The organism is Streptomyces sp. NPDC055287 (assembly GCF_053646035.1).
The window spans coordinates 56,446-105,724 of the sequence record NZ_JBSHNE010000004.1; the positions used below are offsets into that span (position 1 = coordinate 56,446).

General features: G+C 71.5%; 45 protein-coding genes (1 of these 45 cut by a window edge). 25 read left to right on the forward strand and 20 right to left on the reverse strand.

All coding sequences use genetic code 11. The annotated features are described in order from the left end of the window. The 5 genes in view from ACWIHY_RS08270 to ACWIHY_RS08290 are tightly spaced (at most 30 nt apart) and all read left to right on the forward strand, a layout consistent with a single transcriptional unit that may run on beyond the window. Positions 1–196, forward strand: partial view of a tripartite tricarboxylate transporter TctB family protein gene (locus ACWIHY_RS08270; protein ID WP_454374835.1) — the 3' end only. It extends 332 nt beyond the left edge of the window; 196 of the gene's 528 nt are visible here — the last part of the coding sequence; its start codon lies beyond the left edge, outside the window; the stop codon is at positions 194–196. 3 nt (positions 197–199) lie between these two features. Beyond that, complete coding sequence (locus ACWIHY_RS08275; RefSeq protein ID WP_454374836.1) at positions 200–1,699, forward strand: tripartite tricarboxylate transporter permease; 1,500 nt, start codon at positions 200–202, stop codon at positions 1,697–1,699. Beyond that, positions 1,696–2,166: a GNAT family N-acetyltransferase gene (locus ACWIHY_RS08280; RefSeq protein ID WP_454374837.1), complete on the forward strand. Its 471-nt coding sequence runs from the start codon at positions 1,696–1,698 to the stop codon at positions 2,164–2,166. Before ACWIHY_RS08275 ends, ACWIHY_RS08280 begins: the two co-directional genes overlap by 4 nt. A gap of 30 nt (positions 2,167–2,196) precedes the next feature. Continuing rightward, positions 2,197–3,333, forward strand: a complete 1,137-nt coding sequence (locus tag ACWIHY_RS08285) for a methyltransferase domain-containing protein (protein WP_454374838.1) — start codon at positions 2,197–2,199, stop codon at positions 3,331–3,333. A 2-nt stretch (positions 3,334–3,335) separates the two neighbouring features. After that, the gene (locus ACWIHY_RS08290; protein WP_454374839.1) at positions 3,336–3,959 is read left to right on the forward strand and encodes a hypothetical protein; all 624 of its coding nucleotides are present in this window, start codon (positions 3,336–3,338) and stop codon (positions 3,957–3,959) included. 6 nt (positions 3,960–3,965) lie between these two features. Here the strand turns inward: ACWIHY_RS08290 and ACWIHY_RS08295 are convergent, their stop codons facing one another. Together ACWIHY_RS08295 and ACWIHY_RS08300 are read right to left on the reverse strand one after the other, a co-directional pair. Then, complete coding sequence (locus ACWIHY_RS08295; protein ID WP_454374840.1) at positions 3,966–4,481, reverse strand: DUF402 domain-containing protein; 516 nt, start codon at positions 4,479–4,481, stop codon at positions 3,966–3,968. Then, positions 4,462–5,382, reverse strand: coding sequence for a GNAT family N-acetyltransferase (locus tag ACWIHY_RS08300; RefSeq protein ID WP_454374841.1), 921 nt, complete (start codon positions 5,380–5,382; stop codon positions 4,462–4,464). The genes ACWIHY_RS08295 and ACWIHY_RS08300 overlap by 20 nt, the downstream gene beginning before the upstream one ends. 72 nt (positions 5,383–5,454) lie before the next feature. On the opposite strand from ACWIHY_RS08300, the gene ACWIHY_RS08305 reads away from it, so the two are divergent. Then, positions 5,455–5,829 carry a GntR family transcriptional regulator gene (locus tag ACWIHY_RS08305; RefSeq protein WP_454374842.1) on the forward strand — a complete coding sequence of 125 codons (375 nt, stop codon included), beginning with the start codon at positions 5,455–5,457 and terminating at the stop codon, positions 5,827–5,829. Between the two features lie 167 nt (positions 5,830–5,996). On the opposite strand, the gene ACWIHY_RS08310 is transcribed toward ACWIHY_RS08305, so the two are convergent. Continuing rightward, positions 5,997–7,091: a DUF5925 domain-containing protein gene (locus ACWIHY_RS08310; RefSeq protein ID WP_454374843.1), complete on the reverse strand. Its 1,095-nt coding sequence runs from the start codon at positions 7,089–7,091 to the stop codon at positions 5,997–5,999. Positions 7,092–7,240: 149 nt separating this feature from the next. Between ACWIHY_RS08310 and ACWIHY_RS08315 the strand changes: the two genes are divergently transcribed. Continuing rightward, the gene (locus ACWIHY_RS08315) at positions 7,241–8,665 is read left to right on the forward strand and encodes a xylan 1,4-beta-xylosidase (RefSeq protein WP_454374844.1); all 1,425 of its coding nucleotides are present in this window, start codon (positions 7,241–7,243) and stop codon (positions 8,663–8,665) included. A 21-nt stretch (positions 8,666–8,686) separates the two neighbouring features. Here the strand turns inward: ACWIHY_RS08315 and ACWIHY_RS08320 are convergent, their stop codons facing one another. From ACWIHY_RS08320 to ACWIHY_RS08345, 6 genes are all read right to left on the reverse strand, one after another. Next, entirely contained in the window at positions 8,687–12,583 is a 3,897-nt protein-coding gene (locus tag ACWIHY_RS08320; protein ID WP_454374845.1) for a lipopolysaccharide biosynthesis protein, read from the reverse strand. Then, positions 12,576–13,361: a polysaccharide deacetylase family protein gene (locus ACWIHY_RS08325; RefSeq protein ID WP_454375119.1), complete on the reverse strand. Its 786-nt coding sequence runs from the start codon at positions 13,359–13,361 to the stop codon at positions 12,576–12,578. Before ACWIHY_RS08325 ends, ACWIHY_RS08320 begins: the two co-directional genes overlap by 8 nt. Positions 13,362–13,381: 20 nt before the next feature. After that, positions 13,382–14,458 carry a glycosyltransferase family 2 protein gene (locus tag ACWIHY_RS08330; protein WP_454374846.1) on the reverse strand — a complete coding sequence of 359 codons (1,077 nt, stop codon included), beginning with the start codon at positions 14,456–14,458 and terminating at the stop codon, positions 13,382–13,384. After that, positions 14,455–15,273 carry a glycosyltransferase family 2 protein gene (locus tag ACWIHY_RS08335; protein WP_454374847.1) on the reverse strand — a complete coding sequence of 273 codons (819 nt, stop codon included), beginning with the start codon at positions 15,271–15,273 and terminating at the stop codon, positions 14,455–14,457. Before ACWIHY_RS08335 ends, ACWIHY_RS08330 begins: the two co-directional genes overlap by 4 nt. Before the next feature lie 354 nt (positions 15,274–15,627). Further along, positions 15,628–16,731 (reverse strand): GNAT family N-acetyltransferase, encoded by a 1,104-nt coding sequence (locus tag ACWIHY_RS08340; RefSeq protein WP_454374848.1) that lies wholly within the window; start codon positions 16,729–16,731, stop codon positions 15,628–15,630. 1 nt (position 16,732) lies between these two features. After that, positions 16,733–17,128 carry a hypothetical protein gene (locus ACWIHY_RS08345; protein WP_454374849.1) on the reverse strand — a complete coding sequence of 132 codons (396 nt, stop codon included), beginning with the start codon at positions 17,126–17,128 and terminating at the stop codon, positions 16,733–16,735. A gap of 185 nt (positions 17,129–17,313) precedes the next feature. Between ACWIHY_RS08345 and ACWIHY_RS08350 the strand changes: the two genes are divergently transcribed. Then, the gene (locus ACWIHY_RS08350) at positions 17,314–18,123 is read left to right on the forward strand and encodes an SGNH/GDSL hydrolase family protein (RefSeq protein WP_454374850.1); all 810 of its coding nucleotides are present in this window, start codon (positions 17,314–17,316) and stop codon (positions 18,121–18,123) included. Here the strand turns inward: ACWIHY_RS08350 and ACWIHY_RS08355 are convergent. Further along, positions 18,107–19,867, reverse strand: a complete 1,761-nt coding sequence (locus ACWIHY_RS08355) for a serine/threonine-protein kinase (protein WP_454374851.1) — start codon at positions 19,865–19,867, stop codon at positions 18,107–18,109. The genes ACWIHY_RS08350 and ACWIHY_RS08355 overlap by 17 nt on opposite strands. Positions 19,868–20,159: 292 nt before the next feature. Between ACWIHY_RS08355 and ACWIHY_RS08360 the strand changes: the two genes are divergently transcribed. After that, the gene (locus ACWIHY_RS08360; protein ID WP_454374852.1) at positions 20,160–20,423 is read left to right on the forward strand and encodes a hypothetical protein; all 264 of its coding nucleotides are present in this window, start codon (positions 20,160–20,162) and stop codon (positions 20,421–20,423) included. A 28-nt stretch (positions 20,424–20,451) separates the two neighbouring features. On the opposite strand, the gene ACWIHY_RS08365 is transcribed toward ACWIHY_RS08360, so the two are convergent. From ACWIHY_RS08365 to hmgA, 4 genes are all read right to left on the reverse strand, one after another. Next, the gene (locus ACWIHY_RS08365; RefSeq protein WP_454374853.1) at positions 20,452–21,648 is read right to left on the reverse strand and encodes a CaiB/BaiF CoA transferase family protein; all 1,197 of its coding nucleotides are present in this window, start codon (positions 21,646–21,648) and stop codon (positions 20,452–20,454) included. A gap of 108 nt (positions 21,649–21,756) precedes the next feature. Next, the gene (locus tag ACWIHY_RS08370; protein ID WP_454374854.1) at positions 21,757–23,016 is read right to left on the reverse strand and encodes a type ISP restriction/modification enzyme; all 1,260 of its coding nucleotides are present in this window, start codon (positions 23,014–23,016) and stop codon (positions 21,757–21,759) included. A 72-nt stretch (positions 23,017–23,088) separates the two neighbouring features. Next, on the reverse strand, positions 23,089–23,838 hold the full coding sequence (locus ACWIHY_RS08375; RefSeq protein WP_454374855.1) for a GntR family transcriptional regulator: 750 nt from the start codon (positions 23,836–23,838) through the stop codon (positions 23,089–23,091). 21 nt (positions 23,839–23,859) lie between these two features. Then, positions 23,860–25,179 carry a homogentisate 1,2-dioxygenase gene (gene hmgA / locus ACWIHY_RS08380; RefSeq protein WP_454374856.1) on the reverse strand — a complete coding sequence of 440 codons (1,320 nt, stop codon included), beginning with the start codon at positions 25,177–25,179 and terminating at the stop codon, positions 23,860–23,862. A gap of 106 nt (positions 25,180–25,285) precedes the next feature. Here hmgA and ACWIHY_RS08385 point away from each other — a divergent pair, with 106 nt between their 5' ends. From ACWIHY_RS08385 to ACWIHY_RS08430, 10 genes are all read left to right on the forward strand, one after another. Beyond that, on the forward strand, positions 25,286–25,906 hold the full coding sequence (locus tag ACWIHY_RS08385) for a TetR family transcriptional regulator (RefSeq protein ID WP_454374857.1): 621 nt from the start codon (positions 25,286–25,288) through the stop codon (positions 25,904–25,906). A 155-nt stretch (positions 25,907–26,061) separates the two neighbouring features. Continuing rightward, entirely contained in the window at positions 26,062–28,287 is a 2,226-nt protein-coding gene (locus ACWIHY_RS08390; protein WP_454374858.1) for a molybdopterin oxidoreductase family protein, read from the forward strand. Positions 28,288–28,407: 120 nt separating this feature from the next. Continuing rightward, positions 28,408–29,817, forward strand: a complete 1,410-nt coding sequence (locus ACWIHY_RS08395; RefSeq protein WP_454374859.1) for a CitMHS family transporter — start codon at positions 28,408–28,410, stop codon at positions 29,815–29,817. Continuing rightward, positions 29,817–31,058, forward strand: coding sequence for an MFS transporter (locus tag ACWIHY_RS08400; protein ID WP_454374860.1), 1,242 nt, complete (start codon positions 29,817–29,819; stop codon positions 31,056–31,058). Before ACWIHY_RS08395 ends, ACWIHY_RS08400 begins: the two co-directional genes overlap by 1 nt. A 129-nt stretch (positions 31,059–31,187) precedes the next feature. Then, positions 31,188–31,814: a hypothetical protein gene (locus ACWIHY_RS08405; RefSeq protein WP_454374861.1), complete on the forward strand. Its 627-nt coding sequence runs from the start codon at positions 31,188–31,190 to the stop codon at positions 31,812–31,814. 376 nt (positions 31,815–32,190) lie between these two features. Continuing rightward, positions 32,191–32,772 carry a class F sortase gene (locus ACWIHY_RS08410; RefSeq protein WP_454375120.1) on the forward strand — a complete coding sequence of 194 codons (582 nt, stop codon included), beginning with the start codon at positions 32,191–32,193 and terminating at the stop codon, positions 32,770–32,772. A 101-nt stretch (positions 32,773–32,873) separates the two neighbouring features. Beyond that, entirely contained in the window at positions 32,874–33,344 is a 471-nt protein-coding gene (locus ACWIHY_RS08415) for a DUF3574 domain-containing protein (RefSeq protein WP_454374862.1), read from the forward strand. A 137-nt stretch (positions 33,345–33,481) separates the two neighbouring features. Beyond that, positions 33,482–34,876 carry an aldehyde dehydrogenase family protein gene (locus tag ACWIHY_RS08420; protein WP_454374863.1) on the forward strand — a complete coding sequence of 465 codons (1,395 nt, stop codon included), beginning with the start codon at positions 33,482–33,484 and terminating at the stop codon, positions 34,874–34,876. Positions 34,877–34,895: 19 nt separating this feature from the next. Next, on the forward strand, positions 34,896–35,981 hold the full coding sequence (locus tag ACWIHY_RS08425) for a Zn-dependent alcohol dehydrogenase (RefSeq protein ID WP_454374864.1): 1,086 nt from the start codon (positions 34,896–34,898) through the stop codon (positions 35,979–35,981). 208 nt (positions 35,982–36,189) lie between these two features. Next, positions 36,190–37,539 (forward strand): MFS transporter, encoded by a 1,350-nt coding sequence (locus ACWIHY_RS08430; protein WP_454374865.1) that lies wholly within the window; start codon positions 36,190–36,192, stop codon positions 37,537–37,539. A 370-nt stretch (positions 37,540–37,909) separates the two neighbouring features. Here ACWIHY_RS08430 and ACWIHY_RS08435 read toward each other — a convergent pair whose 3' ends face one another. The 4 genes from ACWIHY_RS08435 to ACWIHY_RS08450 form a co-directional block, all read right to left on the reverse strand. Then, positions 37,910–38,704 (reverse strand): isocitrate lyase/PEP mutase family protein, encoded by a 795-nt coding sequence (locus ACWIHY_RS08435; RefSeq protein ID WP_454374866.1) that lies wholly within the window; start codon positions 38,702–38,704, stop codon positions 37,910–37,912. Further along, on the reverse strand, positions 38,701–39,471 hold the full coding sequence (locus tag ACWIHY_RS08440) for a hypothetical protein (protein ID WP_454374867.1): 771 nt from the start codon (positions 39,469–39,471) through the stop codon (positions 38,701–38,703). Before ACWIHY_RS08440 ends, ACWIHY_RS08435 begins: the two co-directional genes overlap by 4 nt. Positions 39,472–39,568: 97 nt before the next feature. Then, positions 39,569–40,342 carry an ArsR/SmtB family transcription factor gene (locus ACWIHY_RS08445; protein ID WP_454374868.1) on the reverse strand — a complete coding sequence of 258 codons (774 nt, stop codon included), beginning with the start codon at positions 40,340–40,342 and terminating at the stop codon, positions 39,569–39,571. Positions 40,343–40,356: 14 nt separating this feature from the next. Further along, positions 40,357–41,022 carry a TetR/AcrR family transcriptional regulator gene (locus tag ACWIHY_RS08450; RefSeq protein ID WP_454374869.1) on the reverse strand — a complete coding sequence of 222 codons (666 nt, stop codon included), beginning with the start codon at positions 41,020–41,022 and terminating at the stop codon, positions 40,357–40,359. A gap of 62 nt (positions 41,023–41,084) precedes the next feature. On the opposite strand from ACWIHY_RS08450, the gene ACWIHY_RS08455 reads away from it, so the two are divergent. The 4 genes from ACWIHY_RS08455 to ACWIHY_RS08470 all read left to right on the forward strand — a co-directional run bounded on the left by ACWIHY_RS08455 (position 41,085) and on the right by ACWIHY_RS08470 (position 44,290). Further along, positions 41,085–42,236 carry an acyl-CoA dehydrogenase family protein gene (locus tag ACWIHY_RS08455; RefSeq protein WP_454374870.1) on the forward strand — a complete coding sequence of 384 codons (1,152 nt, stop codon included), beginning with the start codon at positions 41,085–41,087 and terminating at the stop codon, positions 42,234–42,236. 35 nt (positions 42,237–42,271) lie between these two features. After that, positions 42,272–43,246 carry a D-2-hydroxyacid dehydrogenase family protein gene (locus tag ACWIHY_RS08460; RefSeq protein WP_454374871.1) on the forward strand — a complete coding sequence of 325 codons (975 nt, stop codon included), beginning with the start codon at positions 42,272–42,274 and terminating at the stop codon, positions 43,244–43,246. Positions 43,247–43,298: 52 nt separating this feature from the next. Continuing rightward, entirely contained in the window at positions 43,299–43,586 is a 288-nt protein-coding gene (locus ACWIHY_RS08465) for a YiaA/YiaB family inner membrane protein (protein WP_454374872.1), read from the forward strand. A 77-nt stretch (positions 43,587–43,663) separates the two neighbouring features. Further along, a complete protein-coding gene (locus tag ACWIHY_RS08470) occupies positions 43,664–44,290 on the forward strand; it encodes a TetR/AcrR family transcriptional regulator (RefSeq protein ID WP_454374873.1) in 627 nt (208 codons plus the stop codon). Between the two features lie 19 nt (positions 44,291–44,309). Here ACWIHY_RS08470 and ACWIHY_RS08475 read toward each other — a convergent pair whose 3' ends face one another. Beyond that, positions 44,310–44,771: a MaoC family dehydratase gene (locus ACWIHY_RS08475; RefSeq protein WP_454374874.1), complete on the reverse strand. Its 462-nt coding sequence runs from the start codon at positions 44,769–44,771 to the stop codon at positions 44,310–44,312. A gap of 119 nt (positions 44,772–44,890) precedes the next feature. On the opposite strand from ACWIHY_RS08475, the gene soxR reads away from it, so the two are divergent. Next, positions 44,891–45,379, forward strand: a complete 489-nt coding sequence (gene soxR, locus ACWIHY_RS08480; protein WP_454374875.1) for a redox-sensitive transcriptional activator SoxR — start codon at positions 44,891–44,893, stop codon at positions 45,377–45,379. A 108-nt stretch (positions 45,380–45,487) separates the two neighbouring features. Here the strand turns inward: soxR and ACWIHY_RS08485 are convergent, their stop codons facing one another. After that, on the reverse strand, positions 45,488–46,099 hold the full coding sequence (locus ACWIHY_RS08485) for a hypothetical protein (protein ID WP_454374876.1): 612 nt from the start codon (positions 46,097–46,099) through the stop codon (positions 45,488–45,490). A 190-nt stretch (positions 46,100–46,289) separates the two neighbouring features. On the opposite strand from ACWIHY_RS08485, the gene ACWIHY_RS08490 reads away from it, so the two are divergent. Continuing rightward, the gene (locus ACWIHY_RS08490) at positions 46,290–49,133 is read left to right on the forward strand and encodes a penicillin acylase family protein (RefSeq protein ID WP_454374877.1); all 2,844 of its coding nucleotides are present in this window, start codon (positions 46,290–46,292) and stop codon (positions 49,131–49,133) included. Positions 49,134–49,279 lie beyond the last annotated feature (146 nt).

The following is a 49,279-nucleotide window of genomic DNA, read 5'->3' on the forward strand; positions in this document are numbered from 1 at the left end:
CGCCGTCCTCATAGGCCCGCTCGGCTTCCCCGTCTCCGGCGCCCTGCTCTTCTGGGGATCGGCGTACGCGCTGGGCAGCCGCCACTACGACCGCGATCCGCTCATCGCCGCAGGCCTCTCCCTCGTCACGTTCTTCGTCTTCAACAACCTGCTCGGAGTCCCGCTCCCCGGTGGCCCCCTGATGGAGGTGCTCTGAGTCATGGACTCCCTCAACTCCCTTCTCGACGGGTTCGGTACGGCCCTCACGCCCGTCAACCTGCTCTGGGCCGCGATAGGCGTCCTGCTCGGCACGGCCATCGGCGTACTGCCCGGCATCGGGCCCGCGATGGCGGTCGCCCTGCTGCTGCCCGTGACGTACGGGCTGGAGCCGACCGGTGCCTTCATCATGTTCGCGGGCATCTACTACGGCGCGATGTTCGGCGGCTCCACGACCTCGATCCTGCTCAACACCCCGGGTGAGAGCGCGGCGGTCGTGGCGGCCATCGAAGGCAACCCGATGGCGAAGGCCGGACGCGGCGCGCAGGCTCTCGCGGCCGCCGCCATCGGTCACTTCGCGGGCGGCATGATCGGCACGATCCTGCTGGTGGCGCTCGCCCCGACCGTCGCCTCGCTGGCCGTGGACATCGGCGCGCCCGACTACTTCGCCATCATGGTGCTCGCCTTCATCGCCGTGACGTCCGTACTCGGCTCCTCCCGCATCAGGGGCGCGGCCTCGCTGCTCATCGGCCTGACCATCGGCCTGGTCGGCCTCGACCAGATGACCGGCCAGCAGCGCCTCACCTTCGGCTCGCTCCAGCTCGCCGACGGTATCGACGTGGTGATCGTCGCGGTCGGCCTCTTCGCGATCGGCGAGGCGCTCTGGGTCGCCGCGCACCTGCGGCGCGCGGTCGCCGAGCCCATCCCGGTCGGCCGCCCGTGGCTCGGCAGGGCGGACGTGAAGCGCACCTGGAAGTCCTGGCTGCGCGGGCCCGTCATCGGCTTCCCGTTCGGCGCGATCCCGGCCGGCGGCGCGGAGATCCCGACGTTCCTCTCGTACGTCACCGAGAAGCGCCTCTCCAAGCACAAGGAGGAGTTCGGCAAGGGCGCGATCGAGGGCGTGGCCGGGCCGGAGTCGGCGGCCTCCGCCTCGGCCGCCGGCACCCTCGTCTCGATGCTGACGCTCGGCCTGCCGACGACGGCCGTCGCCGCCGTCATGCTGGCCGCGTTCCAGCAGTACGGCATCCAGCCGGGCCCGCTGCTCTTCGAGCGCGAACCCGACCTGGTCTGGGGCCTGATCGCCTCGCTCTTCGTCGGCATGGTGCTGCTGCTCCTGCTCAACCTGCCGCTGGCGCCGCTGTGGGCGAAGCTGCTGCGCATCCCGCGTCCGTACCTCTACGCGGGGATCCTCTTCTTCGCGGCGGTCGGCGCGTACGCGGTGGGCGGCGAGGCACTGGACCTGGTGATCCTGCTGGTCATCGGCCTGATCGGGTTCGGCATGCGGCGGTACGGGCTGCCCGTCCTGCCCGCGGTGATCGGTGTCATCCTCGGCCCGGCCGCCGAACAGCAACTGCGCCGGGCCCTCCAGATCAGCGACGGCAGCGCGACCGGACTGTTCAACACCCCCTTCTCGATGACGGTTTACGCCGTGATCGTGATCCTGCTCGCCTGGCCCTGGCTGAAGAAGGCGGTGACGCGACGCCGTCGTAACGTGTCGGCATGACCGACGACACCATCCGCCCCGCAACCCCCGCCGACGTACCGAGCGTGAAGGCCGTGACCGACGCGGCCTATCACCACTACATCGAACGGATCGGCGTCGTGCCGGTCCCGATGGAGGCCGATCACGCGGCGAACGTCGCTGCGGGGCGGGTGTTCGTGACGGGCGACCCGGTGCACGGCGTCCTGGTGCTCGTCCCCGGGGAGGACCACCTCTTCCTCGACAGCATCGCGGTCCACCCCGACGCCCACGGGCAGGGGGTGGGCCGCCGCCTGCTGGAGTACGTCGAGGAGTACGCGCGCTCGCTCGGGCTGGGGGAGGTGCGTCTGTGCACGAACGCCAAGATGTGGGAGAACCAGAAGATCTATCCCCACTTCGGGTACGAGCTGGTGGAACGGCGCGTGGAGGGCGTGTACGACCGCTTCCACTACCGCAAGCGGCTGCGGGGCGCCCCCGGCGGCCCCGCCTGATTGTCAGTGGCGGCTGCGACGATCGGACACATGACGACGATCGACTGGGACGCGACCGCGGACGACTTCGACCAGGAGCCCGATCACGGGCTGCTCGACCCCGCCGTGCGGGAGGCGTGGACTGCGCGGATGAGGACGTGGCTGCCGGCGGGCGGGCAGCCGGCCGAAGTGCTCGACCTCGGCTGCGGTACGGGGAGCCTGGCCCTGCTCGCCGCGGAGCAGGGGCACCGGGTGACCGGGGTCGACCGCTCGCCCCGGATGGTGGACCTCGCCCGGATCAAGCTGGCCGGGGTGACGGAGGCCGAGGTCCTTGTCGGTGATGCCTTCGAACCGCCGGTCGGGGACCGGACGTTCGACGTGGTGATGGCCCGCCATGTCCTGTGGCTGCTGCCGGACGCGGGCGCCGCGCTGCGCCACTGGTGCGCGCTGCTGAAGCCCGGCGGGCGGCTGCTGCTCGTCGAGGGGGTGTGGGGCGGCGTGGGCCTCCCGGCAGCCGAGGTGATGGCAGCGCTGACCCCGCTCACCTCGCACGTACGGCACGAACCCCTGTCCGCCGACGCGTCTTTGTGGGGCCGTACCGTCGACGACGACCGGTACGCGCTGGTCGCTCACCCGATGCCGCGCCGCCGCCACGCCGAAGTGGTCGACGTGCACCTGATCCTGCGCCGGGACGACGAGGTGCTGCTCGCCCGCCGCGTCGGCACGGGGTATGCGGACGGCCTGCTGAACGGACCGTCGGGACACGTCGAGGACGGCGAGGACGTCCGCGCGGCGATGATCCGTGAGGCGGCGGAGGAGATCGGCATCGCGCTGACGCCGGCCGACCTGCGCGTGGCCCTGGTCATGCAGCACCGGGGGCCGGGGGGAAAGCCGAGGACGGGGTGGTTCTTCGAGGCCGAGTACGGGGCGGGCGGCGAACCGTACAACCGGGAGCCGGACAAGTGCTCCGGACTCGCCTGGCATCCCTTGGGCGACCTCCCGGCCGACATGGTCGCCTACGGCCGCGCGGGCCTCGACGCGTACCGGGCGGGGGAGCGCTTCGTCGTCCACTGGCACGAGGACGGCGACTCGGTCGCCTACGGCGAGGAGGAGGAGCGGCGGGCGGTTCACCTTCCGGCCACGGACCCGCCGGCCCGAGAAGGCGGACGTGTGTACGGCAGAATGTGAGGATGACCCGGGTCCCGCGTGTGTTCGCCGCTCTGCTGCTTCCGGTCGTGCTCGCCGCCTGCGGAGCCGAGAAGGCGGACGACGCCGCCGCCCCGCCTCCGGCGGAACTCAGGGCGCGGGCCGGGGAGTCGGCGCTGGAGCTGATCTATGTCACCGAGGCACCGGGATACGAGTTGGCCCGGCAGTCCGTCGGTGTCGTCGGCAACGACGGCTTCTCGGCCTCGTACTTCTCCACGGCCACCGGCGGGCAGATGAGCCTGGCGGTCGACCGGGGGCAGCCGGCCGAGGCGAGTTGCGCGGACAAGCCGGCGGACGCCGCCGGGCCCGGTGGGTCCGCCGAGTGCGAGCGCGACGGCGACTTCTGGTACCGCGCGGAGGCGGACAGGCACGAGTACGCGCGGGCGTACGAGGGCCATGTCGTGCGGATCAGCGCCGATGCGAACCTCGTGGACCGAGCCACCCTGCGGGACGCCGCCCACAAGGCGCACCGGGCCGACAGCAAGGAGCTGGACGAAGTGCTCCCGGCGAGCGGTGAGGGGGCCGGCGTCGACGAGATGCCCGAGCGTGGCGACCTGCCCCCGGTGGGGGACGGAGCCCCCAACAACGATGTGGGGGCTTCCGGCTGACCTCGCTCAGTCGTCGAGCAGGCCCGCGAAGCCCTCGCCGCGGGCACGGGCTTCGAGGTCGTCGAGAGAGCGGCGGGCTTCGGCCGCCGCCTCCGGATCCCGGTCCGCCAGGCCGCTCGCCTCGAACTCGTCCTCGTCCAGGCGCAGGACGGTGGCGCCGTCCGCCGACACCCACAGGTCCAGGTCCAGGTCCTCGACCTCCACCCGGCCGTCGACGACCACCGCCGGGCGTGTCACGTCGCAGTACCAGCCCTTCAGCGTGCCGTCGCCGGCCCTGACCTCCTTGACGGCGTACCAGCGGTCGCGCCAGTAGTGCTCCGTGAACACGTCGCCGGGCTCGAACTGTACGAAGCCGAAGTCCCGTACGTCCGGTGCTGCCCACGGCGCACTGACCGCGAGGTGCGTGCCGTCGTCGAAGAGCACGGACGCCGGGTAGCGGATCTTCGTACGGCCGGCCTTGACAAGGGCGATCTCGACCTCGCCCTTCGTCCCGGTCGCTGTCTCAGCCGAGCTTGCGAACATGGCGTACCTCCGAGGCGCAGATCTCATATCCGAACCACTTGTTGACGGTGAGCATGGGCTCGTTGTCCGCGTCGTTGCTCGTGAAGGCGTCCGTGTAACCGGCGGCGCGGGCCCGGTGCAGGGAGTCGTTCTTGGCCAGCTTCGCGAAGCCACGGCCGCGGTGGGTCCGTACGGTGCCGGTCATGCCGGACCAGTAGCGGGTCAGGCCGTCCGTCTGCGCCGCGGTGAACGCCGCGATCCGGCCGTCGGCGATCACGACGGTGGACAGGCCGTGGTCCAGGAGCGGGTGGTTCCAGGTGTGGCTGATCCAGTCCTCGTAGTCCGTGAAGTCCGTGCTGATGTCGCTCGGCTCGTCGGCGGTGGTCTCCGCGTCGGCTTCGAACACCGGCCTCGGGTCGTCCCGGAAATCGGCCGCGGTACGGAGTTCGACCCCGGCGGGGAGCGGCTGCCGCGGGGGCAGTTCGCCGTTCGCCAGGTCGAGGCGCTGGAAGTGCAGGGGACGGGTCGGCCGGTAGCCGCGCTTCTCGGCGAACGCGCGGGACTCCGGCGCGTCCACCACCCACGCGTAGACGGCCGTGGCGCCCGCGGCGCCGAGATGCTCCTCGGCCGCGCGCAGCAGGAGCGAACCCGCGCCGTGGCGGCGGTGGCCGGGATGGATGTACGGCGTGACGTACGACTGGCCGGGATCGGTGCTGTCGTGGGCGATACCGGCGAAGGCCGTGCCGATGATCTCGCCGTCCTCCTCGGCCACCAGCATGCGCATCTTCTTGTCCGGGTGCGCGGTCTCCCGTTCGAAGGCCACGGACTCCGGCGTCGTCACCATGAAGGGGACCGCGGCGCGGCGCACCCGGATCCACGCGTCGGTGTCGGCCGGCGTGAAGTCACGAACGATCAGCGTCATGCGGCGGACGTTACGCGCAGGGGGCGTCCGGGTGCCTCCCATTTTTTCTCCTCGGTGGGGGACAATCGGGCCGTGACTTTGAAGATCGCCATTGACCCGGAATCCGGTACCGCTCCGTACGAGCAACTGCGCGCCCAGATCGCGGAGCAGGCCCACGCCGGTGCGCTGCCGGTGGGCTACAGACTCCCGACCGTACGCGGCCTCGCAGAGGACCTCGGCCTCGCCGCGAACACCGTCGCGAAGGCGTACCGGGCGCTGGAGGGCGACGGGGTGATCGAGACGCGGGGGCGCAACGGGACGTTCGTCGCGCCGGCGGGGGAGGCGGCGGACCGCCAGGCCGCGGCCGCGGCCGCGGGCTACGCCGAGCGGGCCCGGCGTCTCGGCCTCGGCCACGCGGAGGCGCTGGCAGCGGTGCAGGACGCCCTGCGGGCGGCGTACGAGGGGTAGGGGGCCGGGCGTGCGGGCTGCCAGCGGCGCTGCTCCCCTGCCCGCCCCTTCCCGAACCGGGGCAGGCCCCGGACCCCGGATGCCCTGGGGGCGTGTCCTCCAACGCCGGACGGGCTGCTGCGGGGAAGGCACCGGACGGGCTCGGCTTCACCGCGCGGCGCCGCAGGCTACAGGTACAGGCCCGCGTCCGAGCCGTCCGGCTGGGACGGGACCGACGCCGGGCCGCTGCCGCGCCGCAGCGCGTACAGCTCCGCCAGGGTCGCGCCCTCGCGGCCGACGCCCTCCTCCGTACCGAGCCAGCTCACCGCCTCCGCCCGCGTCAGTGAGCCGACCTCGATGCGCGCCATGCAGCGCCCCGGGCGCACCACCGCCGGGTGGAGGCGCTCCAGGTCCTCGTTCGTGGTGACGCCGACCAGGACGTTCCGGCCCTGCCCCAGCAGACCGTCCGTCAGGTTCAGCAGGCGGGAAAGGGCCTGGCCCGCCGTGTGTTTGGCCTCGCCCCTGATCAGCTCGTCGCAGTCCTCCAGCAGGAGCAGCCGCCAGCGGCCCTTCGCCGAGCCGTCGTCCTCTCCGATCGCGATGTCCATCAGGTAGCCGACGTCGTTGAAGAGCCGCTCCGGGTCGAGTACGCAGTCGACCTGGCACCAGTCGCGCCAGGAGCGGGCCAGCGTGCGCAGCGCCGACGTCTTGCCCGTACCCGGCGGCCCGTGCAGCAGGAGCAGCCGGCCCGCGATGTCGTCCGGCGTCACCTTCATCAGCCGGTCCATGGCGTCGGCGACCGGAGCGGTGTAGTTGGACCGCACCTCGTCCCACGTACCGGCGGCGATCTGCCGGGTGGTGCGGTGCGGGCCGCGGCGCGGCGAGACGTACCAGAAGCCCATCGTGACGTTCTCGGGCTGCGGTTCGGGTTCGTCCTGCACCCCGTCCGTCGCCTGCTTCAGGATCTTCTCCGCCAGCTCGGAGGTGGTGGCCGTCACGGTGACGTCCGCGCCCCGGGTCCAGCGGGACACGAGCATCGTCCATCCGTCCCCCTCGACCAGGGTCGCGCTCCGGTCGTCGTCGCGGGCGGCGCGCAGAACCTTCGCGGACGGCGGCAGGAGAGTGGCGCCGGGTTTGACGCGGTCGATCGACCTGCTGTGGGAGTACGGCTGCTCGCCCGTCGCGAAACGGCCGAGGAAAAGCGCGTCGACGACGTCCGACGGCGAATCGCTGTCGTCGACGTTCAGCCGGATCGGCAGTGCGGCCTCAGGGTTTGCGGACATGGCGCCCATGATCCGGCACGGGGCCGTCCCGTGCACCCAGGATTCACACGTTCATCCGTTCCACGCTGTTCCACGGAGCAGCGTGCCGTTACGTGCCTGTTCCTGCGATACCTGACGGAATGCCACCCCCCGCCGATACGCTGGCCGTGATGGCACGCCATGGGTGGGACTCCGGGGCAAGGCGGTGGCGGTTCACCGCACTGATCGGCGTGGGCCTGGTCGCGATCGCCCTCGTACTGACGATGTGCGCGACGCTGCCCGACACGAACGGACGCGACGGCGACGCCGGCACCACCGCCGACGGCGACAAGGTGCACGGCACCCCCGTGTTCCCGTCCGCCGCGCCGGAACCCGAGCTCGGCTGGGGCTTCACGCACACGCAGTACAGCGCCGACGAGGGCGAAGCAGGCGCCCTGCGCCGGGCCGAGGACACGCTGTCCGCCCAGCCGCTGCCGCAGATCCAGCACATCATGGGATGGGGCGCCGAGAACCCGGAACCCTCTCCCGGCCGGTACCGGTTCGACGAGCTGGACAGCCGCGTCGATCTGGTCCGCAGGACGGGCGGCACCCCCGTCATCACCCTGTGCTGCGCGCCCGACTGGATGAAGGGCGGCAAGGCGGGGGCGGACAACACCGACTGGAGCAAGAGGTCCCTGGAGACCGCTCCCCGGCCCGAGCACTACAAGGACTTCGCGAAGCTCGCCGCGACGGTCGCCAAGCGCTACCCCGACGTACGCCACTTCATCGTCTGGAACGAGTTCAAGGGTTTCTTCGACGACGACCGCCGGCGCTGGAACTACGAGGGCTACACCGAGCTCTACAACCTCGTGCACGCCGAGCTGAAGAAGGTCAACGAGGACAATCTCGTCGGCGGCCCCTACCTCGTCATGGACAGTTACGAGCCGCGCGACACGACGTACGCCTCCGCGCTCAAGGGGCCGTGGGGCAGCGTCGACCAGCGCGTCCTCGACGCGTACACCTACTGGAACAAACACAAGAAGGGCGCGGACTTCGTCGTCGTCGACGGCGCGAGCTACACGCGTGACGACGAGCTGCTGCCCGACGAGTTCCGCGCCACGGACAAGCTGACCGCCGTGAGCGAGTGGATCCGCGAGCGATCGGGCGGCCTGCCGGTGTGGTGGGCGGAGTACTACGTCGAACCGGGCGACGACGATGACGACCGCGACGGCTGGAGCGAATCGCGCCGCAGCGCCGTCCACGCCTCGGGGCTGATGGCGATGGCCCGGGGCGGCGCGAACACCGCCTTCTACTGGAATCCGCAGAACAGGGGCGCCGAGTGCGCCGGGTGTCTGTGGCGGTCCACCCAGCTCGCCGACGGCGGAGGGCCGCTGCCCATGATGAAGCTGCTGTCACGGTTCGCGAAGGAGTTCCCGCCGGGTACGCGGTACGACGACTCGGTGCCGGTCGCCAAGGACGACGTACCCAACGTCCGGGTCCTCGCCGACGACCGGGTGGTCCTCGTCGTGAACACGCTCGACCGCCCCATCAGGGCCAGGGTCGACGGGAAGTCGTTGGGCATGAAGGGGTACGAGGTGAGGTGGCTGGCGCGCTGAGGCCGCGCCGCCACCTCCCTCTTACGACATCGTCAGGAAGCGCTGCACCAGCGAGGCCAGCAGTACGGCCAGCAGCGGCAGCGAGAACCAGAACGTGCTCTGGAGCCACTGCAACTGCCGGACGCCGGGCGCCACTGCCACCCGTACGACCTCCCGCGTCGTCAGCAGCACGATCAGCGCCAGCGCGGCCAGCGCGCCCACGACCGACCAGGGCGTCCAGGTGATCTTCGGACCCGCCGGGCCCGGTGCCGGCTTCTCGACCGGGCCGTCGGGCTGCACGCGCAGCGCGTACATCGACACGTCGGCGTTCGCCACCACCTTCCTCAGCTCGGGCCGCTGGTCGAGATGCGCGGTCAGCCGCTTCTCCCAGGTGGGCGAGTAACCCGCGTCGAGCCGCAGGTACGTCGACTGACTCCGGTTGATCATGAGGTACGAGTTCGGGCCGGCGTCCTTGAGCGACTTGACCAGGCCCGCCACGAGCACCGGATCGACAGGGGCGAGCGTCGGTACGTAGGTGACTTTCTCCATGTCCCGCGCGCCCCACGGGATGGCGGGCGTGACGTTGTCGATGGTGTCGTTGCTCATCCACAGCAGCCGCACCGACGGGTCGTCGTGCGCGTACACGAACTCCATCGCCGCGACCTCGCCGGTCCTGGTCCGCTCGAAGGACTCGTTGCCCCAGCGCGAGACGAGGAAGCCGCCCATCAGGAGCAGCCCCGTCAGTAGCGCGGCCAGCGGCGCGAGGCTCTTGCGGTCCGCATCCCGCTCCGCGGCGGTGACGCCGGTCCGCGGGAACAGCGCGAGCCCGGCCAGCAGGGCCGCGCCGGGCAGGGCGAACATGAAGACGCGCAGCGCCATTTCGCCGCCGTACGACTGCATGCCGAAGCCCAGGAACGGTACGAACGCCAGCACCAGCAGTGAGCGCTCGCGGTAGCCCGCGAAGCGCCGCCGCCACCAGCCCCAGCACGCGAAGGCCATCACGCCGCCGGCCATCGCGACCCGGACGTACAGCACCAGCTTGTGCGTCGAACTGCCGCCCTCGATACGGCCGGACACGGACGAGGTCACATTGCCGCCGACCCCGCCGACGCCCCCGAACAGCTCGTCGAAGTGCCCCGACCAGTACGGCTCGGCGAAGAAGCCGATCCAGACCGCGACCAGTACGGCGAACAGCATCGGCAGGCCCCGCAGCGTCGAGCGGCCCGCCATCACCAGGACGGCGAGCACCCCGAGCATGACGAACGGTGTGAGCTGGTGGGCGGGGACGGTGGCGGCGAAGAGCCCGACCAGGACCAGCAGCAGCACCGCCTTCTCGCGCCGGCCGGCCGGCCTGACCTCCGCCTCGCCCGGACGCCGCCTGGTCCACAGCACGCGTGGTTCTCGGAACCAGACCAGCAGGACCGCGACGAAGGCGAGGTACATCCCGTACGTGAAGCCCTGCGGCGAGAAGTAGTCCTGGCCGACCCAGCCGCTCAGGACGAAGATCCACACCCCGGCCCACTTGGCCCGCCAGCTCGCCCGCATCGAACGCACCAGCAGGAACAGCGGCGGCAGGTAGAGCACCTGCATGGCCAGGGGCCACCAGCGGATCACCGCTGACATGTCCGAGACGCCGCACGCCTCGGCGACGAAGGTGGCCAGGGCGAAGAAACCGGGCCAGCTCCAGCGAGCGTCCAGGTCGGGCACCGCCGTGCCGGTCCGGTCGATGTAGTCCAGGAAGCCGAGGTGCTGCCAGGCCGTCGGGAAGCGCGGTTCGGCCTCCAGTACGGCGGGCAGCGCGTGCAGCGACACCACCGTCGCCAGCAGGGCGACGCCCAGCAGTACTGTCCGGGGCCGGTCCAGCCACAGCAGTGAGGCGAAGGACAGTGCGAGCAGGCCGGCGCCGAGCAGCGTCGCCGCCGGGAGTACGGAGATCAGCCCGAGGCCGCCCATGCGGTCCAGGCCGGCTTCGCCGATGCCCCGCACCGGCAGCCAGTAGAGCGCCAGCGCGGCCAGGAGCAGCAGCCCGACGCCGAGTTCCGGGACGCGGGCGCGCAGGGCGCGCGGCACGGAGGTGCGGCGGGGGGCGGACGGCGCGTCGTGCGCCCGGTGGGCGGAAGCCACGGGCTCCTCGCTCGCCTCGGGAGACGGTGTGGCAGCCGGGACGGACGATGCCGACGAGGCCGGCGCCGCGGACGGGGACGACGGGGTGGACGAGGACGACGGGGTGGGGCGGAGCGACGGAATGGCCCTCGGCAGCGGGGACCTGAGCGCCCACGTGGGCCGGTTACCGGACTCACCGCTGCCGGCCACGGCGTCGGCGTGGTCGCTCCCCGCCGCGGGCGTGCCGGCGGCCGGAGTCTCCGGTCCCGGCCGCACATCGGGCCTGCGCTCCTGATGGTCGAAGTCCAGCCGCGCCCCGAGCGGCATGGTGGGCGAGTCCAGCGCCGAGCGCAGCGCCCAGCGCGTCCCGAACTCGCCGCCGGGCGCGCCTTCCCCGTCCGAACGGTCGTCACCGGGGGAGTCGCCCGCGTCGCCGCGGTCGCCGTCGACCGCCAGATCCGCCAGGTCGCCGTCCGGGGCCGCCGCGTCCGCCACCGTGGCACCCGCGGGCGGCGCCGACCGCACCACCCGGTACAGCATCACGCCCGCGACCGACGCCACGACCGCCAGGCTGGAGATCTCCGCGATCCCCGCCCCCACGAGTCCCATGCGCGGCAGCAGAAGCAGGGTCAGCCCGAGCACCAGGACGCACAGCCCGCCCTGGAGATAGGCGAGTCCGGACGTACGGCTCTGGGCGCGCAGGACCGCGAAGTACACCTCTATGACGACGCGCAGCAGCGCGCCGACGGCGAACCAGCGCAGCAGTGGCGTCGCGGCGTCCGCGTATCCGTCGCCGAACACGCCCAGGATGTACGGGGCGCCGAAGAACAGGACCGTCGCGACGGGCAGCATGATGCGCGCCATGCGGCGCAGCGCGGCCCGGCAGTTCTGGGCGAGGGTGCTCGGGTCGTGCGCGCCCTCCACCGTCAGCGAGGCGCCCATGTTGATCGCGAGCAGGTTGACCGTGCCGCCGATGGTGGTGGTGATGTAGAAGTACGCGTTGTCCTCGGAGCTGACCTGCGAGGCGACGATCACCGGCACCGCGTAGACGACGGCCAGCGAGAAGAGCGACCCCGTGTAGTCACCGGCCAGGAAGCGGCCCATCTGCCGCAGCGTCAGCGGCTGGGCGCGGTCCTCGGTCGCCGCCACGTGCTCCGGCACCAGACGCCGGAAGACCAGCCACCCCAGCGGGACCACCGACACGGCGATCGCCGCGACCCACGAGACGAAGACGCCCGCGGTGGGGACCGAGGCCGCTATCACGACCAGCAGCACCAGCTTGACGGCGGAGAAGACGGTGTTGCCGACGGGCACCCACAACGCGCTGCGCAGACCCGTCAGTACGCCGTCCTGGAGCGTGAGCAACGACCAGGCGACGACGGCCAGTACGAAGCCGAGGCCGTTCAGCGGGCCGTGCAGGAAGCTGTACGAGGGACCCCACAGGCTGAGCGTGGACAGGAAGACCAGTGCCGCGCCCGCGACCACCACGGAGCTGGCGGCGTAGGTCCGCAGGACCAGCCGCCCGGTCCGGCGCCCGGCCACCGGTATGAAGCGCGCGAGCGCTCCGGTGAGCGTCAGCGCGGTCAGGCCGGCCAGCAGCTTCATGGCTGCGATCGCCGCCGAGCCCTGGCCGACGGCGGACTCCGAGTAGTACCGGGCCGCGGCCAGCCAGAAGCTCAGACCGAGCAGCGCGCTGATGCCCGTGTTGAGCATCAGCGCGTAGGCGTTGCGGAAGAGCGGGTTCCCGCGGCCCTTCCCCGGCAGACGTAAACGGCGCCCGGGCGACGGCTGCCCCGTCGCCGGGCTCTCGGCCTGGGCGGTGGTCGTGTCAGACACGGCTCCTGCTTACCTTCCGGCTTGCCGCGCGGCCGGCCGCTCGGGCTCTGCGGACCATGGCGTACCCCTTGGTGAGGATCCGGTCCACGGCGAAGTCACGGGCGGCCGGCCGGCCCTCCACCAGTCGCTCGAACTCCTTGATGCCGGTTCCGCGCCGCACGGTCACCCGCTCCAGGGCGTACGGCCCCTGGCGCCTTTCGGCGAGGGCGTTGCCCACGGCGAGCGACTGCGCGAAGCCGGCCTCGCGCACCGTACGGCGCACGCGCCGGCTCGAGTAGCCGTACGGATAGGCGAAGGACACGGGCCGGGTGCCCAGTTCCTCCGTGAGGATCTCCCGGCAGCGGCGGGTCTCGAACCACAGTTCCCTGTCCGTCAGTTGGTCCATCTGCGGGTGCGTGTGGCTGTGGCCGCCGATCTCGGTCCCGGCGGCGGTCAGTTCCCGTACCTGGTCCCAGTCGAGCATGGTGTCGAGGGCGTCTCCGACGTCGTACGGGCCGCGCAGCCAGCCCGTCGAGACGAACACGGTGGCCGCGAAACCGTGCTTGGCGAGGGCGGGGAGGGCGTGCCGGTGCACGCCCTCGTAACCGTCGTCGAAGGTGATCAGCACCGGCCGCTCCGGCAGTGTGCCGCCGCCCCGCCAGGCCGAGCCCAGTTGCGCGGTGGTGAGCGGGGTGAAGCCGCGCTCGCCGAGCAGTTCCATCTGCTCGGCGAACGCCTCGGGAGAGACCGAGAGGCCGTACGCCGCCTTCGCGGGCCGGTGCCCCACCGCGTGGTACATCAGGATCGGAACCGGCCCCTTCACCGCGTCTCACCTCGCGCACGCGATCTACCGGAAGCCGGGCCCGGCACTGTGGCCGGGCCCGTCCACGGCACCGGAGGCGCCGGCACCGAGGCCGGGCGCGGCACCGAGAAGGCGCCCCCGCCCCTGCGCGCCCGGACGCTCCCGAGCACGTACCCGCCCGCCGCAGCCGCCACTCCGGCCACGATGGCGCCGGCCCGGCCCGCGCCGCCCGGCCGCCCGAGGGCCGCGTCGCGCAGCCCGCGGGCGACCCCGGCCGGCAGGACCCGGGTCGTGTAGCGGCGTTCGGACTCGAGTCCCTTGCCCGCGCCCACACTTCGCGCCACCAGTGCCTTCGACAGCCCCTCGGCGTACGCCCGCGACCGGAAGTAGCCGAAGCGTTCCCGGACGGCCGGGACCTTGTGGTGGATCACCGAGCGGTCGTCGATCAGCAGCACCGCGTCCGGCAGGGCCTGGGTGAGCCTGATGCACAGCTCCGTCTCCTCGCAGCCCAGCGGCCGCTTGTCGCCGTCCCTGCCGATGCCGGTGGCGAAGCCGCCCACCGCGTCGAACGCCGACTTGCGGAAGGAGGCGTTCCCGCCGAGTACGTTGCGGACCCGTACCCGTCCCGGCGGCAGGCCCCTGTACGTACAGCCGACGACCCAGTCGAACTCCTCGGGGAACCAGTCCGGTCTGCGGCCGGACGCCCAGGCGGGCACGGTCCTGCCGCCGACGGCCATCACGCGCGGATCGGCGTACGCCTCGCCGAAGTGGCGCAGCCAGTCGCGTTCGGCCACGGCGTCGTCGTCGAGGAAGGCGACGATCTCGCCGTGGGCGGCGGCGATACCGGTGTTGCGGCCCGCGGAGAGGCCGCGGGGGCCCGCGTTGGCGAGCACCCGCACCTCCTCGTCCGCTTCCTTCTCTTCCTTGTACTCCTTGCCGAGGCGCTCCAGGAGTGCCGGATTGTGGTCGACGACCAGCAGTGTCTCGGCGGCGGGCCGTGACTGGCGGCGCACCGAGTCGACCGCCGCGAGGATGTCCTCCCAGCGGTCCTCGGTGTAGACGCAGATCACCACCGAGATGTCCAGGTGGCTCAAGACATCTCTCCCCGGCTGGCACCCGGCGCGAAGACCGGCGGGCGGCGGCGTCCGGTGCGCCGCTTTCCCCGCTCCTCGAGGATCACTCTGAGAACGCGCAGTCCGTCCCGTACCGCGCTGAGGTTGCTCACGCCGTGGATACGGACGTACTCGTGGCTGGGGATCTCCTGGACCCGCAGGCCGGCCTTGACGACCCGGATGTTCATCAGGGTCTCGACCTCGAAGCCCGTGCAGTCGAGGTCGATCTTGTCGAGGCAGTGCCGCCAGAAGGCGTTGTAGCCGTAGCACAGGTCGGTGTATCGAGCACCGAACTTGGCGTTGACCACGGCGCACAGCACTCGGTTTCCGAGCTTGCGGACCGGTGTCATGTCGTCCGTGCCGCCGCCGTTGGCGAAACGCGAGCCCTTGGCGAAATCGGCCCCGGAGACGAGCGCCGACACATAACTGACGATCTCGTGGCCGTCGGCCGAACCGTCAGCGTCGATCATCACGATGATCTCGCCCGTGCACGCGGCGAATCCGCTGATCAGTGCGTCGCCCTTGCCTTTTCCACGTTGCTTGACGACCTTGATTCCGGGCCAGAGATCACGGGCCACCTGTACGGTGTCGTCGGTCGAATTCCCGTCGACCAGGATCACTTCGTGGATCCAGTCGGGAAGGGTCTTGAAGACGTACGGCAGATTCTCCGCCTCGTTCATGGCGGGGATCACGACGCTCACCGGCGGCGCAATGGCGAGATGTGAGGAGACCGGACGGTAACTGCCGGACATTAACGGATCTTGGCCCTCGATCGCAGGGCGGAGGAATGAGCTCATGAGTCTTTTCCCTCTCCACCGGTGGACCGCCCGCCCCCGGGCGGTCCGGATGAGTTTCCGGTTCGAAAGGGGGGTTCTCACCCAGCCCATGACGGAATGCGACCCCGTACTGGCCGGACGAGCAGGCACAGCTCTCCCGCGCGGCACGCGACTCGGCACAGTACTGATCGCCGAGCACGACCCCCCTACCGCGCCCCGCACCGGGCCCCATCGCGACGCTTGAGCCCTCCCCTAGAGCCGCTTTGCATGATGGACCGTTGCGGGTGGATGTACGACGGTATTGATGATTGGGACTGTATGGCAAGACCTGGAACGTGGCCTCACTTTTTTACGTCTTTGACACGGCATTGACGGTCACATACGGAACCGTCCCGATCGGAATTCACCGATCCGTTTGAGCAATTTATCGGCCGGCTCGAACAGTTCCGGCCGTTCGACGACCGTATTGCGCAGAGCCCGGACCGGAGCACGGTGCGCCCAGTGCCCGAGTGCCACCGGATGACGTCGCATCATCCACCCCTCCGACACCATGATTTCGCGGGTCTTGAGGGAGTCCTTGTACTCTTTCTGGCCGCGGCCCAGATCGATGTACGCGATGCCGTCGGCGGCCGCCGCCTCGGCGATACGCAGGTGCATGAGCAGGCCGGGCGAGAATTTCGCGAACTCCGGATCATAGGCCGGAAACCAACAGCACATGATCCTTTCCGAACGCGGGCCGAAATGCGCGGCGATCGGCCGGCCGTCCGCGTAGAGCACCGAGAGCAGGCCACTGAAGGACGGGGTCCTGGTGTGGAACAGATGCTCGACGAGCCCGATGATCCAGGGCTGGGTGAAGCGGTCGCTGCGACCGGTCCTGCGGTACTGCGCCGACTTCCAGCGCATCAGCGTCCGCAACGCGGCCGGATCGCGCTCGTCGTGCACGTACGTCAGCTCGCCGACCGAGCGGATCAGCTTGCGCTCCTTGGCGAGCGTCGACTTGACGAACTTCGGCGAGTTCTTCCGCAGGTGCGCCAGGTACGCCTCGTAACCGTCCTGCGTGTCGATCACGGGCGAGGGGAACGTGCCCGTGACGCCTTCCTGGAACGCCGTCTGCCCCTGCGTCAGGTGATCGAACTCCCACACCGCGAGCCCGCACGCCCGCAGCAGCTCCCGAGCGTCCCACGCGAAGCCGGGTCTGTGCACCAGACCCTGGCTGTCGGAGACGCCGAGACCGATGGCCCGGCCGACGCCGGTGGTGGATCTGTGATGCGGGAAGAAGGCTGCGGGCTCACCGTCCTCCCGTACGACGGCGATCCGCACGCCGCGCCGGTACCGGCCGAGCGCCAGTGTGAACTCGGGGGAGAGGAAAGGGTTCGCCAGTTCCGGTGAACCGTGGAGGTGGGCCTTGGACTGCATGGCGGTCCAGGCCGCCAGGTCGGCGGAGCCGAGCTCGCCGGGGCGGTGCACGCTGATGTCCATGTCAGGATGTCCGCCTTCTCGGCTCGGAGCCGCCGGGCCGCCGTACCAGCGTCAACAGGAAGAGCAGGGCGCTGATTCCGGCGATCGCCGCGGCCCCGCCCTTGATCGACCAGATGTGTGTGGCCAGCATCGCCTGGGCGACCAGCAGGTTGAGCGCGACGGCTCCGGCCGCCGATGCCACCAGGCGGCCCAGGGGCTCCATGCCCCGGAGCCCCGCGGCCACGGCGAAGCCCGGCGCCACGAGCAGGAAGAAGAGGGTCAACGGCGCGCGCAGTGGCGACGCCAGGTCGGTGAGCGCCAGGGCGGCGCCCACGGCCGACACGGCGAGCGCCGCGCCCGCGAGAACGGGCAGCGAGTCCGCGAGATGCGCTGATGGCTTGTTATCGATGGTCTGCATTGGCGACTTTGCCCCCCGAAGCGCCGGATGCCGGGCTTCAATGTCGCTCAGCCCACTCGGGCGCGTCAAGGATGCGGAGGGATTGTGTGGAAGATCCCTGACGAAAGTTCTTGGCATGGACACTTCCGGTGATGTATGGGGACTGCTACGACAGTTGAGGCGGAAATCCTGCTAAGGGAGGTTCCATGAAACTGTCCCGAATCGCGGCGTTCTCAACCTCACTCCTGCTCACCGCGGCCCTCGCCCTCACCGGGGCGAGCGCGGCGCAGGCGGCCCAACAGGCCGAATCCCTGGACTATGTGGCCCTCGGCGACTCCTACTCCTCGGGCGTCGGGGCCGGCAGCTACATCAGCGGAAGCGGCGACTGCAAGCGCAGCTCGCGGGCCTACCCGGCCCTGTGGGCGGCGTCCCATTCACCCTCGACGTTCGCGTTCACCGCTTGCTCGGGTGCTCGTACAGGTGATGTGACAGCAGGTCAGCTCGGCCCTCTCGGCTCCGCGACCGACCTCGTCTCCCTCACCGTCGGCGGCAACGACGCCGGCTTCGCGGACGTCATGACGACGTGCGTGCTCCAGTCCGAGTCCACCTGCCTCGCCCGGATCGCCCAGGCGCGCGCCTATGTGGACTCCACCCTGCCCGGCAAGCTCGACTCCGTGTACTCGGCGATCAGAGCCAAGGCCCCCGCGGCGCACATCGTCGTACTCGGCTACCCCCGCTTCTACAAGCTGTCCGGCAGCTGCATCGCCGGTCTCAGCGAGAGGGAGCGCTCCGCGATCAATGACGCCTCCGACTACCTCAACACCGCCACGGCCAAGCGCGCGGCGGACCACGGCTACACCTTCGCGCAGGTTTCCCCGGCCTTCACCGGTCATGAGATCTGCTCGCCGGCGCCGTGGCTGCACAGCGTGAAGTGGACCAACATCGGCGAGTCGTACCACCCGACCGCGGCCGGTCAGTCGGGCGGCTACCTGCCCGTCTTCACCTCCGCTGCCTGACCAGCGCGCTCGCGGTACCGCTCGCGGTGTAGGAGGCCCCGCCGGTCGGGGTCTCCTGCTCGCAGGTCACCGAGAACGGGACGGAGTTGGAGGTGGCCCGCACCGGGCTCCTGACCTCCACGCTCATCTCGTCGTGGTGCGTCCCGTCCTCTTCGTACGTCAGCTCCGTGTGGCTGACCTGCTTCGACTTCTCCTCGCCCGCGCCGAATGCCAGCGTCTTCCACTCGGACCCGGAGGACTCGCCGCTCCCGGTCACCCACCGGTAGCCGACCTCGGCGGGGACGCGTCCGACCGTGATCGTCGCGCTGAACGAAGGCGCCTGCGCCTCCGGCGGCGGGCAGGTCCCCGTGTAACTCCCTTGCACCGCCGTGACGGTGACCTTCACGGACTGGTGCGGTGGCGGGGTGGTCGTACCCCCGTTGCCGCCGCCGTTGTTCCCGGTCCCGCCTCCTGTGGTGCCGCCGCCGGTGTCCCCGCCGGTACTGGCGCCGCCGTCCGTCCCCCCGCCGTCCGTCCCCCCGCCGTCGGTGCCTCCGCCGTCCGGTCCACCGCTGTCGTCGCTCCCGCCGGAGCCGGAGCCGGAGCCGGTGCCGCCTCCGTCGCCGCCGCCGGTGGTCGCGCTGGACGAGGCGCCGCCCGACGGGGTGCCCGGGTCGTCGTCGGCGTTCATCAGCGCCCAGGTGATGCCCCCGGCGGTGAGCAGCAGCGCGAGCGCCGCCGCCACCAGCACCGCGACGCTCCGCCGCGACCCGTCCCGGGTCGCCGTGCCGGCCGTCGTCGCCGTGGGGAGAGGCCGAGGCGTAGGGGCGGGTGTGGGGCCGCCGTATGCGGAGGCCCCCGCGACCGGCGTGGAGCCCGTGATCGTCGGGCTGTACGGACCGGACGCGACCGGCACGGCACCGGTGTGCGGCGTACCCCCGGACCCCGCGATCCGCAGCATGCGCTCCGCCTCCCCGGCGGACATCCGCTCGGCCGGCTCCTTGCGCAGCAGCCCCTCGATCACCGGCGTCAGCGCGCCCGCCCGCGCCGGGTGCGGCAGTTGCTCGTCGACCACCGCTCGCAGGGTGGAGAGCGGGGTGTCCTGACGGAACGGCGAGTTGCCCTCGACGGCGGCGTACAGCAGCACTCCGAGCGACCAGAGGTCCGACTCCGGCCCCGGCGTGCGCCCCATGGCCCGCTCCGGCGCCAGGAATTCGGGTGACCCGATCAGTTCGCCGGTCATCGTGAGCGCCGAGGTGCCCTCGACCATCGCGATGCCGAAGTCCGTCAGTACGACGCGGCCGTCATTGGCGATCAGTACGTTGCCGGGCTTCACGTCACGGTGCAGGACGCCCGCCTCGTGCGCCGCCCGCAGCGCCGCCAGGACCTCGGTGCCGATCCGCGCGGCCCGCTGCGGAGGCATCGGCCCTTCCGCGTCCAGTACGTCGGAGAGCGAAAGCCCGCGCACCAGTTCCATGACGATCCACGGGCGGCCCTCCTCGGTCGCCACGTCGTACACGGTGATGACGTTGCGGTGGGAGATACGGGCCGCCGCCCACGCCTCGCGCTCCAGGCGCGCGTACAGGCGCTGTCCGTCGGTGGCGCCGAGGCCGGACGGCGCCCTGACCTCCTTGACGGCGACCTCGCGGCCCAGGACGTCGTCGCGGGCGCGCCACACGACGCCCATGCCGCCCTCACCCAGCGGTGCCAGCAGGCGGTATCGGCCCGCGATCACCCGCTGCTCGTTGCCCGGCTGTCCGTTCACTGGCGAGCCCCCTATCCGCAGCAGAGCGGCATCGCGGTGGAAACCACTCCAAGTTAGCTCAACTCCGGTCCGCTGCCGCCCCCTTGGACGTCAATCCGCCCATGCGGAGGACGGTGGCGCACGAACTGTCCAACTCGCCCTGGAATCAGACGTATTCGGAGAGTAATCGCCAGTCGGCCGTCAACCCCCGTACAGGGGTGGTGAATCACACGGGCGGGATACACGAGTGTCTCGACGGGACGATAGGGTTAACCTGCCCGGGCCGGGTGCCCTCGTACGGGTGGGGAGTGACATGGAACAGATAACGGTGCGCAGCAGGCCTCGAGTGCCTGCGATCACATGCGGGAGCGGTGCGACCAGTTCGCGCCTCGACCGCCATCTCGCGGTGCTCGGCGGACCAGCCGTCCCGCACGGTGAGACGGCCGAGGCGACGCTGCTGATGCGCGAGCTCACGTCACGTGATGTCGCGCACTCGCGGACGAGCAGGAGCGCGCGGGTCTCGCTCTTCGCCCCGCTGCGACGGCTGCGTCGATCGCTCTTCGGCAGCCGCCACTGACGCGGGCACACCGGCGGTGCGGACGCGCTCAGGCGATCACACCGTCCCGGCGCAGCGCTGATATCTGTACGTCCGTCATCCCCAGGCCGTGCAGCAGCGCATCGGTGTGCTCGCCGAGTGCGGGAACCGGGCCCATCACCGGGTCCGCCCCGCCCGGCATCGTGATCGGCGGCAGCAACGCCCGCAGCGGCCCTGCCGGCGAACCGATCTCCCGCCAGCGGTCGCGGGCCTCCAACTGCGGATGCGCCGCCACGTCGGCCACCGTGTTCAGCCGCGCGCAGGCGATCCCGGCCGCCTCCAGCGCCGCGATCGCCCCCGGCGTATTCATCACCCCCAGTGCCTCGGCCACCACCGAGTCCGTCTCGGCCCGGTTGCGCGTACGGGCGGTGTTCGTGGCGAAGGCAGGGTCGTCCGCCAGCTCCGGCCGCCGGAGCACCTGTTCGGCGAGACGCCGCCACTCCCGGTCGTTCTGGACCGACAGCAGCACCTGACCGCCGTCCGCCGTCGGGTAGGCGTTGTACGGCGAGATGACGGCGTGCGCCACCCCGGTGCGCGCCGGGGCCTCACCTCCGTGCATCCCGTGGTGCAGCGGGTGCCCCATCCACTCACCGAGCGCCTCCAGCATCGACACCTCGACCGGCCCGCCGAGTCCGGTGGTGGCGCGCCGCAGCAGCGCCGCCAGAACCCCCGAGAAGGCGTACATGGCCGCCGCGATGTCGGCCGCCGGGATCCCGGCCTTGACCGGCTGCTCGGGGGTGCCGGTCACGGACACCAGTCCCGCCTCGCACTGGACGAGCATGTCGTACGCCCGCTTGTCGGCGTACGGCCCCTGGGCGCCGTAGCCGGAGATGTCGACGGCGACCAGGCGGGGGTGCGTCGCGCACAGGGTCGCGGCGTCCAGCCCGAGCCGCGCCGCCGCCCCGTGGGCGAGGTTCTGCATGAACACATCGGCGTCTGCGACGAGTTGCCGCACGAGGGCGAGACCCCGCGGGTCCTTGAGGTCGACGGCGAGGGACTCCTTGCCACGGTTGCACCACACGAAGTGCGAGGCGAGGCCGCGGGCGGCGGTGTCGTAGCCGCGGGCGAAGTCGCCGCCGTCGGGGCGCTCGATCTTGATGACGCGTGCGCCGAGGTCGGCGAGCTGGCGTGTGGCGAAGGGTGCCGACACGGCTTGTTCGACGGCGACGACGGTGATGCCGTCCAGGGGCAGGGGCTGAGTGCTCATGAGAGAACTGACTATCGTGTACGTCACACCTTTGTCACTCGGACATGTTGGCGGAGTGCCGCCCGGGACGCGTGTGCGAATCGGCCGACGCGTACAACACGGCCCCGGCTAGAGCAGCGCGAACTGACCCTCCGGGCCCTCCTCCTGGTGGTCCAGGACCGACGCCGGGCGCCGCGCCGCCTCCGGCACCGGCAGCACGCCCGCCTGCGCGAGCTCACCGCGAGTGATCCGCTCGCCGCCCCGCAGCGCCTCGCGGCCCGCGTCCAGCTCGGCCAGCAGCGCGAGTACGGTGATCAGCTCGAGCAGGTCGGACGTCCACTCCTTGGGCCAGGCCGCGGGGCGGATCGCCTCCAGGGAGCCCGGCTCGGCCGGTGCCGTACGCCGCTCGAACCACGTCTCCAGCACCCGCACCCCACCCGTGTGAAAGTCCCAGGCGGCGGCCGGTACGGGCGAGACGCGGCCCTCCCCGAGATGCAGGACCTCCTCCTGCGCGTCGTACCGCAGCGCGGACGGCCACGCCGGGACGGCGGACCGGACGTACGGGCGGCGGCCTCCCGGCAGCCGGGGACGCTGCCCGGCCCGGGCGCCCCGCACCTGCACCGCGGTCGTCCGCCGCCCCAGTTCCACACCCGCCGCCCACACGTCCGCCTCCGCCGGCAGCGGCACCACCGCGCCCGCCGGTGACCCCTGCGCCGCGGTGACCGCCCAGGCCAGCACGTCGCCGGCGGTGACCTCGTGCCGGTAACGCCCGCTCAGCAACGGCAGCAGCCCCGGCGCCAGGTTCGGTTCGCGGCCGCCGGGGCGGCGGTACAGCGGGCGGATGCGGCCGGGGCGCCCGGTGGGGGAGCGGCCGTCCGGGAGCAGGGCGCCGACCAGCAGAGCGGGCCCTGCCGCCGGGCCGGGCACGTACCCCTGCTCCAGGGCGAAGAGCTGGTCCGAGTCGTCGGTCACCCGCCACAGCTCCGGCCGGGCGGCGTCGATCAGCCGGTGGTCCGGGATCAGCCACTGCTCGTCGAAGGGGCCGTGCAGCACGCGGACCGGGTCGGGGCAGGGGCCGCTCTCGCGTGCGAGGCGCCCCGTGCCGGTCCGCTGCCCGGGCAGCGCGGCGACCGAGGTGCGTGTCGTACGCGCCCGGGTGGCCCCGAAGAGCTCCTCGCGCCCGGCTCCCTCCGCCCGTACGAACGTGTCCCAGCGGGCCCGCAGCGTACGGCTGTCCGGCGCCAGCACCCAGTCGCGCCCCAGCCGCAGGGGCGCCACCGACCAGGGCATGAGATCCCCGAGCAGCGGGGCGTCCAGGGCGTCCGGGTCATCCGGGCCTTCCAGGGCACCGCGGGCGTCGGACCGCGTCGCAGGCGTGCGGGCAATCATGCGGGCATCGTAACGGCGCCGCCGGACCGCGAGTCAGTACGCGGCAACGGCATCAGGGGGCGGCAGCGGGCATCAGTGGGCGTCCACCGTCACGGAGAAGGAGAAGCGGTCGCCCCGATACCGGATGCGCGCCACGTCCACGACCCGGCCCTCCCGGTCGTACGTCACTCCCGTGTAGTGCAGGATCGGGCTCAGCAGCGGGACTTTGAGCAGGTCCGCCGTCTCGGGGTCCGCGAGCCGCGCCTCGACCGTGTCCGTGATCTTGCTGATACGTATGCCCACGACGTCCCGCAGCACCTTCGTCATCGGCCAGCGTTCGAGATCGGCGAGGTCGAGCCCGGCGGCGACATCCGGCCGTACGGCGTTCTCCGCCCAGTTGGTCGGCTCACCGCTCTCGCCGTCGCAGCGCAGCCGCCGGTAGGTGACGACCTCGTCCGCGTCCGGGAAGTACTCGACCAGTTCGCCGGGCACGGGCGTGGGCCCGTGCCCCAGGATCGTCGTCGACTCCCCGGACTGCTGAGCGACGATCGCGTCGATCGAGCCGAGCAGCCGGCGCGGGGCGCCGCGCCGGGCGCCCGGCTCGATGAACGTGCCGCGCCGCCGGTGCCTGCTGATCAGGCCCTCGGCCTCCAGCTCCTTGAGGGCCTGGCGCATGGTGAGCACGCTCACGCCGTAGTGCGTCGCGAGCTGTTCCTCGGTGGGCAGCCGCAGTGACGCCTCCGGCGTGCGGCCCAGTATGGAAGCGCGCAGGGACTGCGAGACCTGGTACCAGAGCGGCAGCTTCCGGTTCAGCACCAGGGAGTCGGGGGCGAATGCGGTCACGGTTTCATTTCTCCGTAGGTACTACGACCTGAAGTGGCGTTGCAGACCCTGCCACACGTCGTCGTACGACGTCTGGAGATGGTCGGCGCCGGCCGCCTGCGCGGTCGCCGTGACCGGCCAGCGCGTCTCGAACATGAAGGCCAGACCGTCGTCGATCTTCTGCGGCTTCAGCTCGGCGGCGCTCGCCCGGTCGAAGGTCTCACGGTCGGGTCCGTGCGCCGACATCATGTTGTGCAGCGAGCCGCCGCCGGGGACGAAGCCTTCGGCCTTCGCGTCGTACGCGCCCTCGATCAGGCCCATGTACTCACTCATCACATTGCGGTGGAAGTACGGCGGCCGGAAAGTGTCCTCGCCGACCAGCCAGCGCGGAGCGAAGACGACGAAGTCGACGCCCGCCAGGCCCGGGGTGTCGGACGGGGAGGTGAGGACCGTGAAGATCGACGGGTCCGGGTGGTCGTAGCTGATGGTGCCCATGACGTTGAAGCGGCGCAGGTCGTAGACGTGCGGCACGTGGTTGCCGTGCCAGGCGACGACGTCGAGGGGCGAGTGGTCGTACGTCGCCGACCAGAGGTTCCCGCAGAACTTGTTCACCACCTCCACCGGGCGCTCGACGTCCTCGTACGCCGCCACCGGGGCCAGGAAGTCGCGGGCGTTGGCGAGGCCGTTGGCGCCGATCGGGCCGAGGTCGGGGAGCTGGAAGGGCTGCCCGTAGTTCTCGCAGACGTAGCCGCGGGCGCTCTCGGCGAGCAGTTCGACGCGGAAGCGCACGCCGCGCGGGATCAGCGCGATGTGGCCGGGGTCGCAGCGCAGCAGGCCGAACTCGGTGCGCAGGAGCAGCCCGCCGTGCTCCGGAACGATCAGCAGCTCGCCGTCGGCGTCGCTGAACACCCGGTCCGTCATGGATGAGTTGGCGTGATAGAGGTGAATCGCCATGCCGGTGCGCTGGGTCACGTCGCCGTTGCCGCCGACCGTCCACACGCCGGCCAGGAAGTCCGTGCCGGGCGCGGGCTCCGGCAGCGGATTCCAGCGCAGCCGGTTCGGGTCGGGGACGGTCTCGGTGAAGGGCGCGCTGCGCACGTGGCCGTTGTCGGTGCGGACGAACGGGGGGTGCGCGGCCGACGGCCTGATGCGGTAGAGCCACGAGCGCCGGTTGTGGGAGCGCGGCTCGGTGAAGGCGGAGCCGCTCAGCTGCTCGGCGTACAGGCCGAGCGGGGCGCGCTGGGGTGAGTTCCGCCCGTGGGGCAGGGCGCCGGGAACGGCCTCCGAGCTGTGTTCGTTGCCGAAGCCCGAGGAATGGGCCAGCCCCTCAGCCGCTTTCCTCGCCTGCTCGATGCCGCTCATGGTCCGCTCCCGGGGTGCCGAAGGAATCCTATGGTCGACAGTAGGATTCGCGAGGCCGCGCGTCAACGGGTGCCGCACCCGTGGGCAGTGTCGGCATCATGGGCCCGTGCCTCCGACGAACCCTTTCCGCCGAGCCCCCGTGCAGCAGCGCAGCGCCGACCGGCTCGCCCGGATCCTGGACGCCTGTGCCCAACTCCTGGACGAGAGCGGCTACGAGCAGCTCAGCACCCGGGCGGTCGCCGCCCGCGCGGGCGTGCCGATCGGCTCCGTCTACCGCTTCTTCGGCAACAAGCGCGCCATGGCCGATGCCCTCGCCCAGCGCAACCTCGACCGCTACGCCGAGCGGATCGGCGGCCGCGTCGCCGCGATCCCGGATGAGGACTGGCGCGGTGCGATCGACGCCGTACTCGACGAGTACGTCGCCATGAAACGCACCGTCCCCGGGTTCCGTCTCGTCGACTTCGGCGTCCAGATCCCGTTGGGCGACCGGGCCGGCGACCCCGGCGGGGACATCGACTACCGGGTCATCGACCGCCTGGCCGACCTCCTCTCGGCCCATCTGGGGCGCACCCCGGACCTGGCCCTGCGCCGGACTGTCCTGGTCTCCGTCGAGGCCGCCGACGCCCTTCTTCAGCTGGCCTTCCGCGTCAGCCCGACGGGGGACCCGGAGCTGATCGTGGAGACCCGGGCCGTCCTGCACGCCTACCTGGCCCGGATCTTCGACTGATCCTTGCCCCTCGCCCTGTGCCCCTTGCCCCGTACCCCTTGCCCCTTGCTCCTTGCCCCTTGATCCTTCCGGTCCGGCCCTCCTCATCATGCCTACCGGTCGGTATGCTCGACTGTGCCCGCGCGCCACCGCCGCCGCCGCCCCCTGGAGGGCCCATGTCCGGTCAAGCCGAAGCCACAGCGTCCCGTACCGCCCTGCGCATCTGTCCGCTCTGCGAGGCCACCTGCGGCCTGACCCTCACCATCGAGGGCACCAAGGTCACCGGTGCGCGCGGCGACCGTGACGACGTCTTCAGCCAGGGCTTCATCTGCCCGAAGGGGGCCTCCTTCGGGGAGCTCGACGGCGATCCGGACCGGCTGACCGGGCCCCTCGTCCGCAAGGACGGCACCCTCCAGGAAGCGACCTGGAGCGAAGCCTTCGACCTCGTCGCCGCCCGGATGAGGCCGCTGATCGAGGAGCACGGGCCGCAGTCCGTAGGCGTCGTGCTCGGCAACCCCAATGTCCACACCATGGCCGGCGCCCTCTACCCGCCCGTCCTGCTCTCCCTGCTGCGCACCCGGAGCCTGTTCACGGCCAGCACCGTCGACCAGATGCCCAAGCACGTGTCCAGCGGGCTGCTCTTCGGTGACCCGTTCGCGATCCCGGTGCCCGACCTCGACCGCACCGACCATCTGCTGCTCCTCGGCGCCAACCCACTGGATTCCAACGGCAGTCTGTGCACCGCCCCCGACTTCCCCGGCAAGCTCAAGGCGCTGCGCCGCCGGGGCGGCACACTCGTCGTCGTCGATCCGCGCCGCACCCGCACCGCCAAACTCGCCGACCGGCACGTTCCCATCAGGCCCGGTACCGACGCGCTGCTCCTGGCGGCGCTCGCCCAGGTCCTCTTCGAGGAGAAGCTGACCGACCCGGGCGTCCTGGAGGAACACGTCGAGGGGCTCGCCGAAGTCCGGGAAGCGGTACGGGACTTCAGTCCGGAGGCGGTGTCGGCGGCCTGCGACATCCCCGCCGACGAGATCCGGCTGCTGGCCCGCGGTCTCGCCGCCGCGCCCACCGCCGCGGTGTACGGCCGGGTCGGCAGCTCCACCGTCGAGTTCGGAACCCTGGCCAACTGGCTCGTCGACGTACTGAACATCCTCACCGGCAACCTCGACCGCCCCGGCGGCGCGCTCTTCCCGCTCTCCGCCACCGCGCCCGCGCCCCGGCCGGCCGGGCCCGGCAAGGGATTCGCGCTCGGGCGCTGGAAGAGCCGGGTCGGCGGGCACCCCGAAGCCAAGGGCGAACTGCCGCTGGCCGCGCTCGCCGAGGAGATCGACACCCCGGGGGACGGACGGGTGCGCGCGCTCATCGCCATCGCCGCCAACCCCGTGCTCTCCGCGCCCGACGGGCTCCGCCTCGACCGTGCCCTGAGCGAGCACCTCGACTTCATGGTCAGCGTCGACCCCTACCTCAACGAGACCTCACGGCACGCCGATGTCGTCCTGCCGCCGCCTCCGCCGTCCCAGAGCGCGCACTTCGACTTCGCGTTCAACGGCTTCGCCGTGCACAACCAGGCGCGTTACACCCCGGCCGTCGTTCCCCTGGAGGAGGGACGGATGGGCGAGAGCGAGATCCACGCCCGGCTGATCCTCGCGGTGAGCGGGATGCACGGCGCCGACCCTTCGTCGGTCGACGACCTCGTCATCGAGCGCGCCCTGACCAAGGCGGTCGCCGCACCGCATTCGCCCGTCCACGGCGGTGACCCCGAGCAGCTCGCCGCCGTACTCACCGGGCGCGGCGGACCCGAGCGGCGCCTCGACCTGATGCTGCGCCTGGGCCCGTACGACCTGGTCCTGGAGGATCTGCTCGCGAACCCGCACGGCGTCGACCTCGGCCCGCTCCGGCCGCGCCTCCCGCAGGTCCTCAAGACCCGCAGCGGAAAAGTCGAGCTGCTGCCGGAGCCCATTGCCGCCGACCTGCCGCGGTTGCGCCGCGCGCTGGGCCAGCGGCCCGCGGCGCTCGTCCTCGTCGGCCGCCGCCACCTGCGGTCCAACAACAGCTGGATGCACAACATCGCGAGCCTTAACGGCGGCAGCAACCGCTGCACCCTCCAGGTCCACCCGGACGACGCGGCGCGGCTCGGTCTCATCGACGGTGCGGGCGCCCGTATCAGCGCGGAAGGAGGGGCGCTGGAGGTTCCGGTCGAGGTCACGGACACGGTGCGGACCGGAGTGGTGAGCCTGCCGCACGGCTGGGGGCACGACCGGGAAGGCGTCCGGATGGCCGTCGCCGCGGCCACCCCCGGCGTCAACGTCAACCAGCTGCTTGACGGGAGCCTGCTCGACCCGCTGTCGGGCACCGCGGTCCTCAACGGGTTCCCCGTCGAGGTAACACCCATATCGTGACCTGGGGTTTTGCGCTTATTGCTCGCGTGTCAACATCTTGTTAACGCGTCGGAACGCGACCTAACGTCATCGAACCGCCTGGTCTGGTGGGAGTTCAAGGGCGAACGTTAGGTACCCCAAATGCTGACAATCCTCGGATTCGTCATGATCGCGACCTTCCTGGTCCTGATCATGATGAAGAAGATGTCGCCGATCGCGGCGCTCGTGCTGATCCCCGCACTCTTCTGCGTGCTCGTGGGACAGGGCGCCAAGCTCGGGGACTACGTCCTCGAAGGCGTCGGAAATCTCGCGCCGACCGCCGCGATGCTGATGTTCGCCATCGTGTACTTCGGCGTGATGATCGACGTGGGTCTCTTCGACCCGATCGTGCGCGGCATCCTGCGCTTCTGCAAGGCCGATCCGATGCGGATCGTGGTGGGCACCGCCGTGCTCGCCGCGATCGTCTCGCTCGACGGCGACGGCTCGACCACCTTCATGATCACTGTCTCGGCGATGTATCCGCTGTACAAGCGGCTCGGAATGAGCCTGGTCGTGATGACCGGCGTCGCCGCCACCGCGAACGGCGTCATGAACACCCTTCCTTGGGGCGGCCCGACCGCCCGGGCCGCCACCGCGCTGAAGCTGGACGCGGCGGACATCTTCGTACCGATGATCCCGGCGCTCGCCGTCGGTCTGGCCTTCGTCTTCGTCCTCGCGTACGTGCTGGGCCGGCGGGAGCGCAAGCGGCTGGGACACCTCACGCTGGACGAGGCGGTCGAGGCGGAGGCCGAGGTGCTCGTGACGGCGGGCGGCGGTGGCGACGAGCCGCGCAAGAGCGTCGGCGGCGCCGGCGACGGCAGTGCCGCGGACGCGGACGCCGGTCCGGCGTACTCGGCGGACGGGGAGGGCTTCCAGGGGCTCGACCCGCACCGGGCGACGCTGCGCCCCAAGCTCTACTGGTTCAACGCCGGGCTCACCGTCGCACTGCTCGCCGCGATGATCATGGAGCTGTTGCCGATCCCGGTCCTCTTCCTCATCGGCGCCGCTCTCGCCCTGACGGTCAACTACCCGAACATGGCAGAGCAGAAGGCCCGTATCGCCGCCCACGCCGACAACGTCCTCAACGTCGCCGGCATGGTCTTCGCCGCCGCCGTCTTCACCGGCGTGCTCACCGGCACCGGCATGGTCGAGCACATGGCCGACTGGCTCGTCGGCGCGATCCCCGAGGCCATGGGCCCGCACATGGCGATCGTCACCGGCCTGCTGAGCCTGCCGCTGACGTACTTCATGTCGAACGACGGCTTCTACTTCGGTGTCCTGCCCGTGCTGGCGGAAGCGGGCGCCGCGCACGGAGTGTCGTCGCTGGAGATCGCCCGCGCCTCGCTGGTCGGCCAGGCGCTGCACATGTCGAGCCCGCTCGTGCCCGCCGTGTACGTCCTGGTGGGCATGGCCAAGGTCGAGTTCGGTGACCACACCAGGTTCACCGTCAAATGGGCCGCGCTCACCTCGCTGGTGGTGCTCGGCGCCGGAATCCTGTTCGGCATCATCTGATGACACACGGCAGGGGCTGGCTGCTGCGCCTCGTCATCGCCTTCGGCTTCGCGCAGGCGGCGGTGTCGATGGCGCGGCCGGCCGTCTCGTACCGCGCCCTCGCTCTCGGCGCGGACGAGCGCGCGGTCGGTGCGATTGCGGGCGTGTACGCGCTGCTTCCCCTGTTCGCCGCCGTACCGCTGGGGCGCAGGACGGACCACGGGCGGTGTGCACCCCTGCTGCCCGTCGGTGTCGTCCTGATCTCCGGCGGGTGCGCCCTCAGCGGTACGGCGGACTCCCTCGCGGCGATGGCCGCCTGGAGCGGAGTGATGGGGCTCGGGCACCTCTGCTTCGTCATCGGCGCCCAGTCGATCGTCGCCCGGCAGTCCGCGCCGGCCGAACAGGACCGCAACTTCGGCCACTTCACCATCGGCGCCTCTCTCGGCCAGCTCGTCGGGCCGGTCGCGGCAGGCCTGTTGGTCTCCGGCCACGACGGTGCGATGGCCCGTACGAGCGCCCTCGCCCTCGTCGCCTCGGCGGGTGTCGCGGCGGTGTCGTTCGCCTCGCTCTGGCGGATCGAGCACCGGGTGGAGGGCGGGCCGCGCACGGAGAGCGCGGCCAGGGTTCCCGTCCACCGCATCCTGCGCACGCGTGGCGTGCCGGGCGGGATCTTCATCAGCCTCGCGGTGCTCTCCGCGACGGACGTCCTCACGGCGTACCTCCCGGTTGTCGGTGAACATCGCGGAATCGCCCCTTCCGTCGTCGGCCTGCTGCTCAGCCTGCGGGCCGCGGCGACGATCGCCTGCCGGCTGGTGATGACGCCGATGATCCGGCTGCTCGGCCGCACCGCCCTGATGACCGTCACGTGCCTGCTCGCCGCGCTGCTGTGCGCGGGCATCGCGCTTCCCGTGCCGGTGTGGGCACTGGCGATGATGCTGGCCGTGCTCGGTTTCTGTCTCGGCGTCGGCCAGCCGCTGTCGATGACCACGGTGGTGCAGGCGGCGCCGCCGGGGGCGCGTTCGACGGCGCTCGCCCTGCGCCTGACCGGCAACCGCCTCGGGCAGGTGGCGGCGCCCGCGTCGGCGGGGCTGGTGGCCGGCGTGGCGGGGACGGCGGCGCCGTTCCTGATGCTCGCGGCGCTGCTGCTGGGCGCGTCGGCGCTCGCGGTGCGTGCGCCGGGGCCCCGGGACACGTCCGCCGCCTCCATTCCGGGTGTGCGACGGGCGCGAACGCGGCCGGTTCGCTCGGGCGGCAGACACTGACTGTCGGCCAGTCAGGTCATATCTGACGACTTCTCAGCGTTTTGACGCTTCTTCACGCCCGATATGTGACATCTAATCAGGCGATCGAGTGATCAGTACGACAATCATCTCGGCTTGAAGGAGCCCCGCATGACCACCTCGGCATCTCTTCGCTCCCACGGTGTCCGCTCGGGCACGGCCGCTCTCGCCACGCTGGCCCTCGCAGGGGTGTCCCTGTGGGGCGCGCCGGCTGCCCTCGCGGTGCCCGGCGACAGCGGAGAAGTAAAGATCCACAAGGCTGGAACCAGCTTCGGCGACAGCAAGGACCACTACGAGGTCTGTACGTTCAACCTGGCCGCGTTCAACTTCGAAACGGTGCCGCTGGTCAACTGGACGATCACCCCGCAGCCCAAGACGCCTCCCCAGCCGACCCTGACGGGCGGCATCACCATGGCGAGCGGCAGGGGTCACACCGCGGACTACTCGCTCCCGGACGGTCACTACCAGCTCAACTGGTCGTTCCCGGGCGGCGTTCCCAAGCAGAAGATCTTCAAGGTCGACTGCGCGAAGAAGCACGACAACAAGCCGGCTCCGCGCGGCGCCGTTCCCGCCGGCGGCGGCGGGGCGGCCGACGTCGGTACGGGCACGGGGGCCGGCAGCGAGGGTGACGACGGTTCGTCGCTCGGCATGGCGCCCGCACTGGTCGCGGGCGCTGCCGGAGTGGCCGGGCTGATCTTCGTCCGCCGGGCCCGTCGCCGCGCAAATGGCGCCGCGTAACACCCGCTACCGCCGCCGGCGCGGACCGAGCCGGGGCGTACGCCTCGCCATGACGGCGACCGCGACGGTGACGTTGGTGACCGGTGTCGTCCGGGGGTGCGGTGAATCGCCCCCGGACACGCCGGTCGTCACCGCCGCTCACGACACGGCCGCCCACGACACCGCCGCCAAGAACCCGGCGTCGCCACCGGTCCCGAGGCCCGTGGCGACGCCGGTGGGGACGCCGGCCGCGCCCAAGCCGGTGATCCCCTCACCGGCCGTGTCGAAGCCGGCGGTTCCCAGCCCCGTGGTGTCCAAGCCCGCGGTACCCAGCCCCGTGGTGTCGAAGCCGGCGGTTCCCAGCCCCGTGGTGTCGAATCCGGCGGCTTCGGCGCCCGTGGCGGCCAAGACCCCTCCGCCCGCGCCCGTACCGCCGAAGCCCGCGCCGCCCGGCTCGGCGGCCCCGAAGCCGGCCCCGAGGCCGGTGCCCTTGCCGGGGGCGCACGCGCCGTTGCCGTCCGCTCCTCCCGCCAGGGTGTCGGTGCCCAAGATCTCCATCGAGGCGCCGGTCGTGGGCATGGGGCTCGACCCGCAGGGCCACCTGGCCACCCCACCGGTGGACGACCCCGCACTGGTCGGCTGGTACCAGGACGGCCCGAGCCCCGGTGAGGCCGGCACCTCGCTGCTCGTCGGGCACCGGGACACCCTGACCGGCCCTGCCATCTTCCTCAACCTCAACGCACTCAAACCCGGTGATCTCGTCAACGTTGTACGGGTGGACAACCGGATCGCGGTGTTCACCGTCGACGCGGTGAAGACGTACAAGAAGGAGGCCTTCCCCGACGCCGAGGTGTACGGCAACAAGAGCGGCCGTCCGGAGCTGCGGGTGCTGACCTGCGGCGGGACCTTCGACAAGAAGAAGGGCTACGCCTCCAACGTCGTCGTCTTCGCTCATCTCACCGACGTGAAACCCGTATAGCGCTTCCTCCGCGCGCCACGGGAAACAGCCCCTCGACCCGGTGCCCGCCGGGGCGAGGGGCTTGCCGCCGCGCCCCAGCTCCCGACCGAAGGGAATCCACCATGCCGTTCCCCGGCACGTCCACCCGCCTGGCCGCCACTGCCGCGGGCGTACTCCTCGCCGTCGGCGCCCCCGCCGCGTACGCCACGCTCGGCGACGAGGCCCCGCCGTCCCACCCCGCCCCGGCCGCCGCCGCGCGGGGAAAGGCGTACGTCGAAACGCGTCTGTTCTTCGGGACCGAGCGGCCCGACGGCGGCCCGGACATCACCGACGCGCAGTTCACGCGTTTCGTCGACCGGCACGTGACCGGCAGCTTCCCGGACGGCCTCACCGTGCAGGACGGCCGGGGCCAGTGGCGGGACGCCAACGGCACGATCGAGCGCGAGCGTTCGTACGAGCTGATCCTGCTGTACCCGGCGTCCCGGGCGAAGGCCCGCGACCCGCACATCGAGCGGATCCGCGACGCCTACCGGCGCGCGTACGCCCAGGAGTCCGTGGCCCGTCTCGACGATCCGATCCGCGCCGACTTCTGAGCCACCGCTTCCTGCTCCCTCGCAGACGCCGCTCCGGTGAGCGCTATGGGTGACTTTGGGCCCTGGCGCGCAAAAACTAACAGCGCTAGTTTGGGCTCAGGACGACTACGGCAGCCCGGAGCTCTGGAGGATTTGCGATGAAGGCCCACGACGCGATGTACATCGGCGGCCAGTGGCGGCCCGCCGTCGGCCAGGACACGATCGCGGTCGTGAACCCCGCCGACGAGCAGGTCATCGGCCACGTCCCGGCCGGCACCGCCGAGGACGTCGACACGGCGGTACGGGCCGCGCGTGACGCCTTCGCCGGCTGGTCCGCGACCCCGCCCGCCGAGCGCGCCACGAAGATCGCCGCGCTGCGTGACGTTCTGGTGGCCCGCAAGGACGAGATCGCCGAGACCGTCACCGCCGAGCTCGGCGCGCCGCTCGGCTTCTCGCAGATGGTGCACGCGGGGGTGCCGATCCTCGTCGCCGGTTCGTACGCCGAACTCGCCGCGACGTACAGCTTCGAGGAGAAGGTCGGGAACTCGACCGTGCTCATGGAGCCGGTGGGCGTGGTCGGCGCGATCACGCCGTGGAACTACCCGCTGCACCAGATCGTGGCGAAGGTGGCCCCCGCACTCGCCGCCGGCTGCACGGTCGTCCTCAAGCCCGCCGAGGACACCCCCCTGACCGCCCAGCTCTTCGCCGAGGCCGTGGACGAGGCGGGCATCCCCGCCGGGGTCTTCAACCTGGTCACCGGACTCGGCCCGGTCGCCGGGCAGGCGCTCGCCGAGCACGAGGGCGTCGACCTGGTGTCCTTCACCGGCTCCACCGCCGTGGGCAAGCAGATCGGCGCGACGGCGGGCGCGGCCGTCAAGCGCGTCGCGCTGGAACTGGGCGGCAAGTCGGCCAACGTCATCCTGCCGGGCGCCGACCTGGCCAAGGCCGTCAGCGTCGGCATCGCCAACGTCATGGGCAACTCCGGCCAGACGTGCAGCGCGTGGACCCGGATGCTGGTCCACGAGGACCAGTACGACGAGGCGGTGGCCGTCGCCGCCGCCGCGGTGGCGAAGTACCCCGTCGGCGAGCGCGTCGGCCCGCTGGTCAACGCCAAGCAGCAGGCGCGCGTACGCGGCTACATCGAGAAGGGCGTCGAGGAGGGCGCACGCGTCGTCGCGGGCGGCCCCGAGGCCCCGCTCGGCAAGGGGTACTACGTCGCCCCGACCGTCTTCGCCGACGTCACCCCCGACATGACCATCGCGCAGGAGGAGATCTTCGGCCCGGTCGTCTCCATCCTGAAGTACGCCGACGAGGACGAGGCGCTGCGCATCGCCAACGGCACCGTCTACGGCCTCGCGGGCGCCGTCTGGGCGGCGGACGAGTCGGAGGCCGTCGCCTTCGCCCGCCGCATGGACACCGGGCAGGTCGACATCAACGGCGGCCGCTTCAACCCCCTCGCGCCCTTCGGCGGCTACAAGCAGTCGGGCGTCGGCCGCGAGCTCGGCTCGCACGGCCTCTCCGAGTACCTCCAGACCAAGTCCCTCCAGTTCTGAGCCGGGAGCAACGCACACCATGGCCCGCGTCCGCGCCGCAGTCCTGTCCGCCGTCGGTGCTCCCCTGGAGATCACCGACATCGACCTGCCGGAGACCGGCCCCGGCCAGGTGAGAGTCCGTCTCGCCGCCGCCGGGGTCTGCCACTCCGACCTCTCCCTGTCCAACGGCACCATGCGCGTGCCGGTCCCCGCCGTACTCGGCCACGAGGGCGCCGGCACCGTGGTCTCCGTCGGCAAGGGTGTCACGCATGTCGCCCCCGGCGACTCCGTCGTCCTCAACTGGGCACCCTCCTGCGGCACTTGTCACCACTGTGGCATCGGTGAGGTGTGGCTGTGCGCCAACGCCCTGTCCGGTGCCGGCACGGTGTACGCCCGTACCGCCGGCGGCACCGACCTCCACCCCGGCCTGAACGTCGCGGCGTTCGCCGAGGAGACCCTCGTCGCCGCCAACTGCGTCCTGCCGGTTCCCGACGGCATCCCGCTCGACGACGCGGCGCTGCTCGGCTGCGCGATCCTGACGGGGTACGGCGCGGTCCACCACAGTGCGCGGGTGCGCGCGGGGGAGTCGGTCGCGGTCTTCGGAGTCGGCGGGGTCGGCCTCGCCGTCCTCCAGTCGGCCCGGATCGCCGGGGCGGGACAGATCGTCGCCGTCGACGTCTCCCCGGAGAAGGAGGAACTGGCGCGGGCCGCCGGAGCCACCGATTTCGTGATCGCCTCGGAGACCACCGCAAGGGAGATCCGCAAGCTCACCGGCGGGCAGGGGGCGGACGTCGCGATCGAGTGCGTGGGCCGGGCCGTCACCATCCGTACGGCCTGGGACTCGACCCGTCGCGGCGGCCGTACCACGGTCGTCGGCATCGGCGGCAAGGACCAGCAGGTCACCTTCAACGCCCTGGAGATCTTCCACTTCGGCCGTACGCTCTCGGGCTGCGTCTACGGGAACTCCGACCCCGCGCGCGACCTGCCCGTCCTGGCTGAGCACATCCGCGCCGGCCGCCTCGACCTCGGCAGCATGGTCACCGAACAGATCGGCCTCGACGGCATCCCCGCCGCCTTCGACAACATGCTCGCGGGGAAGGGCGGCCGCGCCCTGGTCGTCTTCTAGGGCGCTCCCGCCCCAGCACCCCGGCCGCCTCCGCGCGGCCGGGGTGCTTGTGCTGCGCCGCGTACACGCCGTCCCGTACGGGCAATGAGGTGGCAAAAAAGTCCTACCGCCAGACCCGTTGACCTCCGTACCATCCGGTCGGTACGTTCCCGGCACATCTCGGAGCCACCCCCTCCTCCGTCCCCGCACCCACCGGAGTGTGCAGCGCATGGACACGGCATCTTCCCCGCTCACGAGCACCACGACGGCCGCACCGGTCGCCGACCGCAACCGCCGCAAGGTGGCCACGGCGGCCGCCCTCGCCTCCGCCGTCGAGTGGTACGACTACTTCGTCTTCGGTATCGCCGCCGCCCTGGTCCTCGGCGACCTGTACTTCCCGTCGGGCAGCTCGTCGGCCGGCGTGCTCGCCGCCTTCGCGACCTTCGCCGTCGGCTTCCTCGCCCGCCCCGTCGGCGGTGTCATCGCCGGGCACTTCGGCGACAAGCACGGCCGCAAGCCGATGCTGGTGCTGGCCCTGACGATGATGGGCCTGGCCACCACCGGCATCGGCCTCCTGCCGACGTACGAGACCATCGGCATCGCCGCGCCCATCCTGCTCGTCCTGCTGCGCGTGTTCCAGGGCATCGCGGTCGGTGCCCAGTGGGGCGGCGCGATGCTGATGGCCACGGAGTACGCCCCCGAGGGCAAGCGCGGCCTGTACGGCAGCCTGGTCCAGCTCGGGGTTCCCATCGGTGTGGTCACGGCGAACACGGTGTTCCTCGTCGCGGGCGCCACGACCAGCGAGAGCGCGTTCGCCTCGTGGGGCTGGCGGGTGCCGTTCTTCGTCGGCGTGCTGGTGCTGGTGCTCGCCTGGTACATCCACACGCGGGTCGAGGAGACCCCGGCCTTCCGCGAGGCGGAGCGTGCGCTGGCCGAACAGGAGAAGGGCGCGGCGCGCTCTCCGCTCCGTACGATCCTGACGAAGCACCTCGGCACGGTCTTCCTGGCGGGCGGATCGTTCGCGGTCAACACCGCGACCTTCTACATCATCATCACCGGCGTCCTCGACTACGCGACCCGCGAACTGGAGATGGAGCGCAGCGCGGTCCTCACCGTGTCGTTGTGCGTCAGCCTCACGCAACTGGCACTGATCCCCGCGTCGGCCGCCCTCTCCGACCGCATCGGCCGGCTGCGCATCTACGCCCTGGGGGCGGTGGGGCTGCTGGTGTGGGCGGTTCCGATGTTCCTGCTCATCGACACGAAGTCGCTGCTGTGGCTGGCCGTCGGGACGTTCGTGACCAGCTGCTTCCTCAGCATCATGTACGGGCCGCAGGCGGCGCTGTTCGCGGAGCTGTTCACGGCGGAGATGCGGTACACGGGGGCGTCGCTCGGCTACCAGATCGCGGCCGTGTTCGGGGGCGGGCTGGCGCCGTTCATGATGGTGCTGCTGCTCGAGGCGACCGGTACGTCGATGGCGGTGTCGGCCTACATCATCGGCCTGGCGGTCATCGCCCTGATCTCGATCAAGATCCTGGCGAACCGGGCGGCGGCAGCGGCGGCTCCGGCCGAGGCCGAGTAGGGGCGGAGCCCTGCGGGAGGCCGCCCCGCCCATCCCATCCCGTCCCGCCCCGCCCCACCCCTTCCTGAACCGGGGCGAGCCCCCAGGCCCCCCGGACGCCCTTCGGGCGGGCCTTCGGACGCCGGAGGGGCTGGAATCGCCGCTCAAGGCTCGGTTGCTCGCGCAACGGAGCACTCCCGCTCAGCGGCACCACCCAGCCCCTCCGGCCACTGAGGAGCGGGGGTCTGGGGGCGGAGGCCCGGTCCGGGAACCCCGCACCCGCCGCGCCGCCCACTACCCCCTGACCGCCCCATCGCGTCCAGCGCGACATCCGCTTCCTCCAGCGCGTCGGCCCCCGCCTTCAGCGAGTACGGACCGCACGCCCAGGCCCCTACTTCCCGTACGCGTCCGCCCACCCGTCCGCCACTGCGTACGTCGGCACGCCCGGTGCGTCCGCCTCGCCGCGCGCCACCGCCCCCGCCACATCCACCGCGTGCCGCACAGCCGCCCGGAACAGCAACGAGCCCGTGCTGACCCTGGCCACTCCCAGCTCCGCCAGACGCGCGACCGTCAACCGGCCCGGTGCGTAAAGGATGTTGATCGGGGCTTTGTACTCCGCCGTCAGGGCGGCGATGACCGGCTCGTCCTGCAGCCCCGGCACGAACAAGCCGTCCGCGCCCGCCTCCCGGTAGGCGGACAGCCGCCGCGCCGTCTCGTCGACGTGGCCCGGCAGCCAGTAGGTGTCCGTGCGCGCGTTGACGAACAGAGTCGGCGCCGCCTCTTTCATGGCGCCGATCAGCTCCCGCTGGAGGGCCAGCGGCGCGAGCGTGCCGTCCGGGCGGCCGTCCTCGATGTTCACCCCGGCCACCCCCGCCCGTACGAGATCCACCGCCAGCGCGGCGACCCCGGCCGCGTCGGCGCCGAATCCGCCCTCGACGTCCACGGTGACCGGGACCGGCAGCCGCGCCAGCCCGCGGCCGAGGCGGAGCGTCTCCTCGCGCGCCGTGCCGGTCGCGTCCGGTTTGCCGGCGGCCGACGCGACGCCGAGGCTGGTCGTCCCGATCGCGGCGAAACCGGCCTCGGCGAGCGCGGCGGCGGAGGCGTGGTCCCAGGCGTTGGGGAGGACGAGCGGGCTGCCGGGGCGGTGGTGCAGGGCGCGGAAGGCGTCGTAACGGTCCTGATTCATGCGGTGGTCTCCTCCAGAAGTACGTCGAGTACGCCGCAGGCCAGTGCGAGGGCGTGCCGGGATCCGGGACACGGGCGGATGCCGTGGCCGAAGGGGGCGTCTGCGGACGCCAGGTCCAGGGGGACTTCGGTGCCCTCGGGGAGGGGCCGGCCGTGGAGCGCCGCCCCGGCGGCGGCGACGCGCCGGGTGCCGGGAACGGGCGGGGACAGACGGAGGGTGTCGGCCACCAAGTCGTCGACCGCACGGCCGGGTCGGCGGTCTGCGGACAGGGCCAGGGCCTTGACGATCAGGGCGGCGGTGGCGTCGCAGGTCTGCACGAGCAGGCCGATCCGGTTCGCGACGCTCTCCGGTTCGCCGTCCGGCAGCAGGCCGACCAGGGTGCGCACGCCCTCGTCCGCGCGCGCCATCAGCTCCGGCGTGGCCCCCGGCCGGTACGCCGCCGCCACCGCACGCGTCGCGGCGACGACCTCCCCGCGTGCGCCGAGGGAGGCGCCGAGAACGGCCACCGGGACAAAGGGCGCCTCGTCCGGCGCCGCGGTCCGCCGGGTCAGGACGGCGGCCGCTTCCCGCAGCCGCCGGGGGTCGAGGCGCCCCAACTCGCCCTCGGCGAGGGCCCGGCGCCGGGCGTGCACGGAACCGTTGCTGAAGCGGGCCACGGCGCCGCGCAGCCAGCGCATGGTTCCGGGTGCGCCGCCGGAGGGCGCTTCCGGCACGAGGAACCGGGGGTCGGAAAGCACGGCACGGGTGTCCGGTGCGGGCGTCGTCATGCCGCTGAACGTAACGCGGTGACGCTTCGGCCACCGCCGAACTGTGCGCGGGCGAGGCGGGAAGGGCCCCACAGGAGCCCGCCCGCTCCGCCACTCCCTACGCGCCCAGCGTCCCGCGCTCCACCCCCAGTACCTCGCCCAGCGCCAGCTCCCCGTCCCGGGTCACCTTCACCGCCCGCTCGGAGCCGATGCGTACGCACCACCCGGCATCCAGCGCGTGACGGCACAGCGCCGCTCCCGCCACTCCGGCCAGGTGCGGACGGCGTTCGGTCCAGTCGAGGCAGGACCGCACCAGGGGGCGTCGGCCCGTGCGTTCCAGGGTGATGCCCAGCGCGCCGAACCACCCCAGCCCCTCGTCCGTGAGGGCGAACCCCGCGTCCTGCCGCAGCAGGCCCCGCTGCGTCATCGCGTCGGTGATCACGATGCCGAGCCGCCCGGCGAGGTGGTCGTAACACGTGCGGCCCCGTGCCATCGCGCTGCTCGCACTCGCCGCCCGCAGCGAGCGGGGTGTATCGCTGCGCCCGCCGGGCGGTGGCGCCACCTGCGCGGCGAGGTCCTCGACCAGGGCGGCCGTCCCCGGGTCCGCGAGGCGGACGTACCGGTGCCTGCCCTGTCGTTCCTCGGTGAGCAGGCCGCCCCGGACGAGCTTGCCGAGGTGCTCGCTCGCGGTCGAAGCGGCCACCCCCGCGTGGCGCGCCAGTTCGCCGGCCGTCCAGGCCCGCCCGTCGAGCAGCGCCAGACAGAACGAGGCCCGGGTCTCGTCGGCGAGGAGCGCGGCGAGGGCCGCGAGCCGGCCCGCGGCGGATACCGGAGAGCGAAGGGACGTGGGAGGTGGACGAGACGTCACGCATGCCGGGGGGTCGTGTGCCATGGTGCCAGGATCCGTCAGTGATCCTGCGGCGTCTGCCGAACCGTCCTCAGCTGCTCGTACTGCAACGCCAACCCTTCGATCAGCGCCCGCAGCCCCGTCTCGAACGCGCCCTCGTCGACCTTCTGCCGCCGCTCCGCGAGCAGATGCGCCTGGCCCAGGTGCGGGTAGTCCGCCGGGTCGTACGCCGCTTCGTCGTCGACGAACCCGCTCGCGAACGAGCCGAGCGCCGAACCGGTGATGAAGTACCGCATCAGCGCCCCGATGTACGTCGCCTGGGCCGGCGGCCACCCCGCCCTGACCATCGCCCCGAACACGGCGTCGGCGACCCGCAGGCCGGCCGGGCGCCGCCCGGGTCCGCGCGCGAGCACCGGAACGATGTTGGGGTGCTCGGTGAGCGCCGCCCGGTAGGAGACGGCGTAGTCGTGCAGCGCCGTCCGCCAGTCGCGGCCGTCCGCCGGGTCGAACATCGTCAGGTCGACCTTGCTGCTCACCCCGTCGGCGACGGCGTCGAGGATCTCGTCCTTGTTGTGGAAGTGGTTGTAGAGGGACGGCCCGCTGACGCCGAGCACGGCCGCGAGCCGCCGCGTGGAGACCGCGTCGAGCCCTTCCGCGTCCACGAGCGCGCTCGCCGCCCCGACGATGCGGTCACGGCTGAGGAGGGGCTTGCGCGGTCGGGCCATGCGGCACATAGTAGGCCCGTCAACAAGAAACTAGCGGTGCTAATTAAAAGTGGGGTGCCGGGATGAATCTGGAGCTCAGCGAGGAGCAGTCCGCCGTGCGGCAGCTCGCCAAAAACTTCACCGACCGCGAGATCACTCCGCACGTCGTCGCGTGGGACCGGGCCGAGAGCGTCGACCGCGCGATCGTGAAGAAGCTCGGCGCGCTCGGCTTCCTCGGCCTGACGATCCCCGAGGAGTACGGAGGCTCCGGCGGCGACCACCTCGCGTACTGCCTCGTCACCGAGGAACTCGGCCGCGGCGACTCCTCGGTGCGCGGCATCGTGTCCGTCTCGCTCGGCCTGGTCGCCAAGACCGTCGCGCACTGGGGCACCGAGGAGCAGAAGCGGCAGTGGCTGCCCGGTCTCACCTCGGGCGAGCTGGTCGGCTGCTTCGGGCTCACCGAGCCCGGCACGGGCTCCGACGCGGGCAGCCTCACCACCCGCGCCGTACGGGACGGCGACGACTACGTCATCAACGGCTCCAAGATGTTCATCACCAACGGCACCTGGGCCGACGTCGTGCTGCTCTTCGCCCGCTCCACCGATGCCCCCGGCCACAAGGGCGTCTCCGCGTTCCTGGTCCCCACCGGCACCCCCGGCCTCACCCGCCGCGAGATCCACGGCAAGCTCGGCCTGCGCGGCCAGGCCACCGCGGAGCTCTTCCTGGCGGACGTACGGGTCCCCGTCTCCGCGATGCTGGCGCCCGAGGGCAAGGGTTTCTCGGTCGCCATGTCGGCGCTCGCCAAGGGGCGCATGTCGGTCGCGGCGGGGTGCGTGGGCATCGCCCAGGCCGCCCTCGACTCGGCGCTCACCTACGCCACCGAGCGCGAGCAGTTCGGCAAGACCATCGCGCGCCACCAGCTCGTGCAGGAACTGATCACCGACATCGCGGTGGACGTGGACGCGGCCCGCCTGCTGACCTGGCGCGTAGCCGACCTGATCGACCGCGGTCAGCCGTTCGTCACCGAGGCGTCCAAGGCGAAGCTCTTCGCCTCCGAGGCCGCCGTACGGGCCGCGAACAACGCCCTCCAGGTGTTCGGCGGCTACGGCTACATCGACGAGTACCCGGCCGGGAAACTGCTGCGCGACGCCCGCGTGATGACGCTGTACGAAGGCACCAGCCAGATCCAGAAGCTCGTCATCGGCCGTGCGCTCACCGGAGTCTCCGCGTTCTGAACCCGCTTGTGAGGGCCTGACTTAAGCTCCGTGGGATGACGACGACGAAGAAGCAGCGCTGTGCCGTCCTCGACGACTACCAGGGCGTGGCGCTGACCACCGCCGACTGGTCCCCCGTCAGCGGCGCGGTGGAAGTGACGTCGATGCGGCGGCACTTCACCGTCGAGGACGAGCTGGTCGCAGCGATCGGCGACTGCGAGATCGTCGTCGTGATGCGGGAGCGTACGCCCTTCACCGACACACTGTTCGCCCGGTTGCCCCGCCTCCGGCTGCTGATCACCTCGGGCATGCGCAACGCGTCCGTCGACCTCGACGCCGCCGCGCGGCACGGCGTCACGGTGTGCGGGACGACGAGCAACTCCGAGCCGCCCGTCGAGCTCACCTGGGCGCTGATCCTCGGGCTCGCCCGCCAAGTGGTCCCGGAGAACAACGCCCTGCGCGAGAACGGCCCCTGGCAGAGCACGGTCGGCACCGACCTGTACGGCCGCCGCCTGGGCCTGCTGGGTCTCGGAAAGACCGGGAGCAAGGTGGCCCGGATCGGCCAGGCCTTCGGCATGGACGTGATGGCCTGGAGCCAGAACCTGACGGCCGGGCGCGCCGACGCCGCGGGTGTCCGGCTCGCGGCCACCAAGGAGGAGCTGCTCGAGAGCAGTGACTTCGTCTCGGTCCATCTGGTACTCGGCGACCGGACCCGGGGACTGATCGGCCAGGACGAGCTGAAGCGGATGCGGCCCTCGGCGTACCTCGTCAACACCTCCCGCGCCGCCATCGTGGACCAGGCGGCACTCGCCCGGGCGCTGCGCGACGGGTGGATCGCCGGTGCCGGCGTGGACGTGTTCGACACGGAACCGCTGCCCGACGGGCACGCGTTCCGCTCGCTGCCGAACCTGCTCGCCACGCCGCACCTCGGCTATGTGACCCACCGCAACTACCGTGCCTACTACGAGCAGGCGGTGGAGGACATCGCCGCCTTCCTGGCGGGAAACCCGGTCCGGCGGCTGAGTATCTGAGGTAAGTACGCAAGCGGATGTGACGCGCGCCGCAGCCGTCCATGCTGTCGTCATGAGCGACACACCGGTAAAGCAGCAGAGCACGACGGCGTATTACGGTCAGGCGGTCGCCGCGTTCATGGTGGCCCTGGGAGCCGTGGGGCTCGGCATCCTCTACATGGACGCCGACCCCTGGGTGCGGGCCTTTCTCGGCATCGGCGTTTTGTACCTGGTGACCTCGGCCTTCACCCTCGCCAAGGTCATCAGGGACCGGCAGGAGGCCGGGCAGATCGTGAGCCGCGTCGACCAGGCCCGCCTGGAGAAGCTCCTCGCCGAGCACGACCCCTTCCAGAAGCTCTGAAAGCACCGAGCGAGCTCTAAGCGCTTGCTCACCTTCGGGGTATGGTGTTCGTTCCTGTCGGACGGAAGGGGCGAGTCATGAGTGCGGCGGACGAGATGACCGACGGCGTGGACATGCCGTGGGGCGAGGTCACCCCCGAGGCGGCCAGAAAGCTGCTGGTCGCCGCCGTCGAGGCGTTCGCCGAGCGTGGTTACCACGCGACCACGACCCGTGACATCGCGAGTCGCGCCGGGATGAGCCCGGCGGCGCTCTACATCCACTACAAGACGAAGGAAGAGCTCCTTCACCGGATCAGCCGCATCGGTCACGACAAGGCCCTGGAGATCCTCCGGGCCGCGGCGGACGGGCCGGGCTCGGCGGCCGAGCGGCTGGACGGTGCCGTGCGCTCCTTCGTCGTCTGGCACGCGGAACGGCACACCACGGCGCGCGTGGTCCAGTACGAGCTCGACGCGCTCAGTGACGAACACCGCGCCGAGATCATCGAACTGCGGCGCAGCAGCGACGCCGCCGTACGCCGCATCCTCAACGACGGCGTCAAGGCCGGGGAGTTCGACGTCCCGGACGTCCCCGGCACCACGCTCGCGGTGCTGTCGCTGTGCATTGACGTGGCGCGCTGGTTCAACGCCCAGGGGCGCAGGACGCCCGACGAGGTCGGCGAACTGTACTCCGACCTCGTCCTGCGGATGGTCGCCGCCCAGAAGTAGCGAACGGGGAGCGGCCGGCTCAGAAGTAGTAGCGGGACACCGACTCCGCCACGCACGCCGGCTTGTCGCCGCCCTCGCGCTCCACCGTGACGACGGCCGTCACCTGTACGCCGCCGCCCGCCTCGGTGACGTCCTTGAGCACCGCCGTCGCCCGCAGCCGGGAGTCGACCGGCACGGTGGACGGGAAGCGCACCTTGTTGCTGCCGTAGTTGATGCCCATCTTCATGCCCTCGACCCGCAGGATCTGCGGGACGAGCGCCGGCAGCAGCGACAGCGTCAGATAGCCGTGCGCGATCGTCGTGCCGAAGGGGCCCGCCGCGGCCTTCTCCGGGTCCACGTGGATCCACTGGTGGTCGCCGGTCGCCTCGGCGAACAGGTCGATCCGCTTCTGGTCGACCTCCAGCCACTCGCTGTGTCCCAACTGCTCGCCGACCCCGGCGCGCAGCTCCTCGGCGGAAGTGAAGATCCTCGGCTCTGCCATGTCCCGGCCCCTGCCTCTCGTGCGGCTGCCCATTCGAGTACTCACGCGCTGTCTAAGCGCTTGCTCAGCATGGTTCGGCTCCTGTGTTCTGTCAACGGATGCCCAGTAGGGTTCGAGGAGTGCCGCAGATACCAGAGAAGATCCACGAGCTCACGGTCGGCCAGCTGTCCGCGCGCAGCGGCGCCGCCGTGTCCGCCCTCCACTTCTACGAGTCCAAGGGTCTGATCAGCAGCCGCAGGACCGCGGGCAACCAGCGGCGCTACGGCCGTGACGCGCTGCGCCGTGTCGCCTTCGTGCGCGCGGCCCAGCGCGTCGGCATCCCGCTCGCCACGATCCGCGACGCCCTGGCCGAACTTCCGGAGGAGCGCACGCCGAACCACGAGGACTGGGCGCGGCTGTCGGAGGCGTGGCGCTCCGAACTGGACGAGCGCATCAAGCAGCTCGGCCGGCTCCGCGACCACCTCACGGACTGCATCGGCTGCGGCTGCCTGTCACTGGAGACCTGCGTACTGTCCAACCCGGACGACGTCTTCGGTGAACGCATGACCGGTTCCCGTCTGCTCCCCGAAAGCCGCGGCGCGAACGGCGGGGCGAAGCGGAGCGTCTGAACTGCGGCAGGGCCGAGCCCTGCGGCGGACAGGGGCAGCGGCAGCGGCGCGGGCGGCGCCGGCGACGCGAAGGCGCGGCGGCCGGTGGGGCGCCGCGCCCTCGCGCGCTCACGCCACCGACGCCAGTTCCCTGCGCCGTACCCTCTTGGACTCCGCCAGCGCCTCGGGCGTCAGAACGGGCTGCGGCACCAGAATGCCGCAGCCCGTGCAGACCGGCCCGAACCACGGCTCGTGCGCCAGCTCCTGCTTCCAGACGATCCCGCTCTCCGCGCACACCGGGCAGTTGACCCCGGGTCCGGACTCCAGTGCGGAGATCAACCGACGCAGTACGTCGCCGAGCGGCGCCACCGGATGGACCGCCGGATCGTCGCACCAGGCCACTCCGCACCCTCCCCAGGTGCGGCGGTGCCAGTCGTCGAAGGAGCCGGGACGCCGCAGCCCGTCGTGCTTCTCGCGCTTGCGGCGCCGGGCGAACTCCACTTCGTATGCGAGCCAGACGGCCCGCGCCTCCTCCAGTTCGTCGAGCGCGGCCACCAGCCGCGCCGGATCGGGCGCTCTGTCCTCCGGTTCGATCCTGTGCCTGGAGCACAGATGGTCCCAAGTCGCCCGGTGCCCATAAGGGGCAAACCGTTCCAGGCATTTGCGCAGCGAATACCGCCGCAGTGCCAGGTCGCACCGCGGGTCGCGCACCTGTCTCGCAAGACTCCGGAAACCGGCCATTGCACTTGCCACCTCCGTCGCTGGTACTTCGGCGTCACAGAGTGGACGTACGGGTGCCCCATTCGGCTCCATCGAAAATCGAATGGACCTTATCAGTGGGGATTTCGAAAAGGTGACGCATGCTCACTTTCCGGCCGCCGCGTACCGCCAGTAACCTCCGTCGCACCGGCCTCCCCCAAGGAGCACACGCATGCGACGACGACGTACCGGTTCCGCCCAGCACAGAACTGCGTTGGCAGCAGTGGCAATCGCGCTCGCCGCGGCTCTGCTGTCCCCTCTGCCGCAGGCCACGGCTGCCGCCGGCCCGGTGGCTGCCCAGGACCCCGCCCCCGTCACGGACCACTGCGAAAGCCAGTGCGACGACATCCTGCCGCCCGGTCAGAACGGCAACGCCACCCTCGCCGAAATCCTCGCCCACCGCGTTCTCGGCACCCGCCCGGCGCACAGTTCCGACCAGATAGCGAAGTACGACGCTCTCGTCGCGGGCCACCAGGGCCTCACCGACGACAAACTGACCGACTTCTTCAACGACGGTTCCTTCGGCGTACCCGAGGACCAGGTCCGGTCGGTGATCCGCCCCCGCGACGACGTCACGATCACCCGTGACAAGGCGACCGGCGTCCCCCACATCAAGGGCACCACCCGCTATGGCACCGAGTTCGGCGCCGGTTACGCGGCGGGCCAGGACCGGCTCTGGCTGATGGACCTCTTCCGCCACATCGGCCGCGGCGAGCTGACCTCCTTCGCGGGCGGGGCCCTCGCCAACCAGGGCCTGGAGCAGCAGTTCTGGCCGCAGGCCCCGTACACCGAGGAGGACCTCCAGGCCCAGGTCGAGCGGATACGCACCACCAAGGGCGAGCGTGGCGAGCAGGCGATGGCGGACGCCCAGGCGTACGTCGACGGCATCAACTCCTACCGCGAAAAGGCCAAGAAGGGCCGCTACTTCCCCGGCGAGTACGTCCTCACCGGCAAGGTCGACGCGATCACCAACATCGGGGAGATCAAGCCCTTCAAGGTGACCGACCTGATCGCGCTCGCCTCCGTCGTCGGTGGCCTGTTCGGCGGCGGAGGTGGCGGCGAGGTGCAGTCCGCGATCTCACTGCTCGCCGCTCAGCAGAAGTACGGCGTCGCGGAAGGCACCAGGGTCTGGGAGTCCTTCCGCCAGCGCAACGACCCCGAGGCCGTCCTCACCGTCCACGACGGCACGTCGTTCCCGTACGCCGGCAAGCCCGAGAACCCGCGCGGCGCGGCCATGCCCGACCGGGGCTCCGTGACACCCGAGCAGCTCGTGTACGACCGCGAGGGCGCCGCGGAGACCGCCAGGGCCGGCGAAAAGGACCCGGTGAAGGCGCCGAAGAGGCTCAGGCCGCTCCAGGGCATGTACGACGACGGGGTGCTGCCCGGCGCCGACTTCACCAAGAAGCGCGGCATGTCCAACGCCCTGGTGGTCTCCGGCGAGCACACCGCGAGCGGAAACCCGGTAGCCGTCTTCGGCCCCCAGACCGGTTACTTCGCGCCGCAGCTCCTCATGCTCCAGGAGCTCCAGGGCCCCGGCATCAGCGCCCGCGGCGCCTCCTTCGCCGGCGTCGGCATGTACGTGCAACTGGGCCGCGGCCAGGACTACGCCTGGTCGGCCACCTCCGCCGGACAGGACATCACCGACACGTACGCGGTGGAACTGTGCGAGCCGGGCGGCTCCGCGCCCTCGAAGGCGTCGTCCCACTACCTCTTCCGGGGCGCCTGCACCCCCATGGAGAAGCTGGAGAAGCGCAACGCCTGGAAGCCGACGCTCGCCGACTCCACGGCGGCCGGCTCGTACCGCATGCAGGTCTGGCGCACGAAGTACGGCACGGTCACCCACCGCGCCACCGTCGGCGGCAAGCCCGTCGCGTACACCTCGCTGCGCTCCACCTACCGGCACGAGGCCGACTCGATCATCGGCTTCCAGATGTTCAACGACCCTTCGTACGTGAAGGACGCCAAGTCCTTCCAGAAGGCGGCCGAGAACATCGACTACGCCTTCAACTGGTTCTACGCCGACTCGCGCACCGCCGCGTACTACAACAGCGGCATGAACCCGGTGCGCGCCGAGGGCGTCGACGCCTCGCTGCCGGTGAAGGCGGAAAAGGCCAACGAATGGCGGGACTTCGACCCGGCGTTCAACACCGCCGCCTACACCCCGCCCGCGCAGCACCCGCAGACCGCCGGCCAGGACTACTACATCTCCTGGAACAACAAGCAGGCGAAGGACTTCACCGCGGCCGGCTTCGGCAACGGCTCCGTACACCGGGGCAACCTCCTCGACGACCGGGTCAAGGAGCTCGTCGCCGACGGCGGCGTCACCCGCGCCTCGCTGACCCGGGCCATGGCCGAGGCGGCCGTCACAGATCTGCGCGGCGAGGACGTCCTGCCGGAGCTCCTCAAGGTGCTGCGCACGAAGCCCGTCACCGACCCGGACGTGGCCAGGGGCGTCCAGCAGCTGGAGTCGTGGCGCTCCGCCGGGGCCCAGCGCAAGGAGACGGCGCAGGGCTCGCGGACCTACACCCACCCCGACGCGGTGCGGATCATGGACGCCTGGTGGCCGCTGCTCGTCGAGGCCCAGTTCAGGCCGGGCCTCGGTGACGAGCTCTACGGCGAACTCACCAGGAACCTCACCACCGACGAGGCACCGTCGGCCGGGCACGGCCCGACCGGGGCCCACGCGGGCTCCGCCTTCCAGTACGGCTGGTGGAGTTACGTCGACAAGGACCTGCGCAAGATCCTGGGGCAGCGGGTCGAGGGACCGCTGGCGCAGACGTACTGCGGCGAGGGCGATCTGTCCGCCTGCCGTGACACCCTGCTCACGACGCTGAAGCAGGCCGTCGCCAAGCCCGCGACAGTGGTGTACCCCGGCGACGACAGCTGCAAGGCGGGCGAGCAGTGGTGTGCCGACTCGATCGTCCACCGCGCGGTGGGCGGACTCACGCACCCCGCGATGCACTGGCAGAACCGCCCGACCTACCAGATGGTCGTCGAGTACCCGTCGCACCGCTGACGGGGCGTCCGCACACGCCGAACAAACCGGACGTCGCCGCTGAACGGGAATCCCCGGGGGCGGCGGCCGCCCCGGGTGCCCGGGTAAAGCCCTAAACCCGGCGGTAGGGGGCGCACCGCGCGGGGTGGCGGCGCCCAGCGCCCACC

Bases quoted from the DNA above. Each gene is read 5' to 3' on its own strand.
- ACWIHY_RS08445 (WP_454374868.1), bottom strand. From the start codon at position 40,342: ATGGCACACGACCCCCCGGCATGCGTGACGTCTCGTCCACCTCCCACG.
- ACWIHY_RS08345 (WP_454374849.1), bottom strand. From the start codon at position 17,128: ATGCAGACCATCGATAACAAGCCATCAGCGCATCTCGCGGACTCGCTG.
- ACWIHY_RS08340 (WP_454374848.1), bottom strand. From the start codon at position 16,731: ATGGACATCAGCGTGCACCGCCCCGGCGAGCTCGGCTCCGCCGACCTG.
- ACWIHY_RS08280 (WP_454374837.1), top strand. From the start codon at position 1,696: ATGACCGACGACACCATCCGCCCCGCAACCCCCGCCGACGTACCGAGC.
- ACWIHY_RS08335 (WP_454374847.1), bottom strand. From the start codon at position 15,273: ATGAGCTCATTCCTCCGCCCTGCGATCGAGGGCCAAGATCCGTTAATG.
- ACWIHY_RS08475 (WP_454374874.1), bottom strand. From the start codon at position 44,771: ATGGCAGAGCCGAGGATCTTCACTTCCGCCGAGGAGCTGCGCGCCGGG.
- ACWIHY_RS08470 (WP_454374873.1), top strand. From the start codon at position 43,664: ATGAGTGCGGCGGACGAGATGACCGACGGCGTGGACATGCCGTGGGGC.
- ACWIHY_RS08425 (WP_454374864.1), top strand. From the start codon at position 34,896: ATGGCCCGCGTCCGCGCCGCAGTCCTGTCCGCCGTCGGTGCTCCCCTG.
- ACWIHY_RS08390 (WP_454374858.1), top strand. From the start codon at position 26,062: ATGTCCGGTCAAGCCGAAGCCACAGCGTCCCGTACCGCCCTGCGCATC.
- ACWIHY_RS08405 (WP_454374861.1), top strand. From the start codon at position 31,188: ATGACCACCTCGGCATCTCTTCGCTCCCACGGTGTCCGCTCGGGCACG.
- ACWIHY_RS08400 (WP_454374860.1), top strand. From the start codon at position 29,817: ATGACACACGGCAGGGGCTGGCTGCTGCGCCTCGTCATCGCCTTCGGC.
- ACWIHY_RS08350 (WP_454374850.1), top strand. From the start codon at position 17,314: ATGAAACTGTCCCGAATCGCGGCGTTCTCAACCTCACTCCTGCTCACC.
- ACWIHY_RS08290 (WP_454374839.1), top strand. From the start codon at position 3,336: ATGACCCGGGTCCCGCGTGTGTTCGCCGCTCTGCTGCTTCCGGTCGTG.
- ACWIHY_RS08365 (WP_454374853.1), bottom strand. From the start codon at position 21,648: ATGAGCACTCAGCCCCTGCCCCTGGACGGCATCACCGTCGTCGCCGTC.
- ACWIHY_RS08420 (WP_454374863.1), top strand. From the start codon at position 33,482: ATGAAGGCCCACGACGCGATGTACATCGGCGGCCAGTGGCGGCCCGCC.
- ACWIHY_RS08300 (WP_454374841.1), bottom strand. From the start codon at position 5,382: ATGACGCTGATCGTTCGTGACTTCACGCCGGCCGACACCGACGCGTGG.
- ACWIHY_RS08485 (WP_454374876.1), bottom strand. From the start codon at position 46,099: ATGGCCGGTTTCCGGAGTCTTGCGAGACAGGTGCGCGACCCGCGGTGC.
- ACWIHY_RS08295 (WP_454374840.1), bottom strand. From the start codon at position 4,481: ATGTTCGCAAGCTCGGCTGAGACAGCGACCGGGACGAAGGGCGAGGTC.
- ACWIHY_RS08415 (WP_454374862.1), top strand. From the start codon at position 32,874: ATGCCGTTCCCCGGCACGTCCACCCGCCTGGCCGCCACTGCCGCGGGC.
- hmgA (WP_454374856.1), bottom strand. From the start codon at position 25,179: ATGAGCGGCATCGAGCAGGCGAGGAAAGCGGCTGAGGGGCTGGCCCAT.
- ACWIHY_RS08455 (WP_454374870.1), top strand. From the start codon at position 41,085: ATGAATCTGGAGCTCAGCGAGGAGCAGTCCGCCGTGCGGCAGCTCGCC.
- ACWIHY_RS08370 (WP_454374854.1), bottom strand. From the start codon at position 23,016: ATGATTGCCCGCACGCCTGCGACGCGGTCCGACGCCCGCGGTGCCCTG.
- ACWIHY_RS08360 (WP_454374852.1), top strand. From the start codon at position 20,160: ATGGAACAGATAACGGTGCGCAGCAGGCCTCGAGTGCCTGCGATCACA.
- ACWIHY_RS08315 (WP_454374844.1), top strand. From the start codon at position 7,241: ATGGCACGCCATGGGTGGGACTCCGGGGCAAGGCGGTGGCGGTTCACC.
- ACWIHY_RS08395 (WP_454374859.1), top strand. From the start codon at position 28,408: ATGCTGACAATCCTCGGATTCGTCATGATCGCGACCTTCCTGGTCCTG.
- ACWIHY_RS08275 (WP_454374836.1), top strand. From the start codon at position 200: ATGGACTCCCTCAACTCCCTTCTCGACGGGTTCGGTACGGCCCTCACG.
- ACWIHY_RS08310 (WP_454374843.1), bottom strand. From the start codon at position 7,091: ATGTCCGCAAACCCTGAGGCCGCACTGCCGATCCGGCTGAACGTCGAC.
- ACWIHY_RS08490 (WP_454374877.1), top strand. From the start codon at position 46,290: ATGCGACGACGACGTACCGGTTCCGCCCAGCACAGAACTGCGTTGGCA.
- ACWIHY_RS08430 (WP_454374865.1), top strand. From the start codon at position 36,190: ATGGACACGGCATCTTCCCCGCTCACGAGCACCACGACGGCCGCACCG.
- ACWIHY_RS08450 (WP_454374869.1), bottom strand. From the start codon at position 41,022: ATGGCCCGACCGCGCAAGCCCCTCCTCAGCCGTGACCGCATCGTCGGG.
- ACWIHY_RS08435 (WP_454374866.1), bottom strand. From the start codon at position 38,704: ATGAATCAGGACCGTTACGACGCCTTCCGCGCCCTGCACCACCGCCCC.
- ACWIHY_RS08440 (WP_454374867.1), bottom strand. From the start codon at position 39,471: ATGACGACGCCCGCACCGGACACCCGTGCCGTGCTTTCCGACCCCCGG.
- ACWIHY_RS08325 (WP_454375119.1), bottom strand. From the start codon at position 13,361: ATGTACCACGCGGTGGGGCACCGGCCCGCGAAGGCGGCGTACGGCCTC.
- ACWIHY_RS08460 (WP_454374871.1), top strand. From the start codon at position 42,272: ATGACGACGACGAAGAAGCAGCGCTGTGCCGTCCTCGACGACTACCAG.
- ACWIHY_RS08465 (WP_454374872.1), top strand. From the start codon at position 43,299: ATGAGCGACACACCGGTAAAGCAGCAGAGCACGACGGCGTATTACGGT.
- ACWIHY_RS08285 (WP_454374838.1), top strand. From the start codon at position 2,197: ATGACGACGATCGACTGGGACGCGACCGCGGACGACTTCGACCAGGAG.